The organism is Pinibacter aurantiacus (assembly GCF_019130065.1).
In the GTDB taxonomy this organism is placed as follows: Bacteria; Bacteroidota; Bacteroidia; order Chitinophagales; family Chitinophagaceae; genus Pinibacter; species Pinibacter aurantiacus.
This window is the reverse complement of sequence record NZ_JAHSPG010000010.1, coordinates 1-57,671: the sequence shown is the minus strand read 5'-3', so window position 1 is coordinate 57,671 and position 57,671 is coordinate 1. Positions and strand designations below refer to the sequence as shown.

48 protein-coding genes (1 of these 48 running past the window's edge) are annotated in these 57,671 nt (G+C 41.0%); 22 read left to right on the top strand and 26 right to left on the bottom strand.

The window, feature by feature from the left end:
* Both KTO63_RS13475 and KTO63_RS13470 read right to left on the bottom strand, forming a co-directional pair.
* Positions 1-1,249, bottom strand: partial view of a ComEA family DNA-binding protein gene (locus KTO63_RS13475; RefSeq protein WP_217791854.1) — the 5' portion only. It extends 809 nt beyond the left edge of the window; 1,249 of the gene's 2,058 nt are visible here — the first part of the coding sequence; its start codon is at positions 1,247-1,249; the stop codon falls past the left edge of the window.
* Complete coding sequence (locus KTO63_RS13470) at positions 1,246-2,073, bottom strand: PorV/PorQ family protein (RefSeq protein ID WP_217791853.1); 828 nt, start codon at positions 2,071-2,073, stop codon at positions 1,246-1,248. The genes KTO63_RS13475 and KTO63_RS13470 overlap by 4 nt, the downstream gene beginning before the upstream one ends.
* A 268-nt stretch (positions 2,074-2,341) precedes the next feature.
* On the opposite strand from KTO63_RS13470, the gene KTO63_RS13465 reads away from it, so the two are divergent.
* From KTO63_RS13465 to KTO63_RS13455, 3 genes are all read left to right on the top strand, one after another.
* Positions 2,342-3,223, top strand: a complete 882-nt coding sequence (locus tag KTO63_RS13465) for a bifunctional 5,10-methylenetetrahydrofolate dehydrogenase/5,10-methenyltetrahydrofolate cyclohydrolase (RefSeq protein ID WP_217791852.1) — start codon at positions 2,342-2,344, stop codon at positions 3,221-3,223.
* A gap of 123 nt (positions 3,224-3,346) precedes the next feature.
* Positions 3,347-3,967, top strand: coding sequence for a 7-carboxy-7-deazaguanine synthase QueE (locus KTO63_RS13460; protein ID WP_317195769.1), 621 nt, complete (start codon positions 3,347-3,349; stop codon positions 3,965-3,967).
* Between the two features lie 127 nt (positions 3,968-4,094).
* On the top strand, positions 4,095-6,011 hold the full coding sequence (locus KTO63_RS13455) for an OmpA family protein (protein WP_217791851.1): 1,917 nt from the start codon (positions 4,095-4,097) through the stop codon (positions 6,009-6,011).
* Positions 6,012-6,066: 55 nt separating this feature from the next.
* Here the strand turns inward: KTO63_RS13455 and KTO63_RS13450 are convergent, their stop codons facing one another.
* The 3 genes from KTO63_RS13450 to KTO63_RS13440 form a co-directional block, all read right to left on the bottom strand.
* Positions 6,067-6,522, bottom strand: a complete 456-nt coding sequence (locus tag KTO63_RS13450; RefSeq protein ID WP_217791850.1) for a hypothetical protein — start codon at positions 6,520-6,522, stop codon at positions 6,067-6,069.
* Between the two features lie 328 nt (positions 6,523-6,850).
* A complete protein-coding gene (locus KTO63_RS13445) occupies positions 6,851-7,225 on the bottom strand; it encodes a hypothetical protein (RefSeq protein ID WP_217791849.1) in 375 nt (124 codons plus the stop codon).
* A 158-nt stretch (positions 7,226-7,383) separates the two neighbouring features.
* Positions 7,384-7,716, bottom strand: coding sequence for a hypothetical protein (locus tag KTO63_RS13440; RefSeq protein ID WP_217791848.1), 333 nt, complete (start codon positions 7,714-7,716; stop codon positions 7,384-7,386).
* A 306-nt stretch (positions 7,717-8,022) separates the two neighbouring features.
* Here KTO63_RS13440 and dprA point away from each other — a divergent pair, with 306 nt between their 5' ends.
* The 7 genes from dprA (at position 8,023) to KTO63_RS13405 (ending at position 17,537) form a co-directional block, all read left to right on the top strand.
* Positions 8,023-9,120: a DNA-processing protein DprA gene (gene dprA / locus KTO63_RS13435; RefSeq protein WP_217791847.1), complete on the top strand. Its 1,098-nt coding sequence runs from the start codon at positions 8,023-8,025 to the stop codon at positions 9,118-9,120.
* A 314-nt stretch (positions 9,121-9,434) separates the two neighbouring features.
* Positions 9,435-10,934, top strand: coding sequence for an IMP dehydrogenase (gene guaB / locus KTO63_RS13430; RefSeq protein ID WP_217791846.1), 1,500 nt, complete (start codon positions 9,435-9,437; stop codon positions 10,932-10,934).
* 136 nt (positions 10,935-11,070) lie between these two features.
* The gene (locus KTO63_RS13425; protein WP_217791845.1) at positions 11,071-12,240 is read left to right on the top strand and encodes a lipoprotein N-acyltransferase Lnb domain-containing protein; all 1,170 of its coding nucleotides are present in this window, start codon (positions 11,071-11,073) and stop codon (positions 12,238-12,240) included.
* 112 nt (positions 12,241-12,352) lie between these two features.
* Positions 12,353-13,147 (top strand): alpha/beta fold hydrolase, encoded by a 795-nt coding sequence (locus tag KTO63_RS13420; RefSeq protein WP_217791844.1) that lies wholly within the window; start codon positions 12,353-12,355, stop codon positions 13,145-13,147.
* Positions 13,148-13,281: 134 nt separating this feature from the next.
* Complete coding sequence (locus KTO63_RS13415; RefSeq protein ID WP_217791843.1) at positions 13,282-15,924, top strand: PKD domain-containing protein; 2,643 nt, start codon at positions 13,282-13,284, stop codon at positions 15,922-15,924.
* A 210-nt stretch (positions 15,925-16,134) separates the two neighbouring features.
* On the top strand, positions 16,135-16,890 hold the full coding sequence (locus KTO63_RS13410) for an SDR family NAD(P)-dependent oxidoreductase (RefSeq protein WP_217791842.1): 756 nt from the start codon (positions 16,135-16,137) through the stop codon (positions 16,888-16,890).
* A gap of 209 nt (positions 16,891-17,099) precedes the next feature.
* The gene (locus KTO63_RS13405; protein WP_217791841.1) at positions 17,100-17,537 is read left to right on the top strand and encodes a hypothetical protein; all 438 of its coding nucleotides are present in this window, start codon (positions 17,100-17,102) and stop codon (positions 17,535-17,537) included.
* Between the two features lie 153 nt (positions 17,538-17,690).
* Here the strand turns inward: KTO63_RS13405 and KTO63_RS13400 are convergent, their stop codons facing one another.
* Positions 17,691-18,785 (bottom strand): AI-2E family transporter, encoded by a 1,095-nt coding sequence (locus KTO63_RS13400; RefSeq protein WP_217791840.1) that lies wholly within the window; start codon positions 18,783-18,785, stop codon positions 17,691-17,693.
* Positions 18,786-19,043: 258 nt separating this feature from the next.
* Between KTO63_RS13400 and KTO63_RS13395 the strand changes: the two genes are divergently transcribed.
* Positions 19,044-20,774 carry a M14 family metallopeptidase gene (locus KTO63_RS13395; protein WP_217791839.1) on the top strand — a complete coding sequence of 577 codons (1,731 nt, stop codon included), beginning with the start codon at positions 19,044-19,046 and terminating at the stop codon, positions 20,772-20,774.
* A 134-nt stretch (positions 20,775-20,908) separates the two neighbouring features.
* Here the strand turns inward: KTO63_RS13395 and sov are convergent, their stop codons facing one another.
* On the bottom strand, positions 20,909-28,141 hold the full coding sequence (sov, locus tag KTO63_RS13390) for a T9SS outer membrane translocon Sov/SprA (RefSeq protein WP_317195768.1): 7,233 nt from the start codon (positions 28,139-28,141) through the stop codon (positions 20,909-20,911).
* Positions 28,142-28,172: 31 nt separating this feature from the next.
* Positions 28,173-28,763, bottom strand: a complete 591-nt coding sequence (ruvA, locus tag KTO63_RS13385; protein WP_217791838.1) for a Holliday junction branch migration protein RuvA — start codon at positions 28,761-28,763, stop codon at positions 28,173-28,175.
* A 362-nt stretch (positions 28,764-29,125) separates the two neighbouring features.
* Between ruvA and KTO63_RS13380 the strand changes: the two genes are divergently transcribed.
* Together KTO63_RS13380 and KTO63_RS13375 are read left to right on the top strand one after the other, a co-directional pair.
* Complete coding sequence (locus KTO63_RS13380; protein WP_217791837.1) at positions 29,126-30,118, top strand: beta-ketoacyl-ACP synthase III; 993 nt, start codon at positions 29,126-29,128, stop codon at positions 30,116-30,118.
* A gap of 198 nt (positions 30,119-30,316) precedes the next feature.
* On the top strand, positions 30,317-31,081 hold the full coding sequence (locus tag KTO63_RS13375) for a DUF2490 domain-containing protein (RefSeq protein ID WP_217791836.1): 765 nt from the start codon (positions 30,317-30,319) through the stop codon (positions 31,079-31,081).
* Between the two features lie 161 nt (positions 31,082-31,242).
* On the opposite strand, the gene KTO63_RS13370 is transcribed toward KTO63_RS13375, so the two are convergent.
* Positions 31,243-32,289 carry a nucleoid-associated protein gene (locus KTO63_RS13370; RefSeq protein WP_217791835.1) on the bottom strand — a complete coding sequence of 349 codons (1,047 nt, stop codon included), beginning with the start codon at positions 32,287-32,289 and terminating at the stop codon, positions 31,243-31,245.
* Between the two features lie 205 nt (positions 32,290-32,494).
* Complete coding sequence (locus KTO63_RS13365; protein ID WP_217791834.1) at positions 32,495-33,586, bottom strand: alginate lyase family protein; 1,092 nt, start codon at positions 33,584-33,586, stop codon at positions 32,495-32,497.
* A gap of 118 nt (positions 33,587-33,704) precedes the next feature.
* On the opposite strand from KTO63_RS13365, the gene KTO63_RS13360 reads away from it, so the two are divergent.
* Positions 33,705-34,160, top strand: a complete 456-nt coding sequence (locus KTO63_RS13360) for a GNAT family N-acetyltransferase (protein WP_217791833.1) — start codon at positions 33,705-33,707, stop codon at positions 34,158-34,160.
* Positions 34,161-34,343: 183 nt separating this feature from the next.
* Here KTO63_RS13360 and fabD read toward each other — a convergent pair whose 3' ends face one another.
* The 3 genes from fabD to KTO63_RS13345 form a co-directional block, all read right to left on the bottom strand.
* On the bottom strand, positions 34,344-35,234 hold the full coding sequence (gene fabD / locus KTO63_RS13355) for an ACP S-malonyltransferase (protein ID WP_217791832.1): 891 nt from the start codon (positions 35,232-35,234) through the stop codon (positions 34,344-34,346).
* A gap of 281 nt (positions 35,235-35,515) precedes the next feature.
* Positions 35,516-36,235, bottom strand: a complete 720-nt coding sequence (gene folE / locus KTO63_RS13350) for a GTP cyclohydrolase I FolE (protein ID WP_232373165.1) — start codon at positions 36,233-36,235, stop codon at positions 35,516-35,518.
* A complete protein-coding gene (locus tag KTO63_RS13345) occupies positions 36,195-36,611 on the bottom strand; it encodes a 6-pyruvoyl trahydropterin synthase family protein (protein WP_217791831.1) in 417 nt (138 codons plus the stop codon). The genes folE and KTO63_RS13345 overlap by 41 nt, the downstream gene beginning before the upstream one ends.
* A 351-nt stretch (positions 36,612-36,962) precedes the next feature.
* On the opposite strand from KTO63_RS13345, the gene mqnB reads away from it, so the two are divergent.
* Both mqnB and KTO63_RS13335 read left to right on the top strand, forming a co-directional pair.
* Positions 36,963-37,601 (top strand): futalosine hydrolase, encoded by a 639-nt coding sequence (gene mqnB, locus KTO63_RS13340; RefSeq protein ID WP_217791830.1) that lies wholly within the window; start codon positions 36,963-36,965, stop codon positions 37,599-37,601.
* Positions 37,602-37,670: 69 nt separating this feature from the next.
* Positions 37,671-38,489: a 1,4-dihydroxy-6-naphthoate synthase gene (locus KTO63_RS13335; RefSeq protein ID WP_217791829.1), complete on the top strand. Its 819-nt coding sequence runs from the start codon at positions 37,671-37,673 to the stop codon at positions 38,487-38,489.
* A gap of 131 nt (positions 38,490-38,620) precedes the next feature.
* Here the strand turns inward: KTO63_RS13335 and KTO63_RS13330 are convergent, their stop codons facing one another.
* The 12 genes from KTO63_RS13330 to KTO63_RS13275 all read right to left on the bottom strand — a co-directional run bounded on the left by KTO63_RS13330 (position 38,621) and on the right by KTO63_RS13275 (position 50,510).
* Positions 38,621-39,931, bottom strand: coding sequence for a cryptochrome/photolyase family protein (locus KTO63_RS13330; protein WP_217791828.1), 1,311 nt, complete (start codon positions 39,929-39,931; stop codon positions 38,621-38,623).
* A gap of 92 nt (positions 39,932-40,023) precedes the next feature.
* Positions 40,024-40,887, bottom strand: coding sequence for an aminotransferase class IV (locus tag KTO63_RS13325; RefSeq protein WP_217791827.1), 864 nt, complete (start codon positions 40,885-40,887; stop codon positions 40,024-40,026).
* 221 nt (positions 40,888-41,108) lie between these two features.
* Positions 41,109-41,780, bottom strand: a complete 672-nt coding sequence (locus KTO63_RS13320; protein WP_217791826.1) for a response regulator transcription factor — start codon at positions 41,778-41,780, stop codon at positions 41,109-41,111.
* An 865-nt stretch (positions 41,781-42,645) separates the two neighbouring features.
* Positions 42,646-43,302, bottom strand: coding sequence for a 3-oxoacid CoA-transferase subunit B (locus KTO63_RS13315; protein ID WP_217791825.1), 657 nt, complete (start codon positions 43,300-43,302; stop codon positions 42,646-42,648).
* An 18-nt stretch (positions 43,303-43,320) separates the two neighbouring features.
* Complete coding sequence (locus KTO63_RS13310; protein WP_217791824.1) at positions 43,321-44,070, bottom strand: hypothetical protein; 750 nt, start codon at positions 44,068-44,070, stop codon at positions 43,321-43,323.
* A 21-nt stretch (positions 44,071-44,091) separates the two neighbouring features.
* A complete protein-coding gene (locus KTO63_RS13305) occupies positions 44,092-44,784 on the bottom strand; it encodes a CoA transferase subunit A (RefSeq protein ID WP_217791823.1) in 693 nt (230 codons plus the stop codon).
* A 15-nt stretch (positions 44,785-44,799) separates the two neighbouring features.
* The gene (locus tag KTO63_RS13300) at positions 44,800-45,297 is read right to left on the bottom strand and encodes a DUF4296 domain-containing protein (RefSeq protein WP_217791822.1); all 498 of its coding nucleotides are present in this window, start codon (positions 45,295-45,297) and stop codon (positions 44,800-44,802) included.
* A 5-nt stretch (positions 45,298-45,302) separates the two neighbouring features.
* Positions 45,303-46,223, bottom strand: coding sequence for a type IX secretion system protein PorD (gene porD / locus KTO63_RS13295; protein ID WP_217791821.1), 921 nt, complete (start codon positions 46,221-46,223; stop codon positions 45,303-45,305).
* Complete coding sequence (gene coaBC, locus KTO63_RS13290) at positions 46,216-47,412, bottom strand: bifunctional phosphopantothenoylcysteine decarboxylase/phosphopantothenate--cysteine ligase CoaBC (RefSeq protein ID WP_217791820.1); 1,197 nt, start codon at positions 47,410-47,412, stop codon at positions 46,216-46,218. The genes porD and coaBC overlap by 8 nt, the downstream gene beginning before the upstream one ends.
* A gap of 167 nt (positions 47,413-47,579) precedes the next feature.
* Positions 47,580-47,924: a DNA-directed RNA polymerase subunit omega gene (locus KTO63_RS13285; protein ID WP_217791819.1), complete on the bottom strand. Its 345-nt coding sequence runs from the start codon at positions 47,922-47,924 to the stop codon at positions 47,580-47,582.
* The gene (locus KTO63_RS13280; RefSeq protein WP_217791818.1) at positions 47,899-48,714 is read right to left on the bottom strand and encodes an outer membrane protein assembly factor BamD; all 816 of its coding nucleotides are present in this window, start codon (positions 48,712-48,714) and stop codon (positions 47,899-47,901) included. The genes KTO63_RS13285 and KTO63_RS13280 overlap by 26 nt, the downstream gene beginning before the upstream one ends.
* Before the next feature lie 131 nt (positions 48,715-48,845).
* On the bottom strand, positions 48,846-50,510 hold the full coding sequence (locus KTO63_RS13275; protein WP_217791817.1) for an OmpA family protein: 1,665 nt from the start codon (positions 50,508-50,510) through the stop codon (positions 48,846-48,848).
* Between the two features lie 205 nt (positions 50,511-50,715).
* Between KTO63_RS13275 and KTO63_RS13270 the strand changes: the two genes are divergently transcribed.
* Together KTO63_RS13270 and recJ are read left to right on the top strand one after the other, a co-directional pair.
* Positions 50,716-51,678, top strand: a complete 963-nt coding sequence (locus KTO63_RS13270) for a polyprenyl synthetase family protein (protein WP_217791816.1) — start codon at positions 50,716-50,718, stop codon at positions 51,676-51,678.
* 6 nt (positions 51,679-51,684) lie between these two features.
* Positions 51,685-53,397: a single-stranded-DNA-specific exonuclease RecJ gene (recJ, locus tag KTO63_RS13265; RefSeq protein WP_217791815.1), complete on the top strand. Its 1,713-nt coding sequence runs from the start codon at positions 51,685-51,687 to the stop codon at positions 53,395-53,397.
* A 66-nt stretch (positions 53,398-53,463) separates the two neighbouring features.
* On the opposite strand, the gene htpG is transcribed toward recJ, so the two are convergent.
* Positions 53,464-55,290, bottom strand: coding sequence for a molecular chaperone HtpG (gene htpG, locus KTO63_RS13260; RefSeq protein ID WP_217791814.1), 1,827 nt, complete (start codon positions 55,288-55,290; stop codon positions 53,464-53,466).
* A 531-nt stretch (positions 55,291-55,821) separates the two neighbouring features.
* Between htpG and rpsF the strand changes: the two genes are divergently transcribed.
* The 4 genes from rpsF to KTO63_RS26395 all read left to right on the top strand — a co-directional run bounded on the left by rpsF (position 55,822) and on the right by KTO63_RS26395 (position 57,577).
* The gene (gene rpsF, locus KTO63_RS13255; protein ID WP_217791813.1) at positions 55,822-56,178 is read left to right on the top strand and encodes a 30S ribosomal protein S6; all 357 of its coding nucleotides are present in this window, start codon (positions 55,822-55,824) and stop codon (positions 56,176-56,178) included.
* 5 nt (positions 56,179-56,183) lie between these two features.
* Positions 56,184-56,450 (top strand): 30S ribosomal protein S18, encoded by a 267-nt coding sequence (gene rpsR, locus KTO63_RS13250; protein WP_217791812.1) that lies wholly within the window; start codon positions 56,184-56,186, stop codon positions 56,448-56,450.
* Between the two features lie 10 nt (positions 56,451-56,460).
* On the top strand, positions 56,461-56,907 hold the full coding sequence (gene rplI / locus KTO63_RS13245) for a 50S ribosomal protein L9 (RefSeq protein WP_217791811.1): 447 nt from the start codon (positions 56,461-56,463) through the stop codon (positions 56,905-56,907).
* A gap of 256 nt (positions 56,908-57,163) precedes the next feature.
* Positions 57,164-57,577 carry an RNA recognition motif domain-containing protein gene (locus tag KTO63_RS26395; protein ID WP_217791810.1) on the top strand — a complete coding sequence of 138 codons (414 nt, stop codon included), beginning with the start codon at positions 57,164-57,166 and terminating at the stop codon, positions 57,575-57,577.
* Positions 57,578-57,671: the final 94 nt, after the last annotated feature.

The following is a 57,671-nucleotide window of genomic DNA, read 5'->3' as shown; positions in this document are numbered from 1 at the left end:
CTCCAAGGCTAAGTAACAATCCCTGCACCAAAGCAAATTTCCTGTTTTTATCTGCCGCCATTTCGCCAAACAAATGCATGTTTCTGTAAGTATAACTGTAATCTACACTGGCATTACCCCAGTTTTTCCCGCTGAGTGCATAAAGATTATAAGGCCTATCTTCTTTTTGAAATTCTTTGGAAAAGCAGTACAATACTGCGTTTGCGGCTATATGCCAGGTATATTGTTTATACCTGATGGAACCGCCGCCGGCTATTTGCTGCATGCTGTTTTTATCGCTCAGTTCAGCGGATGTTCGATGATAGCCAGATGTTTGAAAAGAAGATATATGTTCGTCATCTTCTTCCTGCACAATATTACCACTAAGCCTTCTGAAAGAAATAAATGAGGTTAATGACCAGTGTTTGTTTTCAATAAGGCAACCTGCACCACGATGAAAATTATACGACCCGGACGAATTGTATGGACGTAATGTTTGCGCCTCTCTTTTTATGTTTAGAACCGAGGCGCTTTTTCCAAATGCAAGACTTTGCCATTGTATCAGGCCCTGGCCCATATTTACAGTAAAGTCACCGAGCGCCAGCAGTTTTATCTTACCAATATCTTTTGCAAAAAAATGAACTGTGTAAAAGTCAAAACCATTCTTTTGGGACCCTTTGAAAAACTGCTCCCCGGCGTCTTTATCACCCGCAATTCCAAATTGCAACAGGTTGTTGTAATTGTACTTGTATCTCATAAAAAGCGCGTCACGACTGCCTAAATAGTGGTTCGAATTTTCGGTAGCCGGAGGTTGATATCCTTTCGGCTGTTCCGCCACTTTTCCATACCTCATCAGCAAAGACTGACTTCCTCCATAAAATCGTGACCCAAAATTTGCCAGCAAATTTTTATCGTTAGCCACTGTTACATAAGGCAGCAAGCTTTTTATCAGAGAAACATCCCAGCCGGGAATAGCCTGTAGTTCGTAAATACTAATAAGCCTTCCGAGCAATTGCCTGTAGCGCAAAAAACTTTCCACTTGCGGGCCAGGCAACAGCTTTAGTTCCTTTAGCTCATTTTCATTTGCCTCATTAAGATTAAGCGGATGTTTCTTGTAGAACATTTGATTCTGCCAATAGCTGTCATCAGTCACAGCATCTTCGCTATTTTCAATGGCTGTTTCTATTTGCTCCTCTCCAACATCGTTTGGTTTGTCCTGGCAAAAAACATTCATTGAAATCAACAAAAACAGCGTAAAAATTATTTTCATTTTTCTGCTGTTTCTGAGAAATTAAAAACCATCATTAACGAAGGAGAAAAACCCAACTGCTGATGATAAGAACTACTAACATCAAGCCTCATGTCGCTCCATGAAATGCCAACACCCAGAAAATAGTTTGCTATTGCTGAGCTTACGCCGCCCCTTACCAGAAAATGTTTGTTGAAATTATATTGCATGGCCGCATTTACATTCAAGGGAAGATCTTCTTCTTTAGCAATTTCGGCGCTCACAAAAAAATTCTCAGAGGCGTCGTATCCCACGCCGGCCTTGTAAATGGATGCAAACTTTTCAGCATTATTTTTTCCAAATTTGCCTCCCACCGGATTGTAAATATGCAATCCCATTGTAACCTTACTTGACAAAAAGAATAAAGTACCCACCTCAAAATTTACCGTCGATGCTGCGCCATAACCAGTGATGCGTACATGGTTGAAATTTACCTGCGTTCCAATAGAAATATTTTTTGCCAGCAAAATACCATAAGCTAACCCGGCTTGTGTTTCGTTAAAATCTTCGTCACCGGCATAATGCATGTTCATGCCAACACCGGCATTTTTTAAAGGAAAGCTGATAACCTCGTGGTAACTGCCCAGCGCTTTTAGTCCAAATCGTTTCTCTCCGTACAGACCTGCTGTTGTATTTTTCAGATTGCCCAAAGCAGCCTGATTACCGGAAAAAGAAAATGCGTCCGCAAATTTCTTGCTGTAGGTTACTGTGCCTGTATAATGATTACTAAGTGGGGAGCGAACAATTTGAGCAAATGAAAAAGAAACAAAACAAGAGGTAAGTATCTGTAAGAAAATAACTTTCATTCAGATACGGTTATGTTGTGAGCTAAATAAGGCCTTTTTATGGAGATCGCCAAATTTTAGTGTGTTGGTCACTGTTAGTAATTGAAAATGGGCATTTAGTTGAGAGTGGAGAATGGAAAGTTGAGAGTTGGGATGTGTACTAAATACAAAATCCGTTGCTATATGACACTTTGATGACTTCCTTCATTTTCAACTTCAATTAAATTCCTCTTTTTAACTCTCAACTCTCAATTCTCCACTCTCAACTAAAATTATTTACCTTTGCGCCATGCAAATTCTAGACGGAAACCTTGTATCAAAAGCAACCAAGGAAGCACTTACACTTAAAGTAGCACAATTAAAAACCCAGGGAAAGAAAGTACCGCATTTAGCTGCAGTTTTGGTAGGGAACAATGGCGCCAGCGAAACATACGTAGGAGCCAAAGTAAAAGCCTGTGAAGAGATCGGCTATAAATCTACCCTTCTCCGTTATGACGACGACATTAGCGAGTTTAAATTGCTGGAGGCGATCGAAGGCCTGAACAACGATCCGGATGTGGATGGCATTTTGGTGCAACTGCCTTTACCTAAACACATTTCTGATGAAAAAGTGATCAATACGATCGCTGCGTCAAAAGATGTAGATGGTTTCCATCCCATTAGCGTTGGTAAAATGGTACAGGGATTGTCAACATTTATTCCTGCCACTCCTTACGGAATTATGTTGCTTCTGAAACACTACAACATCGATACTGCTGGCAAACAAGCCGTTGTGATCGGACGTAGCAATATTGTGGGCCGACCAATGAGCATTTTGTTGAGTGCCAATACCAACCCGGGTAACTGCACCGTAACGATTTGCCACTCCCACACAAAAAATCTTAAAGAACTTTGCCTTTCGGCAGATATTATTGTGGCCGCTTTGGGTCGTCCTGAGTTTGTTAAGGCAGACATGGTAAAAGACGGAGCCATCGTTATCGACGTAGGTATCAGCCGCGTAGCCGATGCTACCAAAAAGAAAGGTTTTGCATTAAAAGGTGATGTTAACTTTGCAGAAGTATCTCCAAAGTGCAGCTTCATCACTCCGGTACCGGGCGGCGTTGGTCCTATGACCATTGCGGCACTGATGCAGAATACGTATAAGGCATGTGAGGATAAAAACTTTGAATAGTTGAGAGTGGAGAATTGAGAATGGAGAGAGGTAGGGGCGAATCGCATTCGCCCTAAAAACAGAGACCTCCCCAATTTTCAGTAGTTCAATTATTCAATAAATCAATTATTAGAAAAAGAAATTGTGAGTACGATTACAGACATACAAACTTCGCTTCCGGTAATGGAAGCTTTTTATACTTTGCAGGGTGAGGGTTTTCACCAGGGCAGGGCCGCATACTTTATACGCCTGGGCGGTTGTGATGTGGGCTGTGTTTGGTGCGACGTGAAGGAAAGCTGGGACGCAGAAAAACATCCTTTGTTGACCTTGGATAAAATTGTGGCGGATGCGGCTGCATTTCCCGGAAGATTGGCGGTTGTAACTGGCGGCGAACCTTTAATGCACAACCTGGATGAATTGACCGCGGCATTGCACGATGCCGGTTTTCAGACCAATATTGAAACGTCCGGTTCTTCACCTTTAAGTGGTAGCTGGGACTGGATCTGCCTTTCTCCCAAAAAATTCAAATTTCCTTTGCCGGAAATTTTGCCCGTTGCCAACGAATTAAAAGTGGTGATCTTCAATAAATCAGACTTCGAATGGGCAGAAAAATATGCTGCACTTGTTTCTCCTGAATGCAAGCTATACTTGCAACCAGAGTGGGATAAATCTGCACAAAACACTCCTCTTATTATCGACTATATTAAAGAAAATCCTAAGTGGGAGCTGAGTTTACAGATACATAAGTATATTAATGTGCCGTAGTGGCTTAACGCTTAATGCCGAACGCCTAACGCTTAGGGTGCAACACCCAAACGCGTTAGGCGTTCGGCATTAAGCGTTTAACATTTTGCTTTTGCCACATTTTCAAATTATCCTTATTTTACACACTATGCAAAGACTCTGTACCTCGATTGCCATTTTCCTATTGATGATCAGCTCAGTAAATGCGCAATTCGATCCTAATAAAGTTGACAAAAAAGCGGCTCAGTTGTACAGTAAAGCGCTCGAGCTGGCACAGGGCGACGAGTTCGTTAAAAGTATACAGGTACTGAAAGACGCTATTAAAATCGATCCGTCTTTTGAAGACGCATATCTTTCCATCGCGGGGATGTACGGTCAGCTTAAAGTGTACGATTCTGCTATTCTTTACTACGAAAAAGCACGATCAATTGATGCCTCCTATTTCCAGGATTATAATCTTCCCTACTCTATCAACCTTGCAGGAAAAGGAAGATTTGAGGACGCCTTGCATGCGGTGGATACATTCCTGTTAATTCCTAATCTTAATGAATCGAGTGTAAAGGCAGGTTCTTACAGAAAAAAAACCTACGAGTTTGCCATTGATTATGCAAAGAACAATGCTGCCTCCAGCTACACTTTTGCGCCCAAAAATCTCGGTGACAGTATTAACACAGAAACGTCTGAATACTACCCCACGCTAACAATTGACGGCAAGCAACTTATTTTTACGAGAAGAGTCGACCACATGAATGAAGACTTTTTTGGAAGCGATCTTGGTAAAGATGACAAATGGGACAAAGCAAAATTATTGGCTGGCAATATCAACTCCAACCTGAATGAAGGTGCGCAAAACATTTCACTCGACGGCAAATGGCTGGTTTTTACAGGATGTAATTTCCCCGAAGGTTATGGAAGCTGTGATCTGTATATTTCTTATCTAACCCCGACTGGTTGGAGCTTTCCTGAAAATCTTGGCGGCAAAATAAATACCGAAGGTTGGGAATCTGCACCCAGTCTTTCGCCCGATAAACGCGATTTATATTTTGCAAGCAGAAGGCCCGATGGATACGGCGGCAGCGATATTTATGTTTGTCATTTATTGCCTAACGGAAAATTCGGACAGCCCGAAAACCTCGGACCGGGCATCAACACTATCGGCGATGAAAGTTGCCCTTTTATTCACCCGGATAATCAAACGCTTTATTTTACTTCAAATGGGCATCCCGGTTATGGAGACGACGATTTGTTTGTGACGCGCAAAGGCCCCAAGGGTCAATGGAGCGCTCCCAAAAATCTTGGCTATCCGATCAACACCATTGAAAAAGAAGGCAGTCTTGTAATCTCAGCCGATGGCAAAACTGCTTACTACGCCAGCGACAGAAGCGATTCCAAAGGAGGCCTGGATCTGTACACTTTTGAAATGCGCAATGACGTGCGCCCGGTTAAAACTTTGTGGGTGAAGGGAAAAGTGTTTGATGCAAAAACCAATAATGGCTTGCCTTCCGCTGTTGAGTTAACAAATCTAACCACGCGTGAAGTGGTGAGCAAAGTACAAACAGATGAAACCGGTAATTATCTGATCACTCTACCAATTGGTCGTGATTACGCTTTCAACGTAAATAGAAAAGGTTACCTGTTCTACTCGGAGAATTTTTCTTTTGTAGAAAAATCGCCGGACTCTACTTACAACATAGACATTCCCTTACAACCGCTGGAAGCGAACGCCTCCGTTGTGTTGAAGAACATTTTCTTTGATGTAAACAAAACGGATTTGAAACCAGAATCACAAGTTGAACTGGACAATCTTGTGCAATTGATGAAAGACAATCCTACATTAAAAATTCAAATCAACGGACATACGGATAATGTGGGTAAAGCAGCGGACAATCTCAAATTATCTAATGGTCGCGCAGAAAGCGTAGTGGCTTATATTACTTCGAAAGGTATTAAGGAGGACAGGCTCTCATCCAAAGGATTTGGTGCGACTCAGCCAATTGCAACAAACGATACAGAAGAAGGAAAAGCGCAGAACAGAAGAACAGAACTAACAGTGATCGCAAAATAGAGTTCAACAAAAGCAAAGTACATAACAGCAGCGATTCGGTTATGTACTTTGCTTTTCAATTATATTCTTTTCTATTATTGATTACCACATCAATAAAGTTTTTGTTGAACTGCTCTATAATAAAGTGTTTGTTGAACAGCTCTATTTCTTCGTTGTTTTTGGATTTGAAAATAGCTTTCACAACAAACAAAACAATTGCTGCGAGTATAGCGGAACCAATGCTAATAACTATTCTACTGTTGCCTAAGGCTATTGAATAAACGATAAAGAGAATGACCGCAAATGCCACTCCCATAACCATCCATGACATCGGCGGCTGAAAATCAAGATCAAAAACCTTTCCTGTTGTTCTCGACATTCTATTCCTTACTGAAAATTGAATTTTCTTGTACGGCACCTGGATCCTTTCAGCTCCGAAAAATGTTTTTTTAATATGTGCTTCTGGATATTGTTTTTGAACGCTTGGTAATATCTCAAGTAATGTTTTCTGGTTTAGATTGGGAACATTCATACTTCACATTTTCTGCTTATAGATATGCAAAACTAATCCCTCATATTTCGCACATCCTTCCAATACGGTCACACTTTTTTAAGAATAAGACATTAGAAAGCATATCAGCTTATATTACTTTTAAGGTATTTACATCTAACAGACTTTCTTCAAAAGGGGTTGGCACTATGCAGCCAGTTGACAGCAACGACATTGAGGAAGGAAGAGTCAAAAAAGGAGAACGGAGTTGAAGATGTTGAGTACGAAGTAAGTTGCTAGCTGTTAGAAAAAAAGCCAGCAGCGTGACTAAGTCGCTGCCGGCTTTTTGTTTACAGAGAGCTGTTTCGTTCTAACCTTTTCCAATACCATTTACAATATCAATAAAACTGTTATTGAACTGCTCTATTTTTGATTTGTTTTTAGATCTGAAGATTAATTTAACAATTAGAAAGCCCACCAGTGCTGGGATTGCTCCTCCTACACTTATAGTTGTTCTTCCGATTATCATTGTTAAAATAACGGAAAAGAGGATTGCTGCCGCGACCATTCCTATGACCATCCAAAAAGTGGGAGGAATGAAATCAAGCTTAAAATCTGTCTTTCTTTTACTGACTACAAAACTGAAATTCTCATAAGGCACACTAAGCCTTTCGGGACCAATAAAAGGCTTTTTAATAACTGCGCTGGAATACACTTTTTGTACTTCAGGTAATAGCTGTTGCAAAGTCTGCTGGTTAAAATTCGGCACATTCATTCTTATGCTTGTTTTAGAGGCATAAATTTATCGACTCACATAGACAACTTCTTTCCAATACAGCCAAATGTCTTTCCGATTTGGACATTTTTTAGAAGACTCCTGTCAATGAATTGCCGTAGCGAAAACTAACCTTTTCTAATGCCATTTACGATATCAATAAAACTGTTATTGAACTGCTGGATTTTTGCTTTGTGCTTTGATTTAAAAAAGAATCTCGCAATAAAAACACCAACCGCTCCAAACACAACACACATCAGTTTAGAGCGCGACTCTGACAAATCAAAATCAATCACAAAATCGGTGCTTCTCTTCCTGATCACATAAAGAACGTTTTCGTACTGCACCTGTATTGTTTCCAGTCCCACAAATGGTTTTTTCAGGATGGCATCGGGATAACTTTTTTGAATTCTCGGCAAAATCTGTTGTAAACTTTCATGGTTTAGGTTGAGAATATTCATGGGTTTCCTTTTTGAAATATAAAATTATTAAGTCTTACAAAAAGTTGTTTTCAAATACAGTCAAACTTTTTATTGATTAGGTCCCAGTTGAAAGAATAATTAGAACAATGAAATATCTTTTAATATTCATAGTTAACAACGGCCATAAAGAAGCCAACTATCATTGAAAAATATTAAGTCTTTTGATCTAATCTTTTCCAATACAGTCAAGCTTTTTATCAATTCGGGCTCTTGAAAAGATAATTATCGACTTGAAATATTTTCTTTGATTTCTGACACATACTTTTGCCGACTAACCTGATTCTTATGAATGATTTGCTGCATAAAATAGCACTTACACAAGTGCCATTAATCGGTTCCGTGCATGCTAAAATTCTTCTTGAACATTTTGAGACTGCTGAAGAAATTTTCAAGGCAAAAAAATCTTCTCTTGAACTAATTGAAGGCATTGGCTCCATCAAGGCATCGAATATCAAAGGCTTTAAAAATTTTACTTCCATTGAGAATGAAATTGCGTTCATTGAAAAGAACAACATTCAACCATTGTTTTTCACAGATAACAATTATCCTAAAAGATTGCGCAACTGCTATGATCCTCCAACCATGCTCTATTACTGCGGCACAGCAGATTTAAATGCTTCTAAAATAATTGCGGTTATTGGTACACGTTCGCACAGTGAATATGGCAGGCAACTCACAGAAAAATTAGTCAACGATCTGGCTGCGCAAAATGTTGTCATTGCAAGCGGAATGGCATTTGGCATAGATGGTGTGGCCCACAAAGCAGCCCTAAAGAATGGCCTCCCTACAATTGGCGTTCTTGCTCATGGCTTGGATATTATTTATCCACCTGAACATAGTGGGTTGGCAAAAGAAATGACCAGCAACAACGGCGGTCTGCTCACCGAATTCCCGAGCTGCACAAAACCAGACAAGCATAATTTCCCCATACGTAACCGCATCGTTGCCGGCATGAGCGACGCGACTATCGTAATAGAAACAAATATAAAAGGCGGCAGCATGATCACCGCGAACCTGGCCTATGGCTACAACAGGGATGTTTTGGCTTTTCCGGGCAGAACCACGGACAACAGAAGTTCAGGCTGCATTAAACTGATCAAAGAGAAAAAAGCTTCGTTAATAACCGGAGCGGATGATGTTCTTGAAGCTCTCGGCTGGAAAGAAGCAACAAGAACACGAAAACCGCAACGCGAGTTGTTTATTGATTTTTCGCCCGAAGAAAAGATCATTCTCGATTTACTGGGCGCAAAAGATGCAACGCATATCGATGAGTTGAATTTAAAAAGCAATCTTTCCAGCGGCGCTATCGCTGCAGCTATTTTGAACCTTGAACTGCAAAACGTTGTGAGTAGCCTGCCGGGAAAAATGTATATGATTAATTGAAAGTTGAAAATGGGATTTTAGTGGAGAGTGGAGAATGGAGAGTGGAGAGTTAAGTTGTGTACAATGTACGAAAGTCACTGGAATGTCATAGATTGATGGATTTCGTACATCGTACTCAGTACTCCGTACGCACCCTCCTCTTAACATTTTCTTAAACAAGATGCGTAAGCGCTTACACTATTCGTTCATTTTCAATTTTCAACTTTCAATTTGCAATTCGTTTTCTCTCCCTTTAACCCCTCTCCACTCTCAACTTTCAACTCTCCACTAAAAAAAGTTTTGGAGGCAATTTACCCCGCGCCATATCTTTGCACATGGCAACAAGAAATACTTCCCCCCGCGACAATTCATTTCAATCAAGGTTTTTTGGCGAAGGTCTTACGTTTGATGACGTGTTATTAATGCCTGCTTACAGCGAGGTGTTACCTAAGGATGTTGACATACGTACCCAACTTACAAAGAACATTACGCTTAACATTCCAATGCTCTCTGCAGCAATGGATACCGTTACAGAAGCCAATCTGGCAATAGCGCTTGCACGTGAAGGTGGTCTTGGTATTTTACACAAAAACATGAGCATCGAAAAGCAGGCCGAGCAAGTTCGCAAAGTTAAAAGAAGCGAAAGCGGTCTAATCATCGATCCTATTACACTTCATGATGATGCAACAATTGGCGACGCACTTAAATTAATGCGTGAGAACAAGATTGGTGGTATTCCAATTGTTGATGGTAATAAAAGACTGGTTGGTATCCTCACCAACAGAGATCTGCGTTTTGAAACCAACAAAAAAATTCCTGTGAAGGATGTGATGACAAAAGAAAACCTCATCACTGCACCAGAAGGAACAGATCTGAAAAAAGCTGAAAAAATACTCCGTCAATATAAAATCGAAAAGCTTCCTGTTATCAACAAACAAAAAGCGCTTATCGGTCTCATCACTTACAGGGACATTCTGCAATTGCGCAATTTCCCTAATGCAGTGAAAGACACCTATGGCCGTTTGCTGGTAGGCGGTGCACTCGGCATTACAAAGGACCTGCAGGACAGAGCCTATGCATTGCAACAAGTGGGCGTTGACATTGTGGCGCTGGATAGTTCACACGGTCATAGCAAAGGGGTTATTGATTCATTGAAAGCACTGAAAAAGAATTTCAAAAATTTACAGGTAATAGCAGGTAACGTGGGCACAGGCGCAGGTGCAAAAGCCCTTGCCGATGCCGGTGCAGACGCAGTAAAAATTGGTATTGGACCAGGCTCCATTTGTACAACACGTATCGTTGCAGGAGCCGGTGTTCCACAGCTTACAGCCATCGTTGAAGCAGCCGCCGCACTTAAAGGCAAAAACGTTCCTTTGATCGCTGATGGTGGTATTCGCTATACTGGTGATATGGTTAAGGCACTTGCAGCAGGAGCAAACGTAACCATGATGGGAAGCGTGTTTGCCGGCGTTGAAGAAAGCCCTGGAGAAACTATTATCTATGAAGGCCGTAAATTCAAAGAATACCGCGGCATGGGCTCTATCGGTGCTATGCAACAAGGTAGCGGCGACCGTTACTTCCAGGAAGGCGAAGAAGATGCAAAGAAAATGGTTCCGGAAGGTATCGAGGGTCGTGTGGCTTATAAAGGAAACCTGAACGAGGTTATATCACAATATGTTGGTGGTCTTCGTGCCGGTATGGGCCTTTGCGGTGCAGCTAATTTAAAAGCATTGCAACAAGCAACTTTTGTTCAAATCACCAACGCAGGTATGCGCGAAAGCCATGCTCACGATGTGGACATTACAAAAGAAGCTCCGAACTATAGCAGAAAATAGTATTTTGTAGGGGCGAATCGCATTCGCCCTGTAACATCCCAAGAGTGCAACAAAATATGCGGAGATTCCGTTTATTCTGTTGCACATTTAATTTGGACCAGGGCGAATGCGATTCGCCCCCTACAATCAACCAAAAATGAAATTTTTCCCCAGCGTTTTTGCACTTCTTCTCGCTTTGCATTTTTCCTTTTTCTCACAGGCGCAAAGCGATTCCTGTAACATTACTGTTAGCTTACTAACCGCCGGCCCCGGAGATGAGGTTTATTCCATTTTTGGGCATAGCGCACTTCGTGTGGTTGATAAATCAAGAAATACTGACCTTGTTTTCAACTACGGTACGTTTGACGCATTTGAAGATGACTTTGAAATGAAGTTTATAAAAGGCAGCCTTTTATATTCCTCTTCTATTGAACAATTCAATAACCACGACGGATATCTTGGTTTTTTTAACGCTTACAAAGCAGAAGGCAGAAGCATACAGGAACAGATTCTGAATCTTTCATGTGAGCAAAAGCTAAAACTTTACGACGCGTTAAAAACAAATGCGCTTCCGCAAAACAGGTACTATTTGTATGAATTTCTGTACGATAATTGCTCCACACGACTGAGGGATATCGTAGAAAAAAACAGTGCTCCCTTTGTTACCAGAGACATTCTTGAGCACAAATCAGTTACCTTCCGCGATCTCATCTATATTTATCTCAACAGGGCCAAACAATACTGGACCAAACTTGGCATTGACATTTTGCTGGGCGCTAATATGGACCGCAAAGCGACCAATCGCGAATCAATGTTTTTACCTGACTATTTATTAAAAGGTTTTGACAGTACAACCATAAATGGCAAGCCGCTTGTAAGTGAGAAACACACACTTTTTGAGCAACCGGACAACTCAGCTTCTGCTGCTCCGGTCACCCCCATGCTTGCATTTGTATTGCTTTTTATACTGGTTGGCATTTGCAGTTTGGTAAAACATCCTGCGGCAAAGACCTTCCTGAAAATATTTGACCCCCTACTATTCTTTCTTACCGGGGCGCTCGGCATTTTGCTGGTGTTTATGTGGGTAGGAACAACTCACCTGGAATGCAAAAACAACCTCAATTTACTATGGGCTATCCCAACCCATTTTGTGGCGGCATTTTTCCTGGGAAGCAATAAAAAATGGGTGAAAACTTATTTTAAATTAACCGCCTGGCTAAGCTTGCTTTTGCTGATTTGTTGGATTATTTTACCACAAGCATTAAATGTTGCTTTGATACCGCTGGTAGGCGTTTTGTTTTTGAGAAGCCAGAGGAGGAGCAGGTGATGAATTATGAATAAAAAGTGCGACAACGTTAACTTTTGACATTCATACCTTATTGTTCATAACCCACAGCGACTCTTCGTTCACTCATAACTCATAACTTATAACTAATACCATGAAAACGCTTTCGCTAAATAATAAAAAACTTGTTTACGCAGTGAGCGGATCTGGCGCGCCGGTGGTGTTGTTGCATGGCTTTGCTGAAGACCATGAGGTTTGGGAAAACCAGGTAGCCACGTTGCAAAACAACTACACTGTAATTGTTCCTGATCTTCCGGGAAGTGGCGCTTCAGACAGGTTGGATGAAACAAGCATGGAAAGTATGGCAGATGCAGTGAAGTCAATTTTGGAAAATGAAAAAATTGATCAGGCAGTTGTTATCGGGCACTCGATGGGCGGGTATGTAGCGCTGGCATTTGGAGAAAAATACCCGCAGTTTCTAAAGGGACTTGGGTTGTTTCACTCTACAGCTTTTCCAGATACAGAAGAAAAAAAAGAGACACGCCGCAAAGGCATTGAATTCATTAAGAAAAATGGCGCATACCTGTTTATTAAACAAACTACACCCAACCTTTTTACCGAAAATTATAAGTTAAAAAATTCTGATAAAGTTGTTACATTTATAGAACACCTTAAAGAATTTGAACCCGAGTCATTGATCGCGTATTATTACGCGATGATTGCCAGGCCAGACAGAACGCTCGTTTTGAAGAACTTTTCCAAACCTGTTTTGTTGATAATAGGCAAGAATGACGTTGCGGTTCCCTACAAGGACAGCCTGGCCCTGAGCCATTTATCTTCCACTACCTATGTAACCATTCTCGAACATTCTGCCCATATGGGTATGATGGAAGAAACCGATAAAAGTAACGAGGCTTTGGAAAGCTACCTACAAGAGGTTATAAAGTAAAAATTCAAAGGTCAAAAAGGCTCACCAAGTTTTGAATTTTGATTTTTGACTTCATTAGTTGATAGGCTTTTTCGGATTCGTGAGAATAGAATCGTAATTGAGATGTAATAACCGAAAGGCCAAAATGCTTCTTGATGAAGAAATGTGCTTCCATACTCTTCCTGATGCTGTATTATGCCGCCCAACTGTATGCTAACCACATTCGAGGAGGGGAACTCTATTATAAATACCTGGGCCCGGGAAATTCGCCCAATTCTTCAAGATACCAGGTCACACTCAAATTATACATCGACTGTTTTCAAAACAATCCCGGACAGAATGATGAAGATGAAAATTTCACTGTGTATGAGAAGGGGCAAACAAATCCATCTTTTACAGTAAATGCACCGAAAATAAGAGAGGAGCAGATAAGGTATGATCCTAATTCTAACCCCTGTATCACCAATCCGCCTACGGATGTCTGCTATAATTTACGCTACTACCAAACTTCAATAGAAATACCCGACAGCAAAGTTGGTTACACCATTGCATTTCAGCGCTGTTGTCGTTTGGACGGCATTCAAAACGTAAGTAACAGTGGCAGGACCGGTGTTACCTACTTGTGTGAAATACCCGGAACGGATGTGTTGGCTGGCGCTCAAAAAAATTCGAGTCCAAGTTTTGAAGCAGGTGACGCAGTGGCCATCTGTATGTCTTCTGCCTTTAAGTTTAATTTCGGTGCTACTGATCCTGATGGCACAGACTCTTTATCGTATGCTTTATGTGACGCTTACGATGGCGCCGGTGAAAGACAGGGAACCTGTTTCACTTGCGTTACGCCGAATCCCGCACCACCGCCCCCTTACAGCCCATTGCCTTACAGACCCGGCTATTCAGGCACTGTACCAATGGACCCTTCCGCTTCCATTGATGCTAAAACAGGAGTTTTTTCAGGCATTGCGCCTTCCGCTATTGGCCAGTATGTGGTTACTGTTTGCGTATCTGAATATCGAAAGGGTGTGCTGATAAACGTGCATCGTAAAGACATTCACATAAAGGTTTCCGATTGTGTTCCGCTCAATGCCCTACTGTCGCCCGAATATCATTTTTGCGACGATTTCAAAGTGGCGATCAGAAACAATCAGAACAATCCGCCCGGCACCATGTACATATGGAACTACGGCGACAAATCAAAACCCGATACATCTTATGACCCTTCGGGAAATGTTACACATACCTATGCGGATACAGGTGTTTATCAAATAAAATTAACGGCATTGCTTTCTGCGGGTCAGTGTATTGATTCAACTACGGCCATTGCAAAAGTATTTCCCGGATTTTTTGGCGGCTTTATCACTGCCGGCACATGTATTCTGAATCCAATACGATTTGTTGATACAACCAAGGCAAAGTATGGAGTGGTGAGTAAGTGGAGCTGGGCCTTCGGCGATGAGGCGGCCACTAACGACAGTTCTCATATTCAAAACCCGTCATGGAAGTATAGTACATCAGGTTCTAAATCAGTGCAGCTGATTGTAGAAAGCAGTAAGGGCTGTATCGACACTGTGCTTAACGCAGTTGACGTGAAAGAAAAGCCGACAATTGCGCTTCCATTCAGAGATACGCTTATTTGTAACATTGATACTTTACAACTTGCAGCTATAGGCTTGGGCATTTTTAACTGGACGCCGAATGTTATCAATCTTATGCGAGACGGCAACACCTCCAACCCGCTTGTATTTCCTAAAACCACCACTACGTTTTACGTACAGCTTAACGAAGACGGATGTATTAACACAGACAGCATCAAAGTAAGGGTTACAGACAGAGTACGGCTAAATGCGGGAAACGATACCACCATTTGTTTAACCGATGCGATCGTATTGCATCCGCAAACAGACGGCTTGCGCTATGCGTGGACGCCAGCCGCAACACTTAGCGACAGCTCAATGTTGAGCCCCATGGCTACACCAACGGGAACAACGGTCTATGAGATCACTGCGAGGATAGGAAAATGTTCTGCGACAGATGGTGTTGTAGTAACAACTGTTCCGTATCCGCTGGCAAACCCTGGCCCCGACACAGTAATTTGCTACCGCGACACGGCCTATCTCCATGCTACGGTCGACGGAATATCTTACGCATGGTCGCCTTTAACAACGCTTGTTAATCCGCAATCGCTGAATCCACTTGCCTATCCCATAAGAACCACGGTGTATACACTTACCGTTCGCGACAACAAAGGTTGTCCTAAACCAGGCGTGGGTTCAATAACGATTACAGTTCGTCCGCCTGTGATTGCTTCTGCCGGAAACGATACTTCAATTGTGATAAACCAACCGCTACAACTAAATGCAACCGGTGCAGATTTTTACCAATGGACGCCTCCAACCGGATTGAATAATCCTGATATTCAAAATCCGATTGCCAACATCAGTCAAAATATGACCTACGTAGTCAAAGCATACACTGCAGACAAATGCTACGATTACGATACCATCAATATAAAAGTATTTACAACGCTTCCCGATATTTTTGTTCCAAATGCCTTTACACCTGAAAGGATCTCCAACAATTTATTCAGACCGATTCCTGTCGGCATTCGCAAGTTGGATTACTTCAGAGTCTACAACCGCTGGGGGCAATTGGTATACAACAACTCCGATCCCGGCAAGGGCTGGGACGGAACCATCAACGGCAATGCCCAGGGACCAGATACCTATGTTTGGATGGTGCAGGGCACTTCTTACACCGGCCAGGTAATATTTAAGAAGGGAACGGTGGTGCTGATGAGATGAGAGACGGAACGCAGATTTTCATGATCGTCATGATTTTGATGATTTGAGATCTGATGCTTCGCAATATTCGAGCATCGAAATGCATTTATTCCTATTCGCACGACTCCCTAAAAATTTAAAATCTCAAAATTTCAAATCTTGAAAAATCATGACAATCATGAGAATCTGCGTTCTTACTCATAACTTAGAACTCAAAACTCACAACTTACTATGAGCAAGATCGTTTTGGTTACAGGTGCCACTTCGGGCTTTGGCAAAGCAACAGCGGAAATTTTTGCTTCAAACAAATACAATGTGATTATTACGGGACGGAGAAAGGAGAGACTGGATGAACTGAAAAAAGAATTGGAGGAAAAACACGGCGTAAAAGTACATCCGCTTTGTTTTGATGTTCGCAGCCGCGAAGATGCATTTTCTTCCATCAACAGTTTGCCCGTGGAATGGAAAGCCATCGACGTACTGGTAAACAATGCCGGTCTTGCTGCAGGACGAGATCATTTTGACGAAGCTTCCATGGAAGATTGGGAGAACATGCTGGATACCAATGTAAAGGGATTGCTGTATGTGTCGAAGGCTGTGCTTCCTTTAATGACGGAAAGAAAAAAGGGCCACATCATCAACCTTGGCTCTACAGCAGCGAAAGAGGTGTACGAGAAGGGTAATGTTTATTGCGCTACAAAACATGCTGTAGATGCCATCAGCCAATCGATGAGAATTGACCTGCTGAAACACAAAATAAAAGTAACAGCCATTCACCCGGGAGCTGCAGAAACCGAGTTTTCAATGGTTCGGTTCAAGGGAGACAAGTCGCAGGCCGACAAAATATACGAAGGTTACCAACCACTTAGCGCGGAAGATGTAGCAAATGTGATTTATTATACCACTACCCTGCCCGAACATGTTTGCATTAACGACCTTGTATTAACCTGCCTTGCTCAGGCCAATTCTTTCTATACTTATAAATAATTTTTGCACTTACGCAATACTCTGAAAAAACCTGCGTTTCTTTTAGAGAGATTACGTAAATTACATTAGTAGTTGTACTGTACTCATGAATCCTTTTCCATTGAAAAAAGATTAACCATAGTGTTAATATTTTTAATCCAAGACCAGAGACCATTACCATGAAAAAAGTTAAATTTTTCAGGTTCTTAACCTTATTACTATGTTGTTGCATGTCTTTTGCAGTAATTCACGCGCAAGAAGACGTCATCAAGCAACGCAGTTTTTTGAATGAATCTTTTAAACCACAAATAGATAGCTTAAAAAAGTTATACACTTCGCAAGGTTTTACTCTCTTACGCGAAGCTTCGATGGCTATGGAAAGTGAATATGAGATGCCGGTGATTATGCCATTAACGCAAGGTGGAAATTATCAGTTTGTTTTTATTGGCGAGCCCGACTCCAAACTTTATGAAGTAAGGATGTTTGATTGGAACGAAAAGCAGGTTATTTACAAAAAGAATATGTGGGGAGATGTTGACGGTAATATAATCACGTTTAATTACACATCCCAGTTCTCGGAATATCACATGCTCAAACCCGTGCAGGTTAACAAGAACAAGAAAAAGACGTTGAGCGGTTATGTGATGATGTTCAGGAGAGCAAATTAAATTGTCTCTGGTAAATTTTAAGATAAAAAAGAACAACGAGGTGATAGTTCTCTATCGCCTTTTTTTATTTCATTAACTGAGTAACTGAATGACTGAATAACTGAATGTCACATTCAATCATTCATTACGAATTTCAACTACTCGGTTATTCAGTTATTCAGTTATTCGATTATTCTCTCCCTCCAGCCATAACGTAAACAACTTATACCCCAGCGACATTACCACGGCTCCGGTAAATAGTCCCATAAACCCAGAAAGCACAAAACCGCCGACAGCACCGAGGAACACGACCAACATTGGCACCGGTGCACCCTTACCAAGCAACAGGGGTTTTAAAACGTTATCAGACAGGCCTACCAGTAGCAGCCAAATAGTTAGCAGCGTAGCAGTCAGTGTAGTACCTGTACTCCAGATGTATACAATGATGCATATAGAAATGGGCAGAATGCCTATTTGAATAATGGCAAGGATCAAACACAGCAATGTCCACAAACCGGCCGCCGGAACTCCTGCCAAAACCAAACCTATTGCTGCCAATATGGTTTGAATAAAAGCTACTCCCAATATACCTTTCACAACATTGCGAATCGTAACCACCACAATAGAAGTAACATCAATGGTAGAATTGCTTCCCATTAGCCTGTTAAAAAGATTTTTTGCAAACCGTCCCGTAGCTTCAGAGTAGGACAGAAATACGCCACTGATAATAATCGAAAATGTAAACAAGAGCAACCCCTTTGCTGTACTTGCCAGCAGCCCGATAATAGATGTAAGGGCAGAACGCGTTTGCTTCGGATATTTTTTTACAATTGTGTCAAGTCCCTGCGATGCCTGCACCCATAGCTCATGTGCCTTGTCGCCAATGAAGGGCCAACCTTTCACATTTTCACGCGGAGGTGGCAGTTGTACATTGCCAGCTCTATAGTCTGCAACAAATTCCTTTATTTCATCGGCAGTGGTAAAGCTTAACCAAACAGCCGGCACAATAAGAATGCACAATAACAGCACAGTGATGATCACGGCTGCTCGTGTAGATTTTCCCTTTAGCTTTTTGGTAAGTTTTTGATGGGCAGGATATAGAACAACCGCTAGTATCGCGGCCCATGCAATAGGATTTATAAACGGGCTCAATATGCGAAAACACCAACTTATTAAAAGTGCAACAAGCAATAACTGGATAATTGTGTTGAACAGCTGTGAAGTTGAAACAGACTTAACAGGTCTGGAAGTGTCGTTACTCATGTCCATTGTGCAGGTTTTATGACTCAATTCACTTGATGCCAAAGCCCACGAACTAAAACTACAAAACGCTTAGGAAAGCACATTGGTTGTTGCACATGTAACAGTAAAACGAAAGGTTAAACGCTGCGGGGCAATAATGAATAACTGAGTAACCGAATAACTGAGTGTTCGAAAGTCGTCGTTCAAAATCGAAAATCAACCTTCAGTTATTCAGTTACTCAGTTATTCAGTTATTGTTTATTTTGCGAGATCACAAACTGACACATGAAGAAAGCATCTATCCTCCTCACCCTGTGCATTGTAGCAACAACACTGCTGGCACAGAAATTCCCTACCGTATTTGAAAACAGCAATGGCAAACAAACCGCTACTTACTTTGAAACGATTGAGTATTACAAAAAGCTAAAAGCTGCTTTTCCTACACTCTCAATCAAAACATTTGATACGACGGATGCCGGCTATCCGCTACATCTTGTCCTTTTCAGTAAAGACAAAAAATTTGATCCCAGGCAATGGCACAATCAACACAAGGTGGTAGTACTTGTAAACAACGGCATACACCCAGGCGAACCCGATGGAATTGATGCCAGCATGATGCTGATCAGGGACCTTGCAACCAATAAAATTGTCGCCGCCGATAATGTTGTATTTGCCATTATTCCTGTGTACAATATTGGAGGCTGCCTTGACCGTGGCACTTCTTCAAGGGTGAATCAGAACGGACCTGAAGAATACGGGTTCAGAGGCAATTCAGAGAACCTCGATCTGAACCGCGATTTTATAAAAAACGATTCACGCGATGCCATTTCATTTACGCGTATTTTTCAATGGTTGCAGCCGGACATTTTTATTGATAACCATGTGAGTGACGGTGCAGACTACCAGCACACAATGACTTTGCTAACTACGCAACACAATAAGCTGGGCGGTGAGACCGGCGCTTTTGTCCACACCACATTCGAGCCTGCTTTGTATAAAAGCATGTCGGCAAAAAGTTGGGACATGGTTCCTTATGTGAACTTTGAAGATGGCGATCCCGACAAAGGTTGGGACGCTTACTACGATCCTCCCCGCTACAGCAGCGGCTATGCAGCACTTTTTCAAACTATTGCTTTTGTGCCGGAAACGCACATGCTAAAACCTTATGCAGATAGAGTGAAGAGCACCTATGCTTTTATGCAAACCATCATGGAGCAATCATCTTTGTTTGCCAACGATATCGTTACAAAAAGAAAAGCGGACATAGAAAATAACAGAAAGAAAAAAGACTTTGCTGTTAGCTGGGCTGTTGATACAACCAGGTTTGATCAAGTGCTTTTCAAAGGTTACCAAACCAATACCAAAACGAGCGATATAACCGGCTTGCCGCGCATGTTCTATGATCATACAAAACCTTTTGAAAAGCAGGTAAAATTCTACAATACTTTCAACCCTGTCGTTACCATTCAAAAGCCTTCCGCATATATCATTCCGCAGGGCTGGCATGAAGCGATAGACCGTTTGAAAAACAACGGCGTGGAATTAAAACGCTTAACAAAAGACACAACTCTCACTGTGGAGTTTTATCATGTGGATGATTATAAAAGTATGCCCAGGGCTTACGAAAAGCATCACCGTAATTTTGATCTTGTCGTTAGCAAACGCACAGAGCGGGTTCATTTTGTAAAGGGTGATTACATTATTTACACCGGCCAGCGCAGCGACAGGTACATTATTGAAACGCTTGAGCCGCAAGGTGACGACAGCTTCTTCAGCTGGAATTTCTTCGATGCGATTTTACAACAAAAAGAATGGTACAGTGATTATCGTTTGGAAGATGTTGCGGGCGCACTGCTGCAACAACATCCTGAAATAAAACAGGCATTGGAAGAAAAGAAAAGATCAGATCCGCAGTTTGCTGCAAATGCAAAGGCACAGTTGCAGTTTGTTTATATGCATTCTCCGTATTATGAGCAAGCGCACTTGAGAATTCCGGTGTTCCGGGTAACTGAATAACTGAATGACTGAATAACTGAGTGTGTATTTTCGATTTTGCATTACAAATTTCGACCACTCAGTTATTCAGTCATTCAGTTATTCAGTTATTGCTCAGTGTAAATTCGTCTAATCCGTGTCATCCGTGTGCTCTCTTATTGAGCCAGCGAAATACGTATCTGCAGACCGCCTCGTGTTGTTGTTATCGGAACAGATTGTGAAACCTTAGGCTCTGTTCTTCTTTGATCAAAATACAATTTCACGTTAATGCGGTTGTTCAATACGTAATCTATAGACGGTGAAATAGTGATCACTTTTTGTCCGGATGTTGGCAACGCCGTATTCTGATCCAGGCGACTGTTTGCAGTAGCATCATCACGAATACTGAAATCAATACGCAAGTTCAAGTCATTCTGCAATTTCTTCGACGACTCTTTCTGTCCCGGCAACTTCAATTTGAACGGCATTGGCATACCTCTTTTTCTCCAGCCAAATCCGAATGTAAATTCAGTTGAGCGCGCTTCCGCCAATTGATAATCGACGAGGCTCAAACTCAGACTACGACTCTTCTTATAACCAAAGCTGGTTGATACCTGGTTTACCATTTGCACATCCACATTGAACAATGGTGCAAAAGCTTCCGAGATAGTAATATTAGGTACAAGGAAATACGGAATAAAGTTTCCACTCAGTGTATCAATAAATCCAGGATAATTAAAATTCCGCGGATCCTGGTATAGCAAGTTGCTGTTAAAGCTGTTCATGCCTAGCGTACCATTATACGCATGGTTGATCGTAACATTTGAGAATATTTTTTCCAGCCCCGGAATACGTGTTAATCCATTGTAAGTAACCGACCAATTTGGCTTTGGTATATAACCACCAAACGGATTAGATCGTATGTTCGGGTTATCAGTTTTTACCAACGCGATGCTCATGGGATCCTTTTTCGTGTAGGCGGCTACAAACGCGGGGATCAATACATCCTGCGAATATTTGCCGTATCCTTTGTAATAACCATCCGGTTCCTGTGTGCCTGAGTATGGATTTTCCGTACCCAGACGTTTCGAGATGACGATACGATTGTTCTCAAATGTTTGGAAAGCCTCAGTAATCTCATTCGGCTTAAATGGCTCAAACAACGTTTGGAACGAAACAAATGACACGCTGAAGCTACCGGAGTTATACGGACTCAATCTCACAAAATTTCCGGTGCCTATTGTATCCTTATAAAGCTCGCTGTATGTTTTACCAAATGTTTTATTAAGGCTCACGTCAATAACAAGATCACGTACAGGAATCACTTGTGCAGTGATATTCAATCGCTGGTTAAAATCCTGTCTGTTCAGGTTATTGAACAGCGGATCTCTTGTAAACAGCCCACGCTTCGCAAAATCATTGACAAAGGCTGTATCCGGCTGTTGACCAAATACATATCCCCAACCAGGTGCAAAATTATTTTTCCAGTTCATACCCAAAAACTGCGTACTGTCCGTGTAACCTGCCAATGTTGTATTGCCGATCTCAGAGTATTGAATCGACACCTTCTTCACAGAAGTAATGATTCTTCCAATCACTTTCTCAAACGTATTCAGCTGTGGCAAATCATTTTGATTAGGTTTATTGATCGTTCTTCTTCTCGTTGTATCATTTGGATTTCTTGGCGCCTGCGGTTTGTTGTTGCCCGGTTTCGGCGCGTTCCAATCCATTGCCCGGAGATATCTCGACTTACTGTAAAGCTTTGTAAAATCCAGGTCGCCCGTAAAGTTAATGTCTCGTGAGTTGGATATCATGTTGCCCATGCTCTTTGCAAACGCATCAAGGGAAGCGGCCAGCCAGTTGTACTTGGCGCTGTAGCTTGCACGAACTGTTGTCCAATCCAATGCCGGTATTTTTGCCATCGGCAGCGTATAAGTCAGCGTTGCAGTTTGGTTGTAATTGGTGTTTCTTCCGCCTTTCCAGAAGTTGTTCCACATGCGCTCCCTTTCATATTTGGTCAAACGGCCACTATCTTCATCTACCCTCGCATTATTTACAGCAGAGAAATCCAGGTTCAATGACCTTGTAAAATCCCAACGAAGATTATAGTATCTGTCAAACGTAAAATATTTGTTGAACGTTTCAGGAATCACGTTCTTGGGACCACCCACGTTTCTTGGACGGAACGCCGCAAACTGCCTGTTTACATCTGCCCTGAAACTTAATAAAGATGGTGTTGGATTCAGATTGAAATCCCTGATCAAACCATACCAATTACTCTTGGAACGGAATTCTTTTTTGAACGGCTCCCAGAACTTCGGTTGCCCTGCATAGTTATACCCAAGTCCTGCCCTGTGTTTTATAGTTTCATCACTTTCCACAAGCGGGCTATGATGTTCTTCTTGTGTAAAAGAATAACTTACGTCAAAGTTTTCGGGACTCCAGATATGTTGCTTCCTACCGCTGGTGTTCATGTACTTCACGTTCGTGAAGCTGATCGTTTTTAAAGTACGAACCTCTACCGCGTCTTCGCGTATTGAATCTTTAATTTGTGATGGAGCCGCGGCCAGTTTATCTTTCAATTTAATATCAAGATCATATGGATCGTATTCCGGCATGCTCACCGTTTGCGAATAACCGGCATACACAGGAATCGACATAGAGGCTTTCTTTGGCAACAGTTTACCCAACTCAAGGTTAGTGGCCGCGTCAAACTGCGTCGTCTGGTTCATCGACCGTTCGTTTACTCTCTGCTCTAATGTACCAAAGCCAATACTTTTAACGCCGCCGGAAATAGATAAAGATCCGAGGTCCGCCAGTTTTATATCAACCCTGCCCAGAGCGGCGTAGCCGCCTTTCTCATTTAATTTGGAAAGTCTTAATTCGTTCACCCAAACTTCTGTACTGGCCATGCCAAGTGTAACGTTGTTTACCCCGACGAAGAACCCTCTTACTTCACCCAGGTTCGGGTTCCCAATAATTCCGTATGTCTGGCCATTCGGCTGCACTTCCTTATAGTAAGTGTCAACATTCGAATTATTGTTTCTGTTGATCTTCAATTTTGTCAATGCGTTAAGATCAATATCCAGGTTATTTAATGTCGGCCATATGAGTGTATCAACCTTTACTCCGGGCTGAGTAATTTTCAATGGAATTCTTACTTCATAATAGTTACTCACAAAATCGGCACCCAGCCTGATCACAGCATACAGGTCGTTATCGGCAACCGGCACATTTTGCGCCGCTTCTGCGTGTATAAACATTTCCAGGCGGCCGTACTGGCGCAAATCCATGTTCATTGTTTTGAACACACCTCTGGATTCTCCTTTAGGTAAATTATAAACCTGCATGCTCAATGCCTGCTCGTTCTGCAACAGGGACACGTTATTGTTGCTCAAAGTTTGCTGACGTTCAACACCAGGAGGCGTTACGTATGGAATTGGTAACCTGCTGCTGTTTTCTTCTACGTTCACCGCAAGCACGTTGAATGTAGTTGTTGAGTTTGAAGGCAACGGAGTGTAAGATCCTGTTGTATCAATTACATAAGTAAATCCACGCCATTGGTTACGTACCAATTCAAGTTTCGCGAAACGGCAAACCAATGAATCTTCAAAACCGGTCATGAACATACGGATGAAACGTATGGATTTGAAGTCTGGAATATTTCCTATTTTTTGCTGATACTGGTCAATCGGAATGCGGAACAAATACCATGTTTCTTCCATTGCACCAGGATTGCTCGGCATGAAAGTCCTCTTGTCTGTAATATAGTTCTGCCCAACAACAAAAGAGTTTTCACTCAGGTCAACCCGGTATTGAAAATACTCTTCCAGCTCGTTCAGGGTATTATCCTTATTCAGATCTTCCTGGTCCGGCGTAAGCGTATATGCCGTTGTAGTTGAACCGGTAGCAATTGGCGAGTTGCCTTGCGGGCTGTTGATGTTTTTATAACGTGCCAGGATATCTGATTTCGCCTGATCATATTCTGCATCGCGGTAACCTTTAAAGTTATCACCTGCAGGATCATTGAATGCCATTTGGAATATCGGAGAACCGGCACCATACAAAGCTGCCAGCTGGTTGAGGTATGGCTGGAACTTGGTTCTTTCCTGATCATCTGTCAAACCATCAAAACCAACGTCCTGGAACTCGCGGTCGTTCGGATCATTGCTGAAGGCATTGGTTACCTGGATCGGGTTGCCGGGAACATGTCCCCAATTGCTCGAATCCAGTTCTGCAGGAATGTTAGGCGTAGGCAATCCATTTTCAAAAAAACGTTTACCATCTTTCAGAATGTCCTCTGAAATATTACCAAGGTTGAAATACAATTGTCCGCCGCTACTGTTTCTGTTTTTAAGGAACGGGTCTTGCATCCAGAATTCAATGTATTCCACGTTACCCGTTTCAAAGTCTGTTTGGTCAATATTCCGCATGATACCGCCCCAGCGTTGCTTTGGATTTGGCAACTTTCCATTGGCGGTCAAATTAGGATCAAAGTTGTATGGCCCTTTATCTGTTGGGTAATAGGCAACGTCGAAAGTTATAAGTTGTGATTGGCCAAAGTCAACTGTTTTTGCGGGGTAGATATCTCCCTGCAAAACCGCACGCACCGTCGGATCACCAAGATTGGTACCTTTCACCGGATTGTTTGGAGATTTTGGATCCTGCAAATTCGGCTCAATATTATACCATGCAATTTTTGAACGATTGTATCCGTATCTGAGATCGTTTGTTAAACCTGATTCGGGAAACAGGTTATTGCCCTGCGGTGTAGATGCCAGCGCCCAGTTTGTTAAAGGGAAACGCAAGTCGATGCTGTTACGTGTTCCTTCAAAGTCATCTATATAAATAAGACCATTATTGCCTTTACCAATTTGTGGCGGGTGACCGGGTTTTAGCAAAGCGCCTTCGCCATAAGCAGTAATGGTACTCATTTCATTACTGTTGTAGAAAGGCAGTTTATTCAACCATTTGGTGATTTTCGGTACTTCGGACCTGTAATTGAAATCGAGGCCGTACATGGTATTCCGTATCGGGTCCTCGCTGTAGTTCATCTTGTTAAAGTATGGACGCTCACCAAGCCGAACCAACGAACCTCCAATGTTGAACGATTCCTTTGCCGTATTTTTTACCTGGTAGTCCAGGCGCAATCCAAGATAGTTCCGTTGCTGCAAACCAAAGTTGGCGTTGTTCTCAAACTGCACATTTACCGGAATACCTGAATTCGTGATGGCATTATTAATGACTTTTACTGTTCCAAGGTTATAGTCCACCACATAATCCACGTTTTCCACAAGGGTTCGTCCGCCGGCTGTTACCGTAACCGAACCTTGCGGCACGTTGAATGCACCCAGTGAAATATCAGAGGAAGCTGACCCCTTCGCCGAACCACTGATGAGGAACCTGTCGAGATTCGCATAGGTTTTTGCGATCTCCTTGATGGTATCGTATAAAGGTTTAAAAATGTATTTATCCTTCAATTCTTGTGGGGCACCCTGGAATGCTATGCTGTCGAGGTCGCGGCCAAAAGGCTGAAGCAAAGGGAAAATGATTCTGGCCTGGCTAGATATAATTGTAAATCCTTCGATATAGTCAAATCTGCCATCCGGTTGCGGGTCACGATTATTGTTTAATCTATCCAAGTTCAATAACGTAATGAGTGGCAACCCTGATTTTGGACCTTCGGGTAAATATCTTTTCTTACCCAAACTTGGCTGCTCATACAAAACGTTCAGATCGAAATCTGTCGGCTGCACACTTGACAAATAACTCCCGTCTTTTGTGCGTAGTGCATAAACGTTTTTCATCATCAACTGCCACAGTGGAATGTTGGTTCTTTGGGAAGTTGCTTTCAACAATTTCAGGAACAATACTTTTTGGTTGGCTTTTCCTGCTGTAGTATCCGGAGGAACGTCCGTGGAAAACTCACCCACCTGGTAGGTTTTTCCGTTATAGCTGTATTGAAAAGCTATTCCCAATACTTCATCTGCCTGCAAGGGTTGGTTCAATGATAAAAACCCTACTTGCGGGTTGAAGAAATATTCACTTGCATTCAGCTTACGGGCAAATGTTTTTTCAAAATCCTGTACCGGTTGCAATCCCATTCCAGATAGAACGGTTGTTACGGTTGATGAATTACGGCTGCTTGGATTGCTGATAATAGTTTTATATAAACCATTGGCATCGTTGTAAGGCAAACTATCGGTCGCACTTGGAATAGCGGGATAGTGATAAGGATGTCTTTCTGCAAGGTCGGCCAGGCCAACGATGTCACGCGTATCTGTAGTGGAACCGTTTTTATTGGTTACCCAAACTTCTATTCTTAAAATCTGTACCAGTGAATTTACCGCAGGCAAACTTGCCATTGCCACATTGTACCGGCTGCGGAAATATTGTGCCATCAGGAAGTGCCTGTTCTCTTCGTAGTCGTCTGCGCGAAATTCATAAGTGGTTGTGGCGGCTCCACCCTGCAAACCCAATGATTGACGCTGGGATCTTTCATTTGCCAACACACCTGTTACAAAGAGTTTACCAAATTGTAATTGTGTTTTAATACCAAATAGGGATTGCGCTCCGGGAATCAAGGTTCCTTTTGAAGAAAAGGATACGTTACCGGCTTCGATCTTTTTAATGATCTCATCCGGACCGCCGGTATAATCAAGTTTTAATTGGTTTTCAAAATCGAAGTTAGCAAGTGTGTTGTAGTTGATGGGCAATTTCAACTTGTCGCCAATGTTTGCAATAACGCTCAGGTTGGCGTTCATGTCAAAATCGAAGCCTCCGTTCTTTCTTGCATTTTCCGGTAGCGTGGGGTTTTTAATGTTTTGCCCCTGGTACCCGGCGAGGATATCCACGTTACCTTGTGGACGAATATCTATTTTCCCATTCCCAAAAATCCTGTTGAAGAGATTGTCCGTCACACTAAGTTTGGGCTTCGGCAGTTTCCGGTTGAGCCCCATGAGCACATCTGCTCTTTTTTTGAAATACTCCCTTTCCTGTTCCTGCGCTTTAATTTTCAGGTATTCTTCAAAGGTGAGTTCGGTTGGAGTGCGGTAATAGTTCTCTCCAATCTTTTCAATGATATAGTATTTCCTTGTGATAGGATCGTACTCGACCGTTCTTTGAAGATTGGCTGGATCTTTAAGATTGAAAGCATTTTTTTCCGGATTGGTGATCTTGTCTCCGCGCCTGTCCTTAATTGGGAACGGGAGGGTATCAGGAGTTTTGGGCACCTGTGTTTGAGGTGCCGGTGGCTGCGGAACTTGTTGCGGTTGCTTTGGTACTGGTTGCGGAGGTACCTGATGAGCAAATGTATTGACCGTACCTAATGCAAAGAGCAGGGCAACGCCAACAATGATCCGAAGTCTTCGTATGATATTAGAAAAACGAGTGCGCAAGGCTTTTCTCACAAAATTAGTTAGGTAGATAAGGCTCTATAGGCTATAAAGTTTTAAGGGCTTTTTTAATTATTTCTTCGATTTTTTCTGAGCCGGGTTCCGCAGCAAGTACTTTCTTCACAGCAAGCTCAGCGTTAGGGCGGGATATGCCAAGGGCAACTAGTGCATTTAACGCGTCTGTTTCCAAACTATTGTTTGCAGTGGACAAAATATTAACAGATGCTGACAGCGATTGTTTATTCAGTTTATCTCTTAATTCGAGAATAATTCTTTCTGCAGATTTCTTACCTATCCCTTTGATTCCTTCCAGTTGTTTTGCATTTCCATTTACGATTGCCCGCACAATTTCTTCGGGCCTCATGGAAGACAACATCATCCGTGCCGTACTCGCGCCCACACCGCTAACACTTATCAATTGTATAAACAGTTCTTTTTCGGCCACCTCATAAAATCCATAAAGCACATGCGCATCTTCCCTGATGTGCAAAAAAGTATGTAACAATCCTTTATCGAGGGGCTCTATACTGGAAAATGTATTCAGGCTTATTAAAACCTCGTAACCTACGCCATGTACGTCCACATGAACCACCGCAGGAGTTTTGTAAACGAAGTCGCCTTTTACATATGCTATCATAGAGTGCGAAAATAAGGGAATAAATGTATGAATCCGATAACGTTTTTTAGAATACAGCAAAAAAAATCAGTTATAGTAACCAAATCATTGTCAACTGCTTAGTAAATGAAATTAGCAAATGAAATAGGATATTTTTTTTGCACAAAAGGCTACTTTTTCGGGTCGTGAATGATGAATGGTGAAACGTGATTAGGTTCCCTATTATTTGAGACTTACACAATAGGCACCTCCATTCACGCTTCACCTTTCACGATTCCCGATTCACGTTTCACGATTGACCTTTAACGATTCACCAGTCACTAACTGTCAATCTGATAACATTTTTCCCTTACTTTTACGGCCCAATTAGAATAAGAAAGATCATGATTTCAAAAACAATAGCCGCTGTTACAGCAGTAGCGGGTCACACCCCTGAAACCGTACTCACGAATTTTGACCTGGAGAAAATGGTGGAAACAAACGATGAATGGATCAGAACCAGAACAGGTATTTCCGAAAGAAGAATTTTAAGAGGCGAAGGAAAAGCAACTTCTGACATGGTAGTTCCTGTTATTCATCAAATATGTGAAAAAAGAGGTATAAAACCTGCTGATCTTGAGTGTGTAATTGTTGCAACAGTTACACCCGACATGGTTTTCCCTTCTACAGCCAACATTGCTTGCAATAAAGCCGGAGCCACAAACGCATGGAGCTTCGACATCAGCGCAGCATGTTCGGGTTTTCTATATGCACTGGCCACCGGCGCAGCATTTATAGAAAGTGGGCGTTACTCAAAAGTATTGGTTGTTGGCGCAGACAAAATGAGTGCCATTATCGATTATACTGACCGCAACACTTGCGTAATTTTCGGCGATGGTGCTGCAGGTGTTTTGCTGGAACCAAACAATGAAGGTTATGGTGTAAAAGACAGCATTTTGAAAAGCGACGGTAGCGGCGCAGCGTACCTGCACATGAAAGCGGGTGGTTCACTGAAACCTGCTTCTATAGAAACCGTTACAAAAAGAGAGCATTTTGCATACCAGGAAGGCCAAACCGTGTTCAAATTCGCGGTTACAAGAATGGCTGACGTATGTGAAGAACTGATGCAAAAACACAATCTTACCGCAGATAATATTCACTGGCTGGTCCCTCACCAGGCCAACCTGCGCATTATTGACGCCACGGCAAACCGTATGGGATTGCCTAAGGAAAAAGTAATGATCAACATCCAACGTTACGGCAATACTACTGCTGCAACTATTCCTTTATGTCTTGCAGACTGGGAGAGCCAATTGAAAAAAGGAGACAACCTCGTGTTGGCAGCCTTCGGCGGCGGATTTACCTGGGGCTCTACGTGGTTGAAATGGGCGTACTAATTCAATTAATAATTAATAATTGATAATTAAGAATTAAGAATTAATAGGGTTGCATTCGTTAGTGAATGCGACCCTATTAAATTTTCAGAACTACGGAATTCTATTTCTCTCGTGTGGGTGGTACTCCTATTAATTCTTAATTATTAATTATTAATTTGTACTCGAACATTCTGGCAAAGCACATTGTTGTAAAATCCAATGAAAAAACGGCTCTCAGCAATCTGCTTTATTTTTTTGCTCCTTACCTCCGGTAAATTATTTGCACAAGCAACCAAACAGGTTACACATCAGTACCAAACATGGCTGGGGTATATGACGTCTGCACAAATAAGTGAAAAACTGTCGTTGTGGAACGATGCACATTGGGTGTTTAATCACGGCTTCTTTATTGTTCGTACAGGGCTCACCTACAATTTTCCCAAAACTGCCATTACTGGCGGATATGCATATGCGAGATTGCCTATTAGCGGCCAGGACGGGCTACCCCGGCAGGAACATCGCCCCTGGGCGCAGGTAGTTTTTACCGTCCCATTGTCGCACAATTTCTCCCTTACAGAACGTGTCCGCTATGATGCCCGTTTTCGGCAGGATGTGGTGAATGGAAAAACAACAGATACTTATTCTTTCGTGAACCGCATAAGGTTTCAGATCAATCTTCGCAAATCCATTCCGCAATGGAAATTTGATGGCAACGAGCCTTTTGTTGCATTGGCGGATGAAGTATTGATCAACTTCGGAAAAGAAATTGTGTACAACACTTTCGACCAAAACCGCATTTCATTAATGGTGGGTCTTAAAAGAAAAAATATTCAGTACATGACGGGTTACATGAGCAGGTTCGTGCAAAATTCAAGCGGTAATTCTTACACGCAAAACAATACCTGGGTGGTATGGGTGGTGCAAAAATTCTCCTTCCGCAAAAAGAAACCGAATACGCAGATGGATATGCCGGGCGCGGATTAGTTGAGAGTTGAGAATGGAGAGTTGAGAGTGACTTTTTATGGAAAGAAACAAAAAGGGACGATCCACCAAACAGGCGTAACGTCCCTTTACTATCATTTTCAATTTTCAACTTTCAATTTTCAATTAACTCTCAACTCTCCATTCTCCACTCTCAACTCGCTTTAACTTTCTTCCTCATAGTACAACTTATAAAACTTCTTTCCTACCATTTCATCGTAACCTTTTTCCATCAGATCCTTGCGGCCATGGATGTATAGGTGGAAGTTTTTATCAAGTTTGATAACGCTCTTAAAATTTTTGTCTTGCTTTTTTACCGCAGATAAACTGATGTCGAACTCGTCCTCTATTTCGAAATTTCTTGACTTTTGATATTGCTGTTTGTATTCCATGAAAGTATCAACCACCTCGGGGTGGTGAATTACTTCCTCGGCAAATTCCTGCATATTGAACTGATCCTTGGTTTTGAAGTATTCCATCGAACGGTTCATCAAGTCAACCTGGTCGCTTTTGCTGACATCAAATTTTTCAGCATACTCATTATCAATGAAAAGTTTACACAATCCGAGGTATTGATCAGTATTATGATAATCGTTAGCGGTTGGTTCTACCTGCAGGAAATCTGTTATCCAGTAGCGTGTATCGTTTTGTTTGTTTGTTTTATCCACCACACAAACGGTATAGCCTTCATTCTGATTGGTATTGAAAATAAGGCAGCCTTTATCCAGCTTGTTAATATCTATACCTTCATCCTGTATCACTTCCCAGCTTTGGCCGTGCGGAAACACTTTCAGGAAGGTTTCTTTAGTTTCCGATTTAAATAGACCGACCGCTTTGTGTGTTTCGTTGCCCAACATCACATTATCAAAAACAGCTACATACAACTCTCCTTCTTTCACTTTTACGTGCGTTGATTTGCTGTACAGAAAACTGGCTATTTTTATCGATTCTTCATTAAAGCTTTTGGAATCTTCGAAAATATTGGTGACATAGGTGTACACTTCATTCATGCTCAGATCGCTGAGGTGAGTGAAATGATAATGTTCATTTTCATTAAATGGCGACAGAAAATATTTTGTCAGCATGGCACTCACTACATCATCATTCAATGTCAATGCATTGGCAGAAAATTTCAATTCTTCATTGCGGCTGGGGTTGCCCACTTTGTGCACTATAACTTGCTGTAACGTTACGTTTTCAATTCCAGTCATGCGGCAAAAGTAAATAATTGAATCATTGATTTATTGAATTATTGAACTGGTCGCGGCAGTTGTTAGTTGTTTGTTGATAGTTGTTAGGCTTTATGTGGTGCTTCCCCGCAAATCATTGAATCATTGATTTATTGAAGGTCAGGCTCAGCTCTCAACTAAAACAGGGCGAATGCTATTCGCCCCTACCATTTTCAACTTTCAATTTTCAATTTTTCATCATCTCATTGCTTACACTCTGCCATGAAGGATAGGCTTCATCTGTTCCTAATACTCTTCTTGCTGTATCAAGGAACGGCGGACGGAAATATGCTGCCAGCAGCAACACATTTGCGCCGTGCTTCGGATCAAACAGGGCTCCTATTTTAAAGCCGCCTTCATTGTTAGCCGCACGCTTCCTGTCAAACTCTACTTTGCTATTGGTGTATTCACCGTGTGTTTTCTCACCGTTAACGTAAGGAAGTAGCCATGTAACAGATTTTTCGACAGATGTTGCTATCGGAGATGTGAATGAGTAGTAGTCTGTGTTAGTGGCGCGCTTCAACACAATGCAGAGTTTTAGCAAAGGTTCCAAATCATACACATGGTAGTGCAAAGCATCACGCTCTTCAAAGTCGATGCTTGAGCCATCTGGTTTAAGATTTACTTCAAGATGTTTCTTAAAACCTTCGATGGTATATTTCTGCAAACGGTCATCATTGATGGACCAGGCGATTTCACCAATTATTTTCAGGCGATGCGCATTCCAGTTGTTTTTGGATGTCATTCTTTCCGGGTTGTTGTACTTAGCCGTTATTTCCAGTTCACCGGTTTTTCTCCACCACTCTTTTATAATAGCGGCATCACTGCTTTTTATATCTTCTTTTATCAAATCATATCCTTCTATCGCCCTATCGAGATTAGTATCATCAATAGGATCGCCGTTGGGTGTGGTTTTGGTGGCCCACGCCATCAAATATTCTTTTGCTTTTACCAGGTATTTTTTATCGCCGCCTATTCTATAGACAAGACTAAGTGCATATATTTTCGGCATGTCTTCCAATGCCTTTTGCGTAGCCTTTTTCTTAGGATCTCCCTGCAGCAATCCTTCCGTGCGGATGGTATCAATAGGGTTGGGAGATTCATTCAGCGCAGCATCTGCCGCCTTTTGAAAAGACACATAATACTTTTTAATTTCTGCATTGGCATTAATCGCAGATTTCAGCTTGGTTATTTCCTGTTTGTTAAAAGAGGTGTATTGTGCTTTGGAAGAAATTCCGGCAAACAATACAAAAGCGGATAGGAGCAGTTTTGTATTCATAGTATCCAAATGTAAGAAAGTTGTTGGTTGATAGTTGTTGATTGTTTGGCTTTATGTGCCACTTTCTCTTCTAACAACTAACAACTATCAACTAACAACTTTTTAATAATTTGCACCCATGAGCATAACAATCAGAAGGGCCGTAAGGCAAGACTGCTCCCGACTAATGGAGCTTATACGTGAGTTGGCGTTGTTTGAAAAAGCACCAGATGAGGTGACTGTGACACTGGAGCATTTTGAAGAAAGTGGTTTTGGTGCAAACCCAGTCTGGTGGGGATTTGTGGCAGAGGAAAATGGTGTTATTCAGGGGTTCGCAATGTACTATATCCGTTATTCAACATGGAAAGGGCAACGCATGTACCTGGAAGATTTAATTGTTACCGAAGAAATGCGCGGTAAAGGTGTTGGCAGCTTATTGTTCGAAGCCCTCATTGCTGAAGCAAAAGAGAAGAAATTCAATGGCATTGTGTGGCAGGTACTGGAATGGAACGAACCGGCAATTAAATTTTATAAAAAGCTGAATGCGACTTTTGATGCAGAATGGGTGAATTGTGCGTTGTCAATTGAAAATTGAAAGTTGAAAATTGAAAATGGTGGGGCGAACTGCATTCGTCCTTACTAAGTTTATAAAAAGAAACGTCGCACCGGAATGATGCGACGTTTCTTTTTTATTTTTTGCGTTGAAAATCATTTTCAACTTTCAATTTTCAATTCGGGCACCTTTTGGATGCATCAGGGCGAATGCGATTCGCCCCTACTAGCTAACGCCTTCTGTAACCGCTTTTTTATCAATCTTCACGATCAATCCCTGCAACACTTTGCCTGGGCCAACTTCCGTGAATTTAGAAGCCCCATTGGCAATCATCGCCTGTATGCTTTGTGTCCATCTTACGGCACCTGTTAATTGATCGATGAGGTTGTGTTTGATTTCTTCTTTATCAATCACAGCTTTAGCTACCACGTTTTGATATACTGCACAAGTTGGTTGGTGAAAAGAAATGCTGTTTATAGCAGCTTCCAGCTCTGCTTTTGCAGGCAACATCAATGGTGAGTGGAACGCTCCGCCAACCGGCAAAATCAATGCGCGTTTTGCACCGGCTTCCTTCATTTTTTCGCAAGCGATTTCTACTCCTTTTACAGAACCGCTTATCACCAATTGTCCCGGACAGTTATAGTTTGCAGGCACTACTACTTCACCGGTTTCGGCTTGTACTTGCTTGCAGATCTCTTCTACTTTTTCATCATCCAATGCCAATACCGCGGCCATAGTGGAAGGCTGTAATTCACAGGCTTTTTGCATGGCTTTTGCACGAACAGCTACCAGCTTCAATGCATCATCGAAACTCAATGTGCCGTTTGCTACCAATGCAGAAAATTCACCCAGAGAGTGTCCCGCAACCATGTCAGGACGAGCATTATCTATACTTCTGAATGCAATAATAGAGTGTAAAAAAACTGCGGGTTGTGTAACGTTTGTTTGCTTGAGATCTTCTTCTGTTCCATTAAACATAACATCGGAAATGCGAAAACCGAGCACTTCGTTTGCTTGTTCAAATAACTTTTTTGCGAATGCACTTTTTTCATAGTGGTCCTTACCCATACCCGGGAATTGAGAGCCCTGACCCGGAAATACAAAAGCATGCTTCATGTTATGTGTAGTTCAGTTTTTAAAAGCGTTAGAAAAGGTTACAATTGGTTAATTTTCAAACAATTAACATAAATCCCAGCCCCACTTTTTCATTTCAAGTGGGCAAAAATATAAAAGTTAATGGCTGGAAAATCACACGTACTAAAATAGTTGAAATGCCGTTGCGCAAGTTTACAAGGGACGGGAACCTGAGCCAAAGTAATATATCTTTTGGTAAAAAAGAAAGAGATTTACCACTTGGCAAATCTCTTATGTATCTAAATTTTACAACTACCAGATGGTTATAGCTCAGTTTTCAGCTGAATGTACTGCAGAAACTCTTCTTTCACATTCGCATTCTGAAATTTTCCGCCATAAAAAGAAGTAACAGTAGAAGCGTTTGTGTCCTGTATACCACGGCTGGAAACGCACAAATGCTTGGCATCAATTACCACCGCAACATCTTCGGTATTCAATACTTTTTTAAGTTCCGTAGCAATTTGAACGGTTAAACGTTCCTGCACCTGTGGTCTTTTTGCAAAATACTGCACGATCCTGTTCAGCTTACTAAGGCCAATTACTTTACCAGACGAAATATACGCCAGGTGAGCCTTGCCAAAAATAGGCACGAAGTGATGCTCGCAGTTGGAATAAAAGGTGATATCCTTTTCCACCAGCATCTGGTTGTATTTATACTTGTTGTCAAACAAGGCGATTTTCGGCTTGTTGGCAGGATTTAAACCACTAAAAATTTCCTTAATGTACATTTTAGCAACGCGATGGGGCGTTCCCTTCAGGCTATCATCGGTAAGATCCAGGCCCATTATTTCCATGATAGATTGAAAGTGTTGCTCGATCTTCTGGATCTTGGTTTCATCATCCATTTCAAATGCGTCTGCACGCAAAGGAGTGTTCATAGATGTTGCCAAATGATCATTTCCTACTTCTTCTGAGTTAAGCATGTTCAGATCGATTGTGTCCTCATTCAGCAGGGAATTCAACGTAATTTCTTTCTGTTTCATATAAAATAACTTTTACGTCCAAAGATTCATCTATTTCGCGGCGCAATATTTCCCATATAACAATGGCAATATTTTCAGCCGTTGGATTAAGACTTTTAAATTCAGCTACGTCAAGGTTAAGGTTCTTGTGATCAAACTTGTCCATGATGTTCTTTTCAACAATGTGGCCAAGTTTTTTCATGTCCATAACATAACCTGTTGTTTGGTCAACCTCGCCGGTTACCTTAACGATCAGTTCATAGTTATGGCCGTGATAGTTTTCATTATTGCACTTACCAAAAATCTTTTTGTTTTCCTCTGCAGACAAAGAAGGATTGTGCAACCTGTGGGCGGCATTAAAATGCTCTTTCCTGTAAACTGACACCTTTTTCGTCATGCTGATTTACTTAAACGACTTTCTTTAAGTGCAATTTTAAATTAAAAATGTTTTTAAGATTAACCGCCTTAAATCTGAAACAGAAGTCTGCTGTTCAAGTAATTAAGACTCACGTGCGGCTCATAAGTTAATCTCACGTTTTGCATGGTTTTATTGCCGTGCAAGAGAACAAAAATATACTAAAAAGTGGATTTCCTAGGTATTTCTTTTGTCATTTTTCATGAGTAGAATCATAGGTTGAATCGTCAAACGTGAAAGGTGAATCGTTAATTAAGCAACCCTGCAATATTCACCATTCACGTTTCACCATTCACCTTAATTGCCGACATTTGCTCCGTTAAACAAATAATAATGAACTACTTACTGGTAGCTGCAACACCGTTTGAAATTGCCCCTGCTGTAGATTTTATTAAACAGAAAAAGATAAAAGCAGATGTTCTTATCGCAGGAATCGGCATACTCGCAACAGCTTATCATTTGACAAGAAAACTTGCAGAAAAAAAATATGACCTCGTTATCCAGGCCGGCATCGCAGGATGCTTCGACAAGGATTTTCAACTCGGTGATGTGGTAATTGTGAAAGATGAAATAGTGGGAGATCTAGGTGTAAAAGAGCATAAAGAATACAAGGATCTGTTTGATATGAATTTTCTTAAGCCAAATGAGTTTCCTTATTCATCCAAAGTTCTAAAAAATAAGAACAAGGAAGCATTGAAACTTCTGAAACTGCCAAAGGTGTCAGGCGTTACTGTAAACCAGATAACAACTGCTAAACCTGTAATTGATTTATACGTTAGAAAATATAACGCAGTTGTTGAATCGATGGAAGGCGCTGCATTGCATTATATTTGCAGTCTGGAAAAAACGCCATTTCTTCAGCTTCGCAGCATTTCAAATTATGTAGGTGAAAGAAATAAAAGCAAGTGGAAAATAAAGGAGGCGATTGAGAATTTGAACGAGCAAGTGATGAAGGTTTTGAGTAATGAGTAAAGCATTCCATTTTCAACTTTCAATTTTCAATTTCTGTAACACCTATCAACTAACAGCAAACAACTATCGATGAAACTAACACTCGGAATATCTCCCTGCCCCAATGATACATTCATTTTTGAAGCAATGATCAATCATAAAGTTGATACTGAAGGTATTGAATTGGATGTGCAGTTGGAGGATGTGCAAACGCTTAACCAGTGGGCATTACAAGGGAAACTTGATATTACTAAAATAAGCTACGGTGTATTGCCTTTACTGCAAAAAAACTATACACTGCTTGACAGTGGCGGTGCTTTAGGCAAAGGTGTCGGCCCTTTATTGATCGCGAAAAAACAAATCGACCATTCAGCAATTTCATCCTGCACGATTGCAATACCGGGAGAAAATACAACGGCTAACCTTCTGTTCTCTTTGGCTTTTCCAAATGCGAAGAACAAGAAGTACACATTGTTTTCAGAAATAGAAAATGCAGTATTGAATGGCGATGTTGATTGCGGCGTGATCATTCACGAAAACCGTTTCACCTATCAGCAAAAAGGTTTGGTGAAGCTTATGGATCTTGGCACCAATTGGGAAGAAAAAATGAACTGTCCGATTCCTCTTGGTGGCATTGTAATAAAAAAATCTTTCGACGAAGAAACCTGCGAAAAAGTAAACCGCGTGATCAAACGCAGTCTTGAATATGCATTTGCCCATTACCCTTCTCTTCCGGAATATGTAAAGCAACATTCACAGGAAATGGAAGAGAATGTAATGCGCCAGCACATTGAGTTGTATGTAAATGACTATTCACTTTCTCTTGGAGAAAATGGAAGAAAAGCCGTAAGTACTTTGTTGGAAGTTTACGAGAAAAATAATGCTCAAAGCTTAACGCCTAACGCTTAACGCGAAAGTTTGCATTTAGCGCTAGCTCTGCAAGGCTTGTAGCCTTGCAGTTTTATTTTATTGCCTCCGGCAATTTGTTTGTTGTCAAAGACAACAGAATAATGCTGCAAGGCTACAAGCCTTGCAGAGCCTTAAGCATTACTCGCCTTAACCGCTTTCGCATATTCTTCCAAACACCTCTTCCTCGCGAACTCATGTTCTACGATCGGTTCAGGATAACTGAATTCGTCTAGCTCAGAAACCCACTTGCGAATGTATTCGAGATTAGGATCAAATCTTTTTGTTTGTAATGATGGATTGAAAATGCGAAAATATGGAGCAGCATCGCAACCACTTCCAGCCGCCCATTGCCATCCGCCATTGTTAGCAGCCAGGTCGAAGTCAAGTAGTTTTTTTGCAAAATATGCTTCGCCCCATCGCCAGTCGATCAGCAAATGTTTTGTAAGAAATGAAGCCGTTATCATTCGCACACGGTTATGCATGAAGCCCGTTTCATTTAACTCACGCATGCCTGCATCCACAATGGGATACCCGGTTTTGCCCTCGCACCAGCTTTTAAAATCCTTTTCACTATAGCGCCATTTGATAAAATCATATGCAGGTTTGAAAGCCTTGCCGTTCCCCACGTGTGGAAAATTGAAAAGTATCATTTGAAAAAAATCCCGCCATATCAGCTCATTTAAAAAAGTGCTGTTTAATTCAATTGCATTTTTTATCAACTTGCGAATACTCACGGTACCAAACCTTAAATGCACGCCCATTCTTGTTGTTCCGTGCAAGGCCGGAAAATCACGATCGCTGGTATAATTCTTCACAACATCAATATCCAGGGATTTTGATGGCATATGTTGACCAGACTCCGTAAAACCAATCGTTTTGTACGATGGAATTTTGACTTCTTTCTGTTTGTGAAAATTGTCGAAATACTTTTTCGCGGGGTATGCTTTATAGTGATATTCGGTTAGGGCAGCTTTCCATTTTTTGCTATAAGGGGTAAACACGGTGTATGGCTCATCATTATCTTTCACAATTTCCTTCTTCTCAAAAATCACCTGATCTTTATAGCTGTGGAAACTGATGTCTTTTTCTTTTAACAATTGCTGAATTTCCTTATCACGTTTGATGGCGTAAGGCTCGTAGTCTGTGTTGGTAAAGACTCTTTCAATTGTATGCTTTTTAAGAAGAGATTTAAAGGCCTCTTCGGGCGTGCCATAATATACTTCGAGCGAAGATTTGATGCTCAACAATTGTTCCTGCATCTCTTCCAATGCACGATAAATAAAAGTGATCCGGCTATCATCCTTTTCCTCTATATCGTCGAGTATATTTTTATCGAAAACAAAAACCGGAACTACCGCATTGTTGCTTTTTAATGCGTGATACAAAGCTGCATTATCTGTTAATCGCAAATCTCTCCTGAACCACATTATATTAACCGGCATAGACCTCACATTATGACTGAAGCCGGCAACATTACCGGCTTCAAACAAATGTACACTTTATGCAAACAAATTGCATTCTTAAAATATGATGACTAAGCTGTTATCTCTTCATTTACATTCAGCGGCTGAATGCAGTTTTCGAATATTTTTTTCGCGATCGTATTGCCATAGATTTTTCCTCCGCATTTTTCTACCCACTGCAATCCATAAATAGAGTTGGTAAGAAATATTTCATCTGCTGTCAAAACGTCGTTAGCTTCTACTTCTGTTTCTTTTACTTCGATACCTATTGACGGAAGGCATTTAAGCAGCCACCTTCTCATCACGCCATCTACACAACCTTCCTGCAGCGACGGGGTTATTACTGTGCCACCTTTTACAAGAAATACATTGGCGATGGTTGTGTCACAAACACGATCTTTCGTGTTCAGGATAATAGCATCGTTTAACTGCTGCTTTTTAGCGTGCAACGCTCCCATTATGTAAGGTAGATAGTTGTTGCTTTTGCAGTTGGCAAATGAGTCGATCGCTTTTCTTGCATTTTGATAAATATCGATCGACAATCCTTCATTGTTGAATTCGGTGAAATTATCAGCCAGTTTCCAGGTTTGGATGATGTAGTTAGGAAAGTTGTTTTCCATCTCATACACGGTTCCATTTCCCCTAAAAACCATTAGTCTTACGCGAGCAAGCTTGTGCTGTTGGTTTTGCTGGCACAACTCTATTATTTGCTTTGAAAAATACTCCTGCGAAAAGTAAGCAGGCTTGTCGAACTGCAAAAGCTCTACGCCTTTAAGAAGTCTATCAAAATGATATTCTTCCAGCTGTATTTTTCCGTCAATCACTTTCATGGTTTCAAACAAACCATCGCCATACCTGAAACTTCTATTATCAGCTGTGATAATCGCTTTATCGTCCTTTAATATTTTTCCGTTGTGGCTTATGAAGTGTAGCATAGTATCAAAATTAAAAAAGCCTTGTTAAACAAGGCTGTATTATACGTTAATTTATTGTGCCTGCAAGTCGAACTCTTGACCTCTCTCAGCTCGGTATAAAAACGCAGCCTGATTATTTCTGTTGGTTGTAATAGAAGGCGTGGTTTTCGAATATTTTTTACAGGGCTTGGGTTTTGCAGGACGAATGCGGTTCGATTTCCGGAAACGCATTCAATGCGTCTCTACCCTTCTACCACAATGCCGTTCTTAATGGCATACATTACCAAACCCGCCATCGACTTGGCGCCTGTTTTAACTTTCAGTTTATCCCGTATTGCTTCAACTGTTCTTGGGCTTATTTCTACTATATCTGCGATTTCCTTCGTTGTTCTCTCCTCACACATAAGCTTCAGAATTCTTACTTCTTTATCACTTAGCTGTGTTTCCTCATTTTGCTGAACTTCCGTTTTACGGGTCCTGAGGCCGGTCAATAATGCTTTATTAGTTAACTCATTAAAGAAGAATTCCTGTTCGTAGCAGGTTCTGATTGCTTCGTATATAGTTTCGGAATCTGAGTTTTTAGTCAAATAAGAATTAGCACCAATTTCCATTAAGCGGGAAATAATGGAATGATCGTTGTGCATTGACAACATGATTACTTTAATGCCTGGATATAGTTTCCGTATTTCAGGCAATGTAGCGAGCCCGTCCATAATAGGCATCTGAATGTCTAATAAAATAACATCAGGTTGAATGTGTTTAAGCAGGTTCAAAAGCTGCATGCCATTGTCGGCTTCTGCGATAAGTTCTACATCACTTTTCACAGAAAGTGCAGTTTTTACGCCGGCCCTGAAAAGGGTATGGTCATCGGCTATAACCACTTGAATCACTTTTTCTTTTCCTAGATTTTTCATAAAGGTAATTTGGAATTTTCTGAGGTTACTAAAACCCAGCCTGCAAATTGAACGATTTTTTTGGAATTATACTATTGTATTTTTACTAAATTAATACATTTCGGAATTCTACGAAGCACTTTCTAAACTTCGTAAATCTACGATACAAAACCTCGTAACTACACCTTCCGAAAGATAGAATTTATCCTAATACGGGTGTAAAATCCGTACGATTTAAATAGGGCAGTTTCGCTCTTGTCCACATACTTATCCACATGTACTTTTGTTTCAAGTTGATTGACGAGGGATTGAGACCTCTTTCCAATATCCTTGATACCGTCCAGTAAGTTTTTTCAATATCTATGAAACCAAATGAAGTCCAATGTCAATCAACTTCTTTTCATCCAATACCCACGTAGTAGATTTTATCCAAAACTATGAAAACGCCCCTGACTGTTCTCTATAGACCGTTAATGTAGTTTTTCTGAGTTTTAGAGCAAGATCCATATCCATTGAAGCTTACAATCCAAGATCCTAAGCCGGCAGCTGACCGGAAGTAAAAAATCCAATTCTAGAGAAAACCTTATCCTAAACTTGACAAGATCTTTTTACTTTATAATTGCCTGCATTTTATGCAACTGGAAACAAAGTAGCGGGGACAGCTAGAAAGTCGTCATTAATAATTAAAGAAACCTGGCAAAAGGATTTAATTAAAAAACGAATGCTGTCTTTAAGGTTTACTAAACAATGTTGCTATTAAAAGCAGGCATTTTTTTGAAATTCAAAAATAAAAAGTCAAAAGTAAAAACACTGTAATATCAGGCTAATGCCTTTTTCTGAATATTACCTGGCTTCTACTTTTGACTTTTTATTTTTTATTTTTTACTTAAAACAGCATTTCGGGAATTTCTCCTTCTATAATTAAACGTCCGGCAGTTTTTGCCTGTATTTCTTCCACGGTTACGCCTGGTGCTCTTTCAAGCAGTTTAAAGCCATTGGGAGTAATGTCCATCACAGCGAGTTCAGTAACTACTTTGTGCACACATTTTACGCCGGTAAGGGGCAAAGAACATTGAGGCAAAAGTTTTGACTGTCCCGCAGTGTTGGTGTGCATCATCGCCACTACAATTTTTTTTGCGCCGGCAACCAGATCCATTGCGCCGCCCATTCCCTTAACCATTTTACCCGGAATTTTCCAGTTGGCAATATCCCCAGTGTCGCTCACTTCCATTGCGCCCAACACCGTTAAATCAATTTTTCCGGCGCGGATCATTCCGAAGCTTTCAGCGCTGTCAAAAAAAGAGCCACCCGGCAATATGGTCACGGTTTCTTTTCCCGCGTTAATAAGATCGGCGTCTATATATTTTTCTTCAGGATATGGTCCCATGCCCATCATCCCGTTCTCACTTTGAAGCATTATCGTCATGCCGGCTGGAACGTAGTTCGCCACCAGCGTCGGTATACCAATACCAAGATTTACGTACATCCCATCTTTCAATTCTTTTGCGATGCGACGTGCTATACCAAATTTATCGAGTGCCATAAAACTTGAAATTAGAAGTTAGGAATTAGAAATTAGAGACTGCAAATAAGGAGTTTCCTTTTTTGCCACTAGCGATTTAGCAAAAGTGTTCGCTAATTTGAGATTGTATTGCTTTAAGAATTCAAAATTATCTGCGAGATAGTCCAAGGCCTTTTTTACACCTTCGCTACCCTTTCCAAAATCTGCAATAGAGTTTTCTTCTCCATTCTTTTTGTCTTCTTCCAGATCCATTACATCATCCATTAATAAGAAAGACGGAACTAGCGCCTGCCATCCTCTTACAAGCTTGTTGAGTGTTTGCATGTCAGTTTCCAGCAAACAAAGTGTAAACAGCAAGCTATCGCCTCTGTTCAAAGCCGGGCTTACTGTGCCGATATTCTTGTATGGTTTTAATAGAGGATCACTAAAAAAAGCAAGCAGGTCATCGTACAATGCTGTTTGTTTAACTCTTCCTATAACCAGGGCTTTGCAATTTTCGATGTGCTCCTGCAATGAAATTTTATTCATCTCATGCTTTGCTGCGCTGTCCAAAATTGCTTCAGACAAACGCACATAATCTTCACTCAATAAAACATCTTTTGCTACGCCAAGCTTAAACTGCAGATCAAACCAAAGCGGTATAAAAAGATAGCCTGTTCCGCTTGAAACATACAACAATCTACCTTTCCAGTAGTCGTTTTGATCAGGTATTTTGCGGTCAACAAAAAAAGCAGCGATTTCACTATCCACGCCAAAGCTTTCTACAAGTGTGTGCTTGCTGGTGAACATACTAACGGTAATATTTTGTGATTATAATTGCGTGGTTCTCTTCTCAATGCGCTTTTCGTAATCAACGCCTTGAAATATGCGGTGTACATAAACGCCTGAAACATGGATCTGGTCGGGATCGAGCATGCCGGGCTCTACCAGCTCTTCTACTTCGGCGATCGTTATATCTCCGGCCTTAGCCATTGAAGCAGAAAAATTGCGGGTTGTTTTCCTAAAAATGAGATTACCTGCCTTGTCACCTTTCCATGCTTTTACAATGCTGAATTGGGCATGTAAAGCTCTTTCCATAAGGTAATGTTTGCCATCAAATTCGCGCACTTCCTTCCCTTCGGCAACTTCGGTTCCGTAGCCCGCAGGCGTAAAAAATGCAGGAATACCCATGCCGGCCATGGCGATGCGTGTGGCAAGTGTGCCTTGTGGAATAAGGTCCACTTCAAGTTCCCCGCTCAAAAGTTGGCGCTCAAATTCGTCGTTTTCTCCAACGTAGGAACTCATCATTTTCTTGATCTGTCTTTTTTTCAAAAGCAAACCCAGCCCAAAATCATTTACTCCGGCATTGTTGGAAATACAAGTGAGGTTGGTTATATTTTTTTCTACCAGGGCATTAATGCAGTTCTCCGGTATTCCACATAACCCAAAGCCACCCAACATAATGGTGGCATTATCCGAAATGTCCTTTATTGCCTCCTGGGCATTGGCAACTACTTTGTTCATATGGCAAGCTTAAAATTATTTCTGATTAAGTTTTTTGAATCGTCGCAGGATGGCTGTATCAGCCCTGAATTTGAGTCGGGGAAGCGAATCCGCTTTCTTTATTTTTCCATTAGCAGTATCGAGCTTATGAATTGACGCGCTGTCCGGCTTTACTGGTTTCGGATGATTTTTTGTTGTATCAAGCTTCACTATTTCGCGTGAAGAAACAGTGTCAAATATCTGCTTCATCATTTCGGGCTGCTCCCGGTAATAGTCAAGACTCTTTTTAAATTCGGCTTGCGTAGTTTTATGCAATGCAAAAACTTGTTCATACCTGCGCAGGCGTTCTGTCTTTTGATTTTTTGAACTGTCCTTAACAACATACATGGTTACGAACTCGTCAACCCGCATCAAATCTTTTATCACACTTTGCATGCTGTCTTTCTGCAAAACCCCTGAAGGCACTTTGTTCTTTCCGCCGCAAGACACAAGAAATATAACTAAAGCAAAAAGCCAGTATTTTGTTTTGTACATGGAAACTATTTCAATTCCGTTTTATAATTATTCACGTTCGTAATGTCTAGCTGCGACAACAAATCCAGCGCTCTTGCTTTTTCATCAGCAGGAGATTTTTTGAATATTTTTATCAACTCATTTGATTTTCCCTGGAAGAAAAACTGAGTGATCATCAGGTTGGGATTCTGTGTATTCAAATTGCTCAGATAATTTAATGAAGCCAGTATACCTTTCCTTCCGGCAACATCATCCTCATACATTTTATCCATACCGGTTCTGTAGTAACTGTAAAAAGCATCATGTACGATAGAGTAACGATTGTTTGTCAGATTCTCCATTAACCAGTAGCGGTTTCTTTGTCCGTCAAAAGCTTTCCAACCGGCAAGATCCCTGCCGTCAGGTGCATTGTTAACAATGTTTTGCGCCTTTTGAAAATATGGATCACCACCTCTAAGCACATAGCTATCGTAATCCAAGCCCAATATGATATAAACGTAATAGGCTAATACCGCTGTAAGATTTGCGGCTGTCGCATCGTTGCCTGCAACGCGATTTTCATTAAAATCAAGCTGCTGAAATTCTACATATCTGAAAGTGAGATTGTCGTCAATAAAATTGATAAGCGGACTATCATAAGAGGAATTATAGATTGGTCTTGCAGCTTGTACGGTAAGGCTTGCAGAAAATGTATTGTTATCTCCTGCGCTGCTGATATTCACCAAAAAATTACAAACGATTTTTTCATTCTGCTGATAAACATCGTTTGTCCATTTACGATTGTTCAGGAAATTGTTGAGTGAAGTTTGTAACGTGTTAAAAACCTTTTTATCAACCGTGGAACCGACACGGTTCGATGCAATACTTACTTTCGCCTGTAACTCCTGCGCATTCGAGAGTTGCAGCGACAACAATAAAACCGAGAGGATTAAATAAATTTTACGCATAAATATTTTTTACGATTACGTCCGCAATATCTTTCGCTACAAGTGCTTTATCCTTTTGGTCATAGGTAGTGGCAGTGCCGCTTTTTTCAAAAATAGTTATCTTATTGGTATCTGTGCCAAAGCCGGCACCTTTATCCCTTAAAGAATTTAAAACAATGATGTCTGCGTTTTTATCTTTAAGCTTCGACTTTGCATATTCAACTTCATTTTTTGTTTCCAGGGCAAAACCAATCAACAATTGATTGTCTTTTTTTATTTCGCCAAGGCTTTTTAAAATGTCTTTTGTCTTTTGCAATTCCAATACAAGATTACCGTCATTTTTCTTAATCTTTTCCGAAAATGTGTTAACAGGAGTATAATCTGCTACTGCGGCTGCCATCACAGCTACATTCATTTGAGGAAACTGTTCAACGCACACGTCATACATTTCTTTCGCCGATGTTACGTGGAAGGTTTTTATTCTCTTCTCATCTACCGAAACATTTGATGGCCCCAGTACAAGGGTTACTTCAGCTCCCCGGTTTGCTAGTTCGTTGGCGATAGCAACCCCCATTTTACCGGAAGAATGATTTCCTATAAAACGAACAGGGTCGAGTAATTCATACGTTGGTCCGGCCGTAATTAAAACCTTCTTTCCTGCGAGTTCCTTTTGGGAATCAAAGTGAGATTGAAGCGCCGCCAAGATAGTTTGCACCTCCGCCATTCTGCCGTCTCCAAACAAACCACTTGCTAATTCCCCCTTCTCGGCGGGAATAATATGATTACCAAAGCTGTCTAATTTTTTCAGATTTTCCTTTGTGGAAGGATGGTGCCACATATCATCGTCCATTGCAGGCGCAACAAAGACCGGGCAGGTCGCAGAGAGATAAATGGCCAGCAACAGGTTATCGCAAAGGCCATGAGCCATTCTGGCCAGTGTATTGCAGCTTAAAGGCGCAATAAGCATTACATCAGCCCATCTTCCCAGCATTACGTGATTCGCCCAGGAATCATTCTCAAAAAGGTCCGTAAGCACAGTATTTTTTGAAAGTGTGGAGAGTGTAAGAGGCGCTACGAAATCTTTTGCGGCTGGGGTCATGACTACCTTTACTTCTGCGCCCTGCTTCACAAGCTCGCGCACAAGCACCACAGTTTTATAGGCGGCAATGCTGCCGGTTATTCCAATCAGAATTTTTTTTCCTTGAAACATGGGCCTAAAATTATGGTTTATTTGCCGTTCCAATAGAGAAAAAAGAAAAGCGACAAGCTATAAACCTGTCGCCTAAATATATTAAAAATTAAACAGGTATTAGAAATACCAAAAGCCGTAGCTCATTATATCTGAACTACGGCTTCAATTATTTTTAACCCTATCAATTAGCTGAAAAGGTTGTCTTCTTGATTCTTTCTGTAATAGATCTTTTCTTCAAGAAACTCCTGAGTAGCGATAAGAGCAGGATTCGGCATTCTTTCGTATGCACGTGAAATTTCGATTTGCTCTTTGTTCTCATGAATTTCCTCAAGGCTATCTGTATGACTTGCAAATTCGTCAAGCTTGTTGTGCAATTCTTCTTTCAAACCAATGTTGATTTGGTTTGCTCTTTTTGCTATAACAGCAATTGACTCGTACAAATTGCCAGTTTTACCTTTAATCTCAAGTAAATTTTTAGTTTCAGCAGTATTTACCATGCTTGAACTAAGATGCTTTCTTAACTTGCTCATTTTTTATAGCTTTAATATTGTTTTGAGCCAGAGTTGAATATTTCTCTACCTCTTTTATGACCTTACTTTCTGGAAAACGATCTGAAAATTCGTTACACTCAGTCAATACTTTTTCAAACCTTTCTTCCTGTTTTGTTGAAATACTCAACACAGCGTATTCGTAATATGACTTAATAGCGTATAATTTATATTCATCGCTTTTTTGCGAATCAGGAAAATCATTAATTAGCGTTGTAAAAGCAACTGAAGCTGCTTTATACTGTCCCATATTGTAATACAAAAAAGCGCTCAGATATTCTTTTTCTTCCAGTTTTGCACGGCATTTATCAACAATCGCGATCGCTTCCTTTGCACGCTCAGAACCAGGGTGCGTATTGATAAACGTTTGCATCAAACCCATTGCCTTGTAGGTATTGGTTTGATCAAGCTCCGTTTTAGGGGACTGCTTGTAAAATGTATATGCACGCATATACTCCATTTCTTCCGCCTTTTTACTCGTTGGGAATACTTCTACAAATCCTTTGAAAAGGTTTTCCGCATTAGTGTAGTCCTTTAAATAGAACGCACTATACGCAGATTTGTAATACATATCCTCAAATCTGTCAGTTCCCTTAAATATAGGAAATAATTCTTCATATAACTGCTGTGCGTAGTTATAATTCTGTTTAGCGTAATACTGCTCAGCCATACGGTAGTTGTACTCGTAATCGTTGCTCTTTTGCACTTTAGACAAAGAAGAACACGCTGAAAATGTGACGATTATGGTGAATGCTATTATTAAAAATCTCATAAAGGCTGGCAAAGTTAACTGTTTTATACAAAAAAATGCGTAAAATATCAGGTCGCCAAAAAGAAATAGTTAATATAATACAAAAACCCTCCAAAAAGGAGGGCTTTGTAGTTATTCTGCAAAAAGTAATCTTATTTCTTTCTAAGATTTGGATGCGGAGCAGGAACTGTGTTAGGTCCTTCTTCACCTGAACCATCTCTTAAATCTACAGTGTTTGCATCGCCACCGCCTTCACCATATTTGAAGATCAAACGGTCTGCGTTGATACCTTCTTTTTCAACAAGGTAGTTGATCACTGCATTTACACGATCCCAGCTTAATTGTTGAGCAGATTTGCTAGACTCACCGTAACCTACTACTGCTACTTTACAATTTGCGTTGTCTTTCATTTTTTGTGCAACACCAGCCAATACAGCTTTAGCGTCTTTGCTTAGGCTTACTGATTTCGCACCGAAAGATACACTTGGCAAATCACCGATACCACAACCTGCTGGTTTAGTCATCATGTTGTTTCTGATATCCTGGCAGCAAGGAGGTTCTGGACATTTACCTACGCCATCAGCATCAACTGGTTGGCATTGTGTTGGAGTGATAAGTTCTTTATCCTTGTAATCAGGAACACCATCACCATCTGTGTCTTTGCTAACACCATGAGAGTCAACAGGAGCTCCAGCTGGAGTGTTTGGTTCAAGATCGAACTGGTCAGTAACACCATCGCCATCAGCATCATCCAAAACTGGTTTTGGAAGTTTCATGTGACGAGGAGCGTTGATTTCGTTGTAAGCGTAATCCAATGGATTAAGCCACCACAATGGCTCAACAGATTTGCCACCAAGGTTGAAGTTTAAACCAACTGACAGGAAATTGTAAGAATCAAAATCGCGTGTCATGATACCTTGTGGACGTGTTCCAGGAGCACCAGCGACTGCGGCCGCTTGCCATTGTTGTCCGTCGATAAGATCGCTTTTAACAATGGTATATTTGTCCTCGAATTGAAGATTGAGCTTTTTAGACAATTTAAACTGAACACCCATACCAACTACTGCTGCTGGTTTGAAAGATTGACCAAACAATTTTGGTTGAGCCACATCTGTTTCAGCATGTGTTTCGTATGATTTGTCCATACCGTCTTTCAACGCTTTACGAATATCTTTCCTGTTCTCATAAGTAAACTGACCGGAATAGTTATTATTTACAGTGGTGAAAAGATTTGTATAGGGATTTCCATTACCATCCAAAGCGTCCACTTTAGTGTCATAAATCATCCCAGCTATACCACCAAATGCATATAAATTAAAGCCTGTCTTTGCTTTGTGAAAACGAATATTGTTCAAAGTAACAACACCTTGCAAACTTAGCTCCTGAATTGTCGTTCTGTAATTGTAGAAAACAACCTGACCTGGCGCATAAGCTGACCACGCTGAATTTGCAACATCAGGCGGAACAGAAGGCGAGAAATTAAGACCTTTTGATCTCATCCAATCATATTCTGCTCTCAAAGAAAACACATATCCAAGTGCCTTTCTTACAGATATACCTGCACCACCGGTTAGACCTTGATAACGAACGTCACCAGCAACTGCAGACCATCCGCCCTTAACACCAACTTCCCACTGATTTCTTGGTTTAGCTGGGTAAGGATAGGCATTGTTCAAAAATTCGTTGTGCTGAGGTAAATTTTTCTTAGAAATTAAAGATGAGTCTTTAACGTCGTAGCTTGATCCAAGCTGGGCAAAAGCTCCCGATGCTGTAAGGCATAGGAGTGCCGTTAACAATTTTAACTTTTTGCGTACCATAACTCAGTTTTAAGTAAATTTTAAGATAAAAAAGAAACACTAGCCACAAAAGTATTAATTGGCTGTTAAAAACCAAATAATTTTTTGCTTTGGGCAGTATATTAAGTTGCACAAAATCAATTAAAAGGCAATAAAAATTAAAAAACTGCTGCATTGTCCGTTTTATTTATCCAATGTATTAATTTGCCCCGATTAACCTTTTTGCATGGAGCTGTCACTACCTGTCATAAACGAAGAATTAGCGATTTTTTCGACAAAATTCAAAGGATCTGTTAAAAGCGATGTTGCATTGCTCGACAGAATCATGAGTTTCATCGTTAAACGAAAAGGTAAACAACTAAGACCAATGTTTGTTCTCCTATCTGCGAAATTGTGCGGAGAAGTCAATGAATCTACCTATCGTGCTGCTTCATTGGTTGAAATATTACACACCGCTTCACTCGTGCACGATGATGTGGTGGATGAATCGTTTGAGCGGAGAGGCTTCTTTTCTACGTATGCATTATGGAAAGCGAAAGCCTCCGTTCTCGTCGGCGACTACCTGTTTGCAAAAGGCCTTCTTCTTTCTTTAGATAACAACGAGTTCAGGATACTGCAAATTCTTTCGGAAGCCGTACGAAAAATGAGCGAAGGTGAATTGTTGCAGATTGAAAAGGCCAGAACGCTCAATCTTAATGAATCTGTGTATTTCGATATTATTACTAACAAAACTGCTTCCTTGTTAGCTTCTGCTTGTGGCGCAGGCGCTTACTCTACCAGTCAAAGTGATGACACCGCGGAGAAGATGCGTTTGTTTGGCGAAAAAGTGGGGATAGCATTTCAAATAAAAGATGATCTTTTCGACTATGGAAGTGAAGATGTAGGTAAACCCACGGGAAATGATATTCAGGAAAAAAAGCTTACGCTCCCCCTCATTTATACGATTAATAATGCAGACACTACACTAAGAAAGAAGCTTATTTACATTATTAAAAACCAAAATAAAAAGAAAGACAAGGTTCAGGAAGTGATAAGCGAAGTAGTGAAAGCCGGCGGAATTCAATACGCGACTGAAAAAATGTTTCGATACAGAGACGACGCATTGGAGATTTTGCATACTTTTCCGGAATCGGAAGTAAGAAAAAGCCTGGAACAGCTTGTGAGATATACCACCGATCGAAAATACTGACTTGCCATGATCAAAAAACGATGGAAAATACTGCAGGCAGATAATGCCACGGTGGAGGCTTTGCATACTTCCCTGAAAATTAACCCGGTTCTCTGCAAACTTCTTGCTCAAAGAGATATCAGCTCTTTTGAAGAAGCCAAACAATTCTTCAGACCCCAACTTTCTGATTTGCATGATCCATGGTTGATGAAGGACATGGACAAGGCTGTCGAACGCATCATTAAAGCCATGCAAAACAGGGAAAAAATACTCGTGTTCGGCGATTACGATGTTGACGGAACAACTTCAGTCGCTTGCATGTATCAATTTTTTCAAAGGGTTTACGAGGCTGATAAAACTGATTTTTATATACCACACAGATATAAAGAAGGCTATGGCGTTTCCAAACTAGGTATCGATTATGCCTTTGAAAATGGTTTTACGTTAATAGTTTCGCTTGACTGTGGTATTAAATCGATTGAACTGATCGCATATGCCAAAACACTGGGCATTGATTTTATAGTGTGCGACCATCACCTTCCGGATACCATTTTACCACCCGCATATGCCATATTAAATCCCAAACAACCGGATTGTAATTATCCATATAAAGAATTGTGTGGTTGCGGGGTTGGATTTAAACTTATCACTGCGCTTACAAAAAGTATCGACTTACCGGAAGACGAATATTTGCGTTATCTAGACCTGGTAGCAACTGCAATCGCTGCGGATATTGTTCCCATAACCGGAGAAAACCGGGTGCTTGCTTACTTCGGCTTAAAACGGGCTAATGAAAATCCAAATGAGGGAATCAAAGCTCTAAAAGAATTAAGCGGTTCCGAAAAGGAAATGCACATCAATAGCCTTGTGTTCATGATCGCGCCGCGCATCAATGCAGCGGGTAGAATGGATGATGCATGCAAAGCGGTACAGCTTTTTGTTTCCAAAAGCAAAACGGAAGCAATGAGCTATGCAGAAATGCTTCACTCTGATAATACAGATAGAAAAGAAGCCGACAAATCTATAACTGAGGAGGCATTGGCGCTCATTCGTGGTGATGAAGTGATGGCTGGCAGAAAAAGTACAGTTGTTTTCCAACAGCACTGGCATAAGGGCGTGGTTGGCATTGTTGCATCAAGACTTATCGAACATTTTTACAGACCTACGATAGTATTAACTCTAAGTGGAGATGTTGTTGCGGGCAGTGCAAGAAGTGTCAATGGTTTTAATTTATATGAGGCAGTACATGCTTGTCGTGAGCACCTGATCGGTTATGGTGGGCACTTCGCTGCGGCAGGTATGACAATGCTTCCCGAAAAAGTTGCTGACTTTAGCAGCAAGTTTGAGGAAGTAGTTGCTACTACTATTTTACCTGAATCATTGGTTCCGGAAATTCTGATTGACGCTGAAATTTCCTTCGCTGATATCAAGCCTACATTCTACAATATCATTTGTCAGATGGAACCTTTCGGTCCAGAGAATATGCGTCCCGTTTTCATAGCAAAGAATGTTTACAACACATCCTATTCTAAAATTGTAAAGGAAAGTCATATACGATTTGTTGTTAAACAAAATAACATGACCCTTACAGGCATTGGTTTTGGAATGGCAGATAAGTTTCCCTTGCTCCAAATGAATCGCCCGGTTAATATTGTTTTTACACTCGATGAAAATGAATGGAACAACACAAAAACCATCCAGATGAAAGTGATCGATTTTTCTCTTGCAGAGGAAGGTTGAGAATCGTGAAAGGTGAATCGTGAATGATTGATCAGCACCCATTCACGATTCACAATTGACCATACGTTACTGTCCGTTGTCCATCAACTCTACACTTCTGTTAATAAACGCGGTCAAATCATTTCCTTTTAGCAGGCCTTGTGATAATAACGCAAGATCAGCAAGATTTCTCACTACTCTTTCCTGTTTAGATTTATCATCCTGCTTCAATACTTTCTGATAAATATTGTGATTTCCATTTACTGTCAACGTTACTTCATCAGGCATATTCGCATAGAAATTTCCCATTGGTCCGCTAACAGCAGCCATGTCTTTCATACGACGCATGAACTCAGGGCGTGTTGCTACCACCGGCGGCGCATCCGCACTTAAGCCTTTTACTTCAACGGAAACATGCAAAGCAGGAATTTGGAAACCAAACAAATCTTTCAGGGTCGTTTCATCATCCTTGCTTAAAACACTTTCAGAAGACTCGCTTTTGTCGATCAGGTTGTCGGTTATATCAGCATCAACACGTGTAAACATTACATCGCTCCACTTCATTTCCATATTGTTGATGAAAGCTGCATCTACAAGTGTTTCCATCTTCACTACAATATAACCTTTTGCTTTAGCGGCCTGTATGTAACTATCCTGTTGAATCGGATTGGTTGTATACAGCACTACAATCTTGCCTTCCTTATTTTTCTGGAGTGTTTCAGTCGCAATTCTATATTCGTCAAGAGTAAAGAATTTGCCACCGTCAACATCTTCAAAAATGTGGAACTTGTTTCCCTTGTCCAGGAACTTCTCATCCGTCATCATTCCGTATTTCACAAACAATCCGAGACTCTCCCACTTTTCTTCGAATTCTTTACGATTGTTGTTGAAAATTTCTTCCAGCTTATCAGCAACTTTCTTTGTAATGTGATTATTGATTTTTTTCACATTAGGATCTCCCTGCAAGTAGCTACGGCTCACGTTCAGTGGAATATCCGGAGAGTCAATTACACCCTGCAGCAGCATTAGAAATTCTGGCACAATGTCCTTCACTTCGTCTGTTACAAACACCTGGTTGCTGTACAATTGGATCTTGTCTTTTTGTATTTCATAAGATTGTTTAATCTTAGGGAAATACAAAATACCGGTAAGGTTAAATGGATAATCAACATTTAAATGGATCCAGAAAAGCGGAGCTTCATTAAACGGATATAGCTCCTTATAAAAATTCTGGTAGTCTTCAGTAGTTAACTCGGACGGCTTACGGGTCCATGCCGGTGTAGGATTGTTAATTTGGTTGTCTTCAAAGAAAATTGGAACCGGCAAAAAGCGGCAGAATTTTTCAAGCGTAGCTTTTATCCTTTCGGCATTCAAAAACTCTTCACTTTCCGCGTTGATGTGCATCACGATATCAGTACCTCTCAATTCTTTGGAAGTCTCTTCCAGTGTATATTCAGGGCTTCCGTCGCACTCCCATCTTACCGGCGTACTATTTTCTTTATAGGATTTAGAAAATATTTCCACCTGGTCACTCACCATGAATGAGGAATAAAACCCCAATCCAAAATGCCCTATAATATTGGCTTCATTCTGGCCTTTGTATTTGTTCAAAAACTCCTCTGCGCCACTAAATGCAACCTGGTTAATGTATTTATCTACATCTTCTGCAGTCATCCCGATGCCACGATCACTGATTGTGATAGTTTTTTTCTCAGCATCCAGTTTCACATCGATCCTTAATTCACCCAACTCGCCTTTCGCTTCTCCGATTGATGAAAGCGTTTTCAGCTTTTGAGTGGCATCCACTGCGTTACTTACCAATTCACGAATAAAAATGTCATGTTCACTGTACAAAAATTTCTTAATGATCGGAAAAATGTTTTCCGTCTGCACACGAATACTTCCTTTTTGCATATTCAATTCTTTTATACTGGGTTTGAATAATTGTTTTTAAGATGGCAAAAATACGTCCCGCTCTTTGTCAAACCGAGTGCCAATGGATATTTAAATTGAAAGACCGGAAAAATTGTCAGAAAAAAAATCTCGGCTCAGTAGCCGGAATCTTGCGAACGATTCACATTCGTCCTCACCGCATATGTTTCAACCCACAGGAACTAAGCGCACCACTAATCAGGATTACAAAGTATAAACGTTTAGATTTCATACTCAATTTTTTAAGATAAAAAGGCAGGTCCGGCTTGACTAAGAGATAATTAAGAGAATGGATATTGATAAATGTTGCATTTAGGCTGCAAAGATAACTCCGGAAAAAGCTTTAACAGATTAACAAATGATTAGTTCTCAATTAACTGTGAGAGCAACAGTCACATTTAGACAATTTATTATCTATCACTAGTGAATTCAGTCGTGAAAGGAATTTTTTATGTGTTTCGAATCGCTTACCTTTGCAGCCCAAATTATTTTTTAAAACCTAAAAACAGGGAAATGAACAATTACGAATTGATGGTGATTTTTACCCCTGTGCTTTCTGAAGATGAGTTTAAAGCGTCTCAGAAAAAATTCATGGACCTTGTTAGCGATAACAATGGCCAGGTACAGCACAACAATCCCTGGGGACTGAAATCACTGGCATACCCAATCCAGAAAAAGACAACCGGTTTATACTGGGTTCTGGAGTACAGTGCGCCATCCGACTTCAATGAGAAGCTTAAAATTCAGCTTCTGCGTGACGAGAACGTACTTCGTCACATGTTCACTGCACTCGATAAATACGCCGTCGAGTACAATGCTAAAAAGAGAAGTGGTGTACAAACAGGAAACGAAAAAGCAGTGGAGGCTTAAGAATTATGGCAAAGGCAAATGAAATCAAATATTTAACGGCCATTAAGACCGAAAAGCGTCAAAAGAAATACTGCCGTTTTAAAAAACTGGGCATCAAATATATTGATTATAAAGATGCTGAGTTTTTGAAAAAATTCCTGAACGAGCAAGGTAAAATGTTACCACGTCGTATTACAGGTAACTCTTTAAAGTATCAACGTAAAGTTGCTGATGCGATAAAGAAAGCTCGTCAAATGGCAATATTGCCGTATGTAACTGATCTTTTAAAGTAAGGAGGAAGCCATGCAAGTAATCTTAATACAAGATGTAGATAACCTGGGAGGTGCTACCGAATTGGTAACTGTAAAAAACGGTTACGCTCGTAACTTCCTTATTCCTCAAAAGAAAGCTGTTGAAGCCAATCCTTCTAACTTGAAACAATTAGAAGAAAAGCTTAAACAAAAGCGCAAAAAAGAGGAAAAAATGCTAGCTGAAATCAACAGCGTAGTAGCAAAACTTAAAGAAGGTGCTTTAAAAGTAGGTGCAAAAACTGGTACTAGTGGTAAAATTTTTGGTAGTGTAACAGCATTGCAGATTGCACGTGCTATCCGCGATCAAAAAGGCTACGAAATCGACCGCAAACGCATTAACATTGTGGATGAGGTTAAAGAATTAGGTACTTACAAAGCAACTATCGATTTCGGTAATGGAAACACGACCGAGGTTGAATTTGAAGTTGTTGCAGAATAAAATATTCCATTTTATTTTCCTATAAAACCCAGCTCAAAAGGCTGGGTTTTCTCATTTAATAAACAATCTAAAAATCACCAAATTGTATAATATAAAATTGTTTAGAATTCCAAAATAAATATTATACCTTCGTAGAGCCTCTTTAATGATCTTTACAGTTTCGCAATCTTCCGTTGAGCGTTTCAAGTAAATGTTTCTTGGCTTATTGTTACTGTGTTCATTATGGGTATTTTTTGTATTACTTAAATTAAAAACAATGAACATTTACGTTGGAAACCTCAGTTGGAGCATGACTGAGCAAGATCTTCTTGATCTTTTTACACCTTATGGCGAAGTGGCATCCGCGAAAATCGTTACAGACAAATTCAACAACAACCGTAGTAAAGGTTTCGGTTTCGTTGAAATGTCAAACGACACAGAAGGCCAAGCTGCAATCGAAGCTTTAAATGGCACTGAAATTTCAGGCCGTAACATCGTTGTAAACGAATCTCAGCCTAAACAAGGCGGATCCGGCGGCGGTGGCGGATTCAAAAAGAAAAGCTTTGGCGGTGGCGGCGGCGGAAGCCGTGGTGGCTACGGCGGCGGTGGAAATCGCGGTGGCGGTGGCTACGGCGGTGGTGGAAACCGTAGCGGCGGTGGTTATGGTGGCGGAAGAAGAAACGACTACTAATAAATCGCTTTATAATAAAAGAGAGCATCACAAGAGTGGTGCTCTCTTTTTTGTCTATACATGGCTCAGCCTGGGCTGTATTCGATTAAAAGCA

Excerpts from the sequence above, each read along its gene's own strand:
- KTO63_RS13470 (WP_217791853.1), bottom strand. The coding sequence starts at position 2,073 with ATGAAAGTTATTTTCTTACAGATACTTACCTCTTGTTTTGTTTCTTTT.
- KTO63_RS13465 (WP_217791852.1), top strand. The coding sequence starts at position 2,342 with ATGCAAATTCTAGACGGAAACCTTGTATCAAAAGCAACCAAGGAAGCA.
- KTO63_RS13455 (WP_217791851.1), top strand. The coding sequence starts at position 4,095 with ATGCAAAGACTCTGTACCTCGATTGCCATTTTCCTATTGATGATCAGC.
- KTO63_RS13450 (WP_217791850.1), bottom strand. The coding sequence starts at position 6,522 with ATGAATGTTCCCAATCTAAACCAGAAAACATTACTTGAGATATTACCA.
- KTO63_RS13440 (WP_217791848.1), bottom strand. The coding sequence starts at position 7,716 with ATGAATATTCTCAACCTAAACCATGAAAGTTTACAACAGATTTTGCCG.
- dprA (WP_217791847.1), top strand. The coding sequence starts at position 8,023 with ATGAATGATTTGCTGCATAAAATAGCACTTACACAAGTGCCATTAATC.
- guaB (WP_217791846.1), top strand. The coding sequence starts at position 9,435 with ATGGCAACAAGAAATACTTCCCCCCGCGACAATTCATTTCAATCAAGG.
- KTO63_RS13425 (WP_217791845.1), top strand. The coding sequence starts at position 11,071 with ATGAAATTTTTCCCCAGCGTTTTTGCACTTCTTCTCGCTTTGCATTTT.
- KTO63_RS13420 (WP_217791844.1), top strand. The coding sequence starts at position 12,353 with ATGAAAACGCTTTCGCTAAATAATAAAAAACTTGTTTACGCAGTGAGC.
- KTO63_RS13415 (WP_217791843.1), top strand. The coding sequence starts at position 13,282 with ATGAAGAAATGTGCTTCCATACTCTTCCTGATGCTGTATTATGCCGCC.
- KTO63_RS13410 (WP_217791842.1), top strand. The coding sequence starts at position 16,135 with ATGAGCAAGATCGTTTTGGTTACAGGTGCCACTTCGGGCTTTGGCAAA.
- KTO63_RS13405 (WP_217791841.1), top strand. The coding sequence starts at position 17,100 with ATGTCTTTTGCAGTAATTCACGCGCAAGAAGACGTCATCAAGCAACGC.
- KTO63_RS13400 (WP_217791840.1), bottom strand. The coding sequence starts at position 18,785 with ATGGACATGAGTAACGACACTTCCAGACCTGTTAAGTCTGTTTCAACT.
- KTO63_RS13395 (WP_217791839.1), top strand. The coding sequence starts at position 19,044 with ATGAAGAAAGCATCTATCCTCCTCACCCTGTGCATTGTAGCAACAACA.
- ruvA (WP_217791838.1), bottom strand. The coding sequence starts at position 28,763 with ATGATAGCATATGTAAAAGGCGACTTCGTTTACAAAACTCCTGCGGTG.
- KTO63_RS13380 (WP_217791837.1), top strand. The coding sequence starts at position 29,126 with ATGATTTCAAAAACAATAGCCGCTGTTACAGCAGTAGCGGGTCACACC.
- KTO63_RS13375 (WP_217791836.1), top strand. The coding sequence starts at position 30,317 with ATGAAAAAACGGCTCTCAGCAATCTGCTTTATTTTTTTGCTCCTTACC.
- KTO63_RS13370 (WP_217791835.1), bottom strand. The coding sequence starts at position 32,289 with ATGACTGGAATTGAAAACGTAACGTTACAGCAAGTTATAGTGCACAAA.
- KTO63_RS13365 (WP_217791834.1), bottom strand. The coding sequence starts at position 33,586 with ATGAATACAAAACTGCTCCTATCCGCTTTTGTATTGTTTGCCGGAATT.
- KTO63_RS13360 (WP_217791833.1), top strand. The coding sequence starts at position 33,705 with ATGAGCATAACAATCAGAAGGGCCGTAAGGCAAGACTGCTCCCGACTA.
- fabD (WP_217791832.1), bottom strand. The coding sequence starts at position 35,234 with ATGAAGCATGCTTTTGTATTTCCGGGTCAGGGCTCTCAATTCCCGGGT.
- folE (WP_232373165.1), bottom strand. The coding sequence starts at position 36,235 with ATGAAACAGAAAGAAATTACGTTGAATTCCCTGCTGAATGAGGACACA.
- KTO63_RS13345 (WP_217791831.1), bottom strand. The coding sequence starts at position 36,611 with ATGACGAAAAAGGTGTCAGTTTACAGGAAAGAGCATTTTAATGCCGCC.
- mqnB (WP_217791830.1), top strand. The coding sequence starts at position 36,963 with ATGAACTACTTACTGGTAGCTGCAACACCGTTTGAAATTGCCCCTGCT.
- KTO63_RS13335 (WP_217791829.1), top strand. The coding sequence starts at position 37,671 with ATGAAACTAACACTCGGAATATCTCCCTGCCCCAATGATACATTCATT.
- KTO63_RS13330 (WP_217791828.1), bottom strand. The coding sequence starts at position 39,931 with ATGCCGGTTAATATAATGTGGTTCAGGAGAGATTTGCGATTAACAGAT.
- KTO63_RS13325 (WP_217791827.1), bottom strand. The coding sequence starts at position 40,887 with ATGCTACACTTCATAAGCCACAACGGAAAAATATTAAAGGACGATAAA.
- KTO63_RS13320 (WP_217791826.1), bottom strand. The coding sequence starts at position 41,780 with ATGAAAAATCTAGGAAAAGAAAAAGTGATTCAAGTGGTTATAGCCGAT.
- KTO63_RS13315 (WP_217791825.1), bottom strand. The coding sequence starts at position 43,302 with ATGGCACTCGATAAATTTGGTATAGCACGTCGCATCGCAAAAGAATTG.
- KTO63_RS13310 (WP_217791824.1), bottom strand. The coding sequence starts at position 44,070 with ATGTTCACCAGCAAGCACACACTTGTAGAAAGCTTTGGCGTGGATAGT.
- KTO63_RS13305 (WP_217791823.1), bottom strand. The coding sequence starts at position 44,784 with ATGAACAAAGTAGTTGCCAATGCCCAGGAGGCAATAAAGGACATTTCG.
- KTO63_RS13300 (WP_217791822.1), bottom strand. The coding sequence starts at position 45,297 with ATGTACAAAACAAAATACTGGCTTTTTGCTTTAGTTATATTTCTTGTG.
- porD (WP_217791821.1), bottom strand. The coding sequence starts at position 46,223 with ATGCGTAAAATTTATTTAATCCTCTCGGTTTTATTGTTGTCGCTGCAA.
- coaBC (WP_217791820.1), bottom strand. The coding sequence starts at position 47,412 with ATGTTTCAAGGAAAAAAAATTCTGATTGGAATAACCGGCAGCATTGCC.
- KTO63_RS13285 (WP_217791819.1), bottom strand. The coding sequence starts at position 47,924 with ATGAGCAAGTTAAGAAAGCATCTTAGTTCAAGCATGGTAAATACTGCT.
- KTO63_RS13280 (WP_217791818.1), bottom strand. The coding sequence starts at position 48,714 with ATGAGATTTTTAATAATAGCATTCACCATAATCGTCACATTTTCAGCG.
- KTO63_RS13275 (WP_217791817.1), bottom strand. The coding sequence starts at position 50,510 with ATGGTACGCAAAAAGTTAAAATTGTTAACGGCACTCCTATGCCTTACA.
- KTO63_RS13270 (WP_217791816.1), top strand. The coding sequence starts at position 50,716 with ATGGAGCTGTCACTACCTGTCATAAACGAAGAATTAGCGATTTTTTCG.
- recJ (WP_217791815.1), top strand. The coding sequence starts at position 51,685 with ATGATCAAAAAACGATGGAAAATACTGCAGGCAGATAATGCCACGGTG.
- htpG (WP_217791814.1), bottom strand. The coding sequence starts at position 55,290 with ATGCAAAAAGGAAGTATTCGTGTGCAGACGGAAAACATTTTTCCGATC.
- rpsF (WP_217791813.1), top strand. The coding sequence starts at position 55,822 with ATGAACAATTACGAATTGATGGTGATTTTTACCCCTGTGCTTTCTGAA.
- rpsR (WP_217791812.1), top strand. The coding sequence starts at position 56,184 with ATGGCAAAGGCAAATGAAATCAAATATTTAACGGCCATTAAGACCGAA.
- rplI (WP_217791811.1), top strand. The coding sequence starts at position 56,461 with ATGCAAGTAATCTTAATACAAGATGTAGATAACCTGGGAGGTGCTACC.
- KTO63_RS26395 (WP_217791810.1), top strand. The coding sequence starts at position 57,164 with ATGAACATTTACGTTGGAAACCTCAGTTGGAGCATGACTGAGCAAGAT.